Here is a 57671-nt window from a genome sequence, read left to right as displayed (position 1 = left end):
ATAAAACCGTCATGGTAGTGGACGATGATAACCGCAATATATTTGCTCTAAGGAAAGCTTTGAACCATGAGGGGATGAATATCATCACAGCCAATAATGGGCTGGAGTGCCTTGACCTTTTGGAAAAGACAGATGGAATCGATATTATTCTCATGGATATCATGATGCCGGATATGGATGGATATGAAACAATCCGCCGTATTCGAACGGATTTATCAAAACGTGACCTGCCGATAATTGCCCTTACGGCTAAAGCAATGAAAGGTGATAGGGATAAGTGCCTTGAAGCAGGAGCGTCGGATTATATTAGTAAACCATTTAAACTGGAACAGCTGTATTCCGTTATGAGGGTCTGGCTGGCAAAATAACGCATTGGCAATTGAAAGGGGACGTTTTTGTGTTGGAAATGAAAGTGGCAAACAGTGAAACCATAGAGATTGACTTGCTTCTTGAAGCTGTTTACCGTATTTCCGGTTTTGATTTTCGTAAGTATATGCGTTCTTCAATCGAACGAAGAATCCATAATCGTATGCAGCTGGACAGAATACATACAGTCAGCGGATTAATTGAGAAGGTTTTCCATGAAAAAGGATATGTGAATAAGCTTTTAAATGATTTTTCCATTAATGTGACAGAAATGTTCCGAGATCCGAGCTTCTTTTATTCTTTAAGAAAAAATGTTATCCCTTTGTTAAGGGAGCTGCCGGAAATCCGCATTTGGCATGCAGGCTGCGCTACCGGAGAAGAGGCCTTTTCCATGGCTATTTTAATGGAAGAAGAAGGATTGGCAGAAAAAACAAAGATTTATGCAACGGACATGAATGAAAGGGTATTGCAAAAAGCCGAAGCAGGCGTATTTTCTTTAAACCGCATGCAGACGTATACCACCAACTATATAAAAGCCGGAGGGACGCGTGCCTTTTCCGAGTACTATACGACAGATGACCAGCACGCTTATTTTCATCGGCATATTGCAAAAAGTATTATATTTGCCCAGCATAATTTAGTAACGGATGGGTCATTTAACGAGTTTCATCTGGTGATATGCCGCAATGTGCTTATTTATTTTAATAATGATTTGCAGAACAGTGTTTATCAGTTATTTTATGAAAGCCTGTCTCATGGAGGTTTTCTTGGATTGGGAAGCAAAGAAACTTTAAGAACCTCGGTGAACTTTGATAACTATGAAGAGTTTGACCGTGACGAACGATTGTATCGAAAAACAAGATGAAAGATAAAAGCCGCTATACAAGGAGAATTCTCTTGCATAGCGGCTTTTTTATAGGAAAGTATAAAATGTTTTATTGCATCAATTATGTAAGCAATGCAGTCTCTTTTTAGCTCCAGCGCCTATCGCCCAGCGAATTTCTGCGTCTCCTCCCTACGATAAGTCAACATCTAGTTTCCTTTATCCCAGTCGAAGACTATGAAATCCATACGCCTTCCGCGTTTCTTCATTAGTGTGCTTGTATAAGGACAACACACATGTCGTCATGCTGGGTGATTTGGCACTCAGGAGTGATAATAAGATCAATGGGATTAATTTCAGAATCATGATGATGTGGAATGGAGGACGCATCCATAATCTTTTCCATCCCGTCCAATCCGCATTCATCAATTGCTTCCATCACACCATCTGTATAGAGCATGATCTGAAGCTGATCCTTATACTGGATGGCGGATTTTTCAAAATCCATATTTTCAAAGAAACCGACAGCGCAGTTTTTTTGAGACATCGGCACCACTTTCTCTCCATCTATTAGAGCAAAGCCTGGAGGATGGCCGGCATTCACGTATTCAACCGTTTTATTTTTGGTGTCCACCGTCATATATATTGCTGTAAAATAATAATTTAGTTGATTGGTCTGTTTACTCAAAAAGGACATCCAGCGATTCAACTCTTTTATAACACGTGCAGGATCAACGATGGATCGAATGGAGTCCCGCAGTACGGAAGAGATAAACATGCACACAAGCGAAGAAGAGATCCCGTGTCCCATCATATCAAGAAGAATGATTCCATAGCGGTCTTTGTCAATTTTATGCCAGTAATACATATCACCGGCCAATTTAAAGGACGGCGAATAAGAGGCGCTTATATTGATCTTTTCTTCATTGACCGGCGGGCTTAATAGACTGGTCTGTACCTGTGTGGCAAGGTCAAGCTCCATTCTGATTTTTTCATCCTGTTCTCTGTGCCAATCCTTTTCATATTTCAATCGTAAGGCTACACGTATACGTGCGATTAATTCAATTTTATTAATCGGTTTTGTTATGTAGTCAATGCCGCCAACATCCAGAGCGGCAGCTAACTTACTGGAGTCCTCTAAAGCAGTAACAAAAATAATCGGAATATCTTTAAGCTCTGGTACGGCCTGTACACGCCTGCAAGCCTCAATTCCATCAATATCCGGCATCATAATATCCATAAGAATCAGGTCGACTGATTCCTTCGGAGTATCCCCTGTATCCAATTTTAAGTATGTATATAATTCGCGGGCTGAGGAAAGCAGCACACAATCTGTATAGCCTTCACTTTTAAGAATTCTCTCTATTACAAAAAGATTGACCTTGTTGTCGTCTACAATCACTATGGACATCGTATTCCCTCTAATCTGAAAATATGCAAAAATTGTATTCTGCTTATTGCTGCACATCTATTTTCTATATATCTAGTATACCGTAAGATAGGGAAGGTACAAAGAAAGAAAGGGAGGAGATAGGGAATAAGGTTGGGAAGGTTGAAAAAAAGAAGGCTAAAAAAGCAAAATAAAGCTGGCGCAAGGAAGTGAGGTAATTTCCCTGCTTATGCCAGCTGAATAAGAACGTATGGGTTCTGTGAATTTTTCTATTCTAAAGTGATGCTATAAGAGCTGAGTACGCGTGGTTCTTTTTCTCCAGCTGCAACATTTACTACTTTATGATTATTGGTGTGTATTGAAGCAATTGCACCACCAATTAATAATGCACTTACCCCAAGAGAAATGAGAAGTTTTTTCATTATTTTCCTCCTATATTTGATTAATTTGCTTATATGAAAAGTTGACAAGTTTATAGTACTTAGTTGCTGTTTTATATTTATGCAGATCTTCATAGTAATTAGCGAGCAATGTAGCATAATTTGTCAATCTAGCGTAATCTTTTTGCTCTTCTAAGTACGGAATAAACTCATGAACCATCATTTCCTCGAATTTTTCCAAATTTCTTTCAGTAAGATGACGGTAGGTATAAATTTCATAATAAAACAATAAGTATCTTTCTTTATTTTCCTCAGTTATTAGACCTAAACCTTCTTCAATTCGTCTCTTTGCTTCCTCATAATTGTTAGCTTTATAGTATTCTTCAACAATTGCGGTTAAAGCTAGTAGACGGTTTTCTAAAGAGGATTCTTTCTCCTCTACAATCATATCTAAATATTTAATGGCTTGGTCTGTTTTGCCTTGAGCATAGTACAAATACCCTAAATTTAAATGAGTTAATTGGATAATTTCCGTTGTATCATCATGCTCCGCCAGCTGCTTTGCCAGCTGATAATTTTTGATGGCTTTGTCATAGTTCTGAATCCGCCTGTACGATATCCCCAATATCAAATGGCATTCCGCACATCTTGAGAAATTATAAATCTGCCGGTAGAAATCAAGCGCTTTATTGGCATAGCTTTGGGCTTCCGAAGTGAGGCGCAGCTTGCTGTAAGTGACCCCTAAGACATATTGAAGGTCAGCAATCTCTTCATCAGGCAAATCGTTTTTCGCAATTAGGTCTTCTGCCATTGTATAGAATTGGAGGGCTTTACTGTCTTCTTCCGTGATAGAGTGATAGTTGCCATTGAACTTAAACCAATAGTATTTTTGTTTTCCGCTGAAGGTGGTACTGATCTCTTTTAATTGATTGATTTGTTCGAGGGAGGAGTTCGTTTCTCCTATTTTCAAAAAATATCTGATAACGTGAATCTTCAGTAAAATTTGAAGCTCAAGATCCGGAATGGTGTTGGTGAGCTCTGACATGCGCTGATATTCCTGTTTCAAAATGCTCGGCTTAAAGGATGTTAACAGAATGTGGAACCAATTGTAGCAAAGCTCTCTCGTTTCCTCATCAATTTGTCTATTAATTTCAATATCCAGGCGCATGCAGAGCAGCTTGATCACTTCATCATTCGGCTCAATTTTACCGTTTTCAATTTTTGACAGATAGGAAGTGGAAATAATTCCTTCCGCCAAATCTTCTTGCTTCAAGTTTTGTTTCAATCTATTCATTTTTATAATGGAACCGATGTTCATAGCATCACCTAAGACATTCTTATATGGTAATAGTATACCTCAACTTGGCATTATAGGAAAATAGGATAGCCATTCAAGGATGTTTTACGAACAATTCGGTTATATCTATAACTATATGAGTGGAAGAGGCGATTGTTTCTTGATGTGGGCGGGAGCAAAAAAAATAGGCTATTCGCCTATTTCTATAGACTCATGCTGTTCTGGTGCTGTTAAATTTAGTATCTCTTTTTTCATTCAATAATTTATCCATTTTGTAAATAAGGGCATCTACATCTCGTTTTGTGATTTTTTCTGGCACACTTTTTTTATTCATACTATTAATTCCTCCTTAACAAAAGTTTGTACGGTGGAAAGTCTTGTTATTATTTTATCACACAATATGGCCTATTTTACTTGGGAAAGTGGCATGGATTTCAATGGATTAAATGGAGAATGATTTTCATGTTTTCCTAAAATCCTGAAAAAATCGTTTTTATTAAAACTAACCTTTACTTTTTGTGAGTCTTTTTTACTATATAAGATCATTTTATTTCCAAAGTCTGAATGTCTGTATCTTTTGGCATGGCGCTTTATGAAAAACAGGAATATTAACCAAATATTTGTCTATTCACATATTCAAGGAAATCCTTTTTTGCCGATTCGAACAAATGATATAATGATGACTATGGAATAAAGAATGGAGGATTTATCTTAGTATGTACGATGTTCGTGAATGGCGGCATGCCTTTAAGCTTGACCCAAATAAGGAGATTAATGATACGGACCTGGAGAGAATTTGTGAATCAGGGACAGATGCCATCATCGTTGGAGGAACAGACACGGTTACACTGGAGGATGTGCTGAACCTTATGTCACGTATTAGAAGATATACTGTTCCGTGTGTACTTGAAGTTTCTAACCTTGAATCTATTACCCCTGGGTTTGATTTATATCTTATTCCATCTGTATTGAACAGCGGAGATGTCTCTTGGATTACAGGTGTGCATCATGAAGCGTTAAAAGAGTATGGAGAACTATTAAATTGGGACGAGCTGTTTGTTGAGGGATATTGTATTTTGAATGAAGATTGCAAAGCGGCCGAACTGACAAAAGCCCGTACCGATTTAACACAGGAAGATGTGGAAGCGTACGCCATGATGGCAGAAAACTTGTTTAAAATGCCTATTTTTTATATGGAATACAGCGGTCGTTATGGAAATGTCGATATGGTCAAGGCAGCTAAAAAACATTTAAGACACTCCAGGCTTTTTTATGGGGGAGGTATCCGCTCAAGCGAACAGGCGAAGGAAATGGGCGAGCATGCGGACGTCATTGTGGTGGGCAATGCAGTTTATGACGATCTTGAACAGGCATTAGGTACAGTCAGAGCGGTAAAATAATGTAACAATAAACCTTGAAAATAGATTATAATAAGAACAAATGTTCTAAATGGTGGTGAAGTCATGCAATTTTTAACAGATCGATTACTATCTGGATTGAATCCAGAACAGCAGGAAGCAGTAAAAACAACGGAAGGCCCCCTATTGCTTATGGCTGGAGCGGGAAGTGGAAAGACAAGGGTGCTGACTCATCGTGTGGCGTATTTGATGGTGGAGAAGGAAGTCAATCCTTATAATATCCTGGCCATTACGTTTACAAACAAAGCAGCTCGAGAGATGAGAGAACGTATAGCTGGAATTATGGGCGGTGCAGCTGAAGAGGTTTGGATTTCCACATTCCACTCCATGTGTGTGCGGATCTTAAGAAGAGACATTGACCGTATAGGCTTTAACCGGAATTTTACAATTCTTGACCCGACAGACCAGCAATCAGTTGTCAAATCCATTTTAAAGGATAAGAATATTGATCCTAAGAAATTTGATCCTCGATCAATCCTTGGAACTATTAGCAGTGCGAAAAATGAATTGGTGGATCCGGAAGAGTATTCCAAGCTGGCAGGGGGATACTACGATCAGGTTGTCAGTGATGTGTATACAGAGTATCAAAAAAGGCTCAGAAAGAATCAGGCACTGGATTTTGATGATTTAATCATGCTGACCATTCAGTTATTCACTAGAGTCCCAGAGGTTCTGACCTATTACCAGCGCAAGTTTCAATACATTCATGTGGATGAGTATCAGGATACGAACCGTGCGCAGTACATGCTTGTCAAGATGCTCGCTGCAAGATTTCAAAATCTTTGCGTGGTAGGCGATTCCGATCAGTCCATTTATCGCTGGCGCGGTGCGGATATTGCCAATATCTTATCCTTCGAGAAGGATTATCCTCGTGCAAAAGTTATATTGCTTGAACAAAATTACCGTTCTACAAAAAGAATTCTGCAAGCTGCAAATGAGGTTATCAAAAATAACCAAAATCGAAAAGCTAAAAACCTATGGACTGAAAATCAAGACGGGCCTAAAATTTCCTATTATCGCGCCGACAGTGAACAAACAGAGGCGCAATTCGTAGCCGGCAAGATAAAAGAAGCGGTTGCCTCCGGAAAACGAAAGCTTTCTGATATTGCTATTTTATATCGTACGAATGCCCAGTCACGTGTTATGGAGGAAGTACTCCTAAAATCAAACATTGAGTATAGCATCGTCGGCGGCATTAAATTCTATGACCGCAAGGAAATCAAGGATATCCTCGCTTATTTGCGTTTAATTGCTAATCCTAATGATGATATCAGTTTGCAGCGGGTCATTAATGTTCCAAAACGGGGAATCGGTTCTACTTCTATGGACAAGATTGCCCGTTATGCAGCAGATCAGGATATTTCTGTTTTTGCAGCCATCCAGGAAATTGATTTTATTGGAGTAAGCCCAAAGATCGCCAATGCTGCAAGGGAATTTTATGATCTTATTCATAATTACACTCAAATGCAGGAGTATCTATCTGTAACGGAGCTGGTTGAGGAAGTTCTGGAGAAGTCAGGATACAGGGACATGCTGAAGGCAGAGAAGACAATTGAATCCCAAAGCCGTCTTGAAAATATTGATGAATTCCTTTCTGTAACCAAAAACTTTGAGGAAAGCAGCGAAGATAAGAGCCTTGTTGCGTTTTTAACGGATCTTGCCCTTGTCGCAGATATTGACAGGATGGATGAGCAGGATGAAAAGGCTGATTCGATTGTCTTGATGACCTTGCATTCTGCAAAAGGGCTTGAATTTCCAATCGTCTTTTTAATCGGCATGGAGGAAGGCGTATTTCCTCACAGCCGATCTTTAATGGAAGAAGCAGAAATGGAAGAAGAACGCCGCCTCGCTTATGTGGGAATTACACGTGCTGAAGAAGAGCTGTATTTAACGAATGCAGGAATGAGAACTTTATTTGGACGCACTAATATGAATCCTGTTTCCCGATTTATTAATGAGATACCAGAGGAGCTGCTGGAGTCTGTCCATAAAGAAACCAAAGCTTCATCTTCTTTTGGTGCTCAGCGTTCCGTGCAGCCGGCGCGCCGACCGGCGGTTGTCCGTCCTGCACAAAATGCTTCTGCTGGAAGCACTGCGGATTGGAAGGTGGGCGACAAAGCTGCGCACAAAAAATGGGGCACTGGCACAGTGGTCAGCGTAAAGGGTGACGGCAAAAGTGTTGAGCTTGACATTGCTTTTCCTAGTCCTGTGGGCATTAAAAGGCTGCTGGCAGAGTTTGCACCTATTACAAAGGCATAATGCATCAGTTGTTTTTAGGGAAAGTGCCCATTTTATCCAAGAGAATTTCAGTCTTCATTCTGTTCATAAGGATGGAGGCTATAAATAGAAAGGGCTGTTGTTATGGAAATAAAAACCGCTGAAAAAAGGGTGAAAGAGCTTCATACTCTATTAAACCAGTACAGCTATGAATACCATGTAAAGGATCATCCAACTGTACCTGATTCGGAATATGACAGGCTCCTGAAAGAGCTGAATGATATTGAAGCTGAATACCCAGAGCTGATTACATCGGATTCTCCTACTCAGCGGGTAGGAGGTGAACCACAGTCAGCCTTTACAAAAGTGGAACACAGGACTCCGATGCTATCTTTGGCAAATGCCTTTAATGAAGAGGATTTACGTGATTTTGACCGCAAAGTAAGACAGGCAGCAGGAGAAGATTACGAGTATGTCTGCGAATTGAAAATTGATGGATTGGCGGTCTCACTTCGCTATGAAGACGGACTGTTTGTCCAAGGCGCCACTCGCGGAGACGGAACCATTGGAGAGGACATAACTGTCAATCTCAGGACAATCCGATCTATTCCTCTCAGAATAAAAGAACCTTTTTCTATCGAGGTGCGCGGCGAGGCCTATATGCCGAAAAAATCATTTGAGCAGCTGAACAGGGCGAAAGAAGAGAACGGAGAAGAGCCTTTTGCGAATCCTCGAAATGCTGCTGCAGGTTCATTGCGCCAGCTTGATCCGCGAATTGCAGCTTCAAGGAATTTAAGCATCTTTCTTTATGCCATCGGCGATCCCGGTGAAACAGGCGTCACCGCCCACAGCGCCGGCCTGGATTTGCTTGAAGACCTGGGATTTAAAGTAAATAAAGAACGCAAGCTTTGTAAAAATATTGATGAAGTGCTTGATTATATTAAAAACTGGACAGAAAAGCGGCCAGACCTTCCGTATGAAATTGATGGGATTGTCATCAAGGTGAACTCTCTTGCCCAGCAGCAGGAGCTTGGTTCAACAGTAAAAACCCCGCGCTGGTCCATTGCTTATAAGTTTCCTGCAGAGGAAGTCGTTACGAAATTGATCAGTATCGAACTAAATGTAGGAAGGACGGGCGTTGTAACACCCACTGCGGTTCTTGAACCTGTTCGGGTTGCAGGTACAACGGTTAAAAGAGCCTCCCTTCATAATGAAGACTTAATTCGTGAAAAAGATATTATGCTTGGCGATTATGTGGTAGTAAAAAAAGCAGGGGACATTATCCCGGAAGTAGTGAATGTTCTGACGGACAGAAGAACAGGTGAGGAGCAGGAGTTTAAAATGCCGACTCATTGCCCTGATTGCGAGAGTGAACTGATCCGTTTGGAGGGTGAAGTGGCTCTCCGCTGCATCAATCCGAAGTGCCCTGCCCAAATTCGCGAGGGCCTGATTCATTTTGTGTCACGAAATGCAATGAACATAGAAGGGCTGGGGGAAAAGGTCATCAGCCTCCTATTTAGCCATCAGTTAATCCATGATGTAGCGGATATCTATAGACTGACAAGAGAGCAGCTTCTTAACCTGGAAAGAATGGGTGAAAAATCCGCAGGGAATTTACTGGATGCCATAGAAGCGTCCAAACAAAATTCTTTGGAAAAGCTTTTGTTTGGTCTTGGCATTCGGCATGTAGGTTTCAAGGCTGCCAAAACACTTGCTCAAACGTTTGAAACTATGGAGAAGCTGCAGGCAGCAACAAGAGAAGAACTGACAGCCATTCAGGATATTGGTGAAAAGATGGCGGACTCCATTGTGGCGTATTTCGAAAACGAAGAAGCCAGGGAGTTAGTAAAAGAGCTGCAGTCCCTTAGTGTCAATATGATTTACAAGGGACCAAAGCCTGTTGAAGCAGTGAACGCCTCCTCGCCATTAGCAGGAAAAACCGTAGTACTGACAGGAAAACTTGAGCAAATGACCCGTGAAGAGGCCAAGGAGCGTTTGGAAGCACTAGGGGCTAATGTAACGGGCAGTGTCAGCAAGAAGACGGATTTAGTTATTGCCGGGGCAGATGCCGGTTCAAAGCTTACAAAAGCGGAACAGCTGGGAATAGAGGTCTGGGATGAAAATCGTTTTGTACAAGAAGTAAAAGAGTGAGCTTCTTAAAAGGAAACCATTGGGGAAGGCTTTCCTTTAGTATGTAATAAAGGTGGAAGAATCAGCATGAAAAAATGGTTGCCATTACTAGTAACAGTAGTCTTGCTAACAGCAGGATGTACTTCGAATTTCGGGTCAGAGGATAAGGTTGTGCAAGAAAAAAACAATCAAAAAGAGACAGCGATTATACCAAATTACCAAATATCCGATAATTATTATCGAACGATATTGCCATATAAGCCGAGTAAAAGCAGAGGTTTGACCGTCAATAATTTAAACACCCGCTATGATATTCAGGAATTTGAAACGGGGCTCCTTCGTGTAGCGAAAACCACGTATTCGCCTGAGAAATATCTGTTCCAGGAAGGGCAGATACTGGACGCGGATACCTTGAAGATGTGGCTTAACCGTAAGTTTACACCAAGCCAGTGGAAGGCTGTACAAAAGGAAGTAAATCCACCCAGTCAAAATATTGGATTAAATCCTCCTTTAAGCGGGAAAGGTTCAATCGATTCACAAAATCAAAATAGCCCGATCTATCTTGCTAATATCCTGGAACATGACTATTTAGTTAAGACGGATAAAAATACAGTGAGGCTAGGTGGCGTCGTCATAGGTTTGGCACTTAATTCAACGAATTCTTATCAAAGCCAAAATGGGACGACCACCCAATCTTCTCTCTCTCAGGCTGCAATAGACAGTGAGGGAAAAAGCATTGCTGCTGAAGTGGTAAAACGACTCCGTGCTATGAGCGAATTGAAGAATGTCCCGATCACCATTGCCTTATTTGAGCAGAAGGATAAGGATTCAGTTGTTCCAGGAAATTATTTTGCCTATACTAATGTTCCGGCGGGAAGCTCCTCCATTGGGAGCTGGAATGCCATTCAAAATCAATATTATCTTTTCCCGTCATCGCAGGCTGATTCAGATCACCCGCACGATGCAGGTGTTTTTGATAAGTTTAAAAAGCGGGTAGAGAACTATTTTCCTAATTATAATGGAGTAATTGGGCGTGCATTCTATAACGGAAATAAGCTTACTCAATTAAAAGCAGAAATTCCTCTCCAATTTTTTGGAGAAGCTGAAGTTATTGGTTTTACACAATATATAGCGGGGATTGTACCATCTATTTTCCCGGATACCATAGACTTGCAAATAAAGATTACGGCTGGCGGCGATATAAAAGCCCTTATAACAAGGAGCCCTGGCCAAACAGATACATCTGTCCATATATATCAATAAGCTGAAAAAGCTGATAAAAAAGAGAAAGCCTCTTCTTTTATCAGCTTTTTTATTTGAGGATTTTCCATGTCTATTAGCTTGATGGAGCGGTTTAAGGGAAGCCGTCATAAAACAATACGAGAAATGTCGAAAATATTTATAGAAAATTTCAAAAAAATAGTTCCAGTCTTTGATCTTCTGTTATATAATACAAACATAAATTAGTAAATTGTTTTATAACAATATTAAAGGAGTGATGTGAAAAGATGGATACTCAAACGGCTGGAATATCCGTAGCTAAGGAGCTGAAAGCAAAGTATGAAGATCTTTTAACACCAGGTGCTTTACATTTTATTGAACAACTTGAGAGGCACTTTGGAAATGAACGAAAGAAACAGTTACAGAACAGAGAGTGCAAACAACAGGAAATGGACGGAGGAAAACTCCCTCACTTTCTTTCTGAAACGGAACCCATTCGAAATGGAGATTGGTCTATCTCGCCGCTTCCAGCCGATCTTCAAGATCGCCGGGTGGAAATTACAGGGCCGCCAGATCGAAAGATGATTATTAACGCAATGAATTCGGGGGCAAAGGTGTTTATGGCATGTTTGGAGGATGCGACATCGCCTACATGGGAAAATGTGATGGATGGACAGCGGAATCTGAGAGATGCGGTAGATAGAACCATTGCTGTATACGGGGAGAATGGAAAAACCTATGTGCTGAATAAGGAAACCGCCGTTTTGTTTGTCAGGCCAAGGGGATGGCATTTGGAAGAGAAGCATGTATTGGTGGATGGGAAACCTATTTCCGCAAGCTTGTATGATTTTGGTTTGTATTTTTTTCATAATGCGATCCATCTTGTGGAGAAAGGCACGGGCCCTTACTTTTATTTACCCAAGCTTGAGAGTCATTTGGAAGCAAGACTTTGGAATGATGTTTTCACCTTTGCCCAGAAATTCATTGGAATTCCTAAAGGAACCATTAAAGCGACAGTACTGATTGAGACCCTTCCAGCAGCCTTTGAAATGGATGAAATTCTTTATGAGTTAAAGGAGCATTCAGCAGGACTGAACTGCGGCAGATGGGATTACATCTTCAGCTATTTAAAGAAGCTGAGAAACCAGCCTAATGTCATATTGCCGGATCGTTCACTGGTTACAATGACAGCTCCATTTATGAGGTCGTATTCACTACTCACCATTAAAACCTGCCATCGCAGAATGGCGCCGGCAATTGGGGGAATGACTGCACAGATTCCTGTAAAAGGAGACGAGCAGAAAAATGAGGAGGCCTTTAACAAGGTACGCCAGGATAAAGAAAGAGAGGTGCAGGATGGACACGATGGCACGTGGGTGGCACACCCTGCACTCGTGAAGGTAGCCATGGAGGTTTTTAATAAAGAAATGAAGAGTTCAAATCAAATAGATTCACAGAAACAGATTGATTTCGAGGTGTCAGAACAAGATCTGCTGGCTGTACCTGCAGGAAATATAACAGAAGAAGGAGTAAGGCAGAACATTCGTGTGGGTTTAAGGTATATAACCGCCTGGCTGAGGGGAAGGGGAGCAGTACCCATCCACCACTTAATGGAGGATGCTGCTACAGCTGAAATTTCCCGAGCACAGATCTGGCAATGGATCCGCCATCCAAAAGGAGTGATGGAGGATGGAAGGAAGGTTACGTTTGACATGTACCAAGAAATCAAGAATGAAGAGATTCAATTGATTCAGCAAGAGATGGGCAGAGAAAAAGTTCAAGAAGCGGGAGAATTGTTTGCCAGTCTAATCACGGAAGATGAATTTCAGGATTTTTTAACCATACCAGGATACGCATTGCTTTAAACGAAAAGGCTCTTTTCGTAAACTTTGTTGCTATTGGACACAAAAATATCATTTTAAATATATGTTCGGTATTAAAACTTGTGAAGAGCTTACGAAAAGATGCCATGAAGACAGACAACTCACGGAATCATTCTTTGTACGTAAAGCAACGCGAAAACAGCCAATGAAAAAATATTGAAATCAAAGAAGGGATGAAGGAAATGAATAGAAAAGCCGATAAATTGCAAGAAAGCTGGGAGCAGGATACACGTTGGAGCGGAGTGACACGTACTTATACGGCTGAAGATGTTTTGAGGCTGAGGGGATCGCTTGATATTGCTTATACTCTTGCACAGCACGGGGCGGAGAAGTTCTGGGAGCTTTTGCATCGAGAGGAGTATGTTCCAGCACTGGGAGCGTTAACGGGAAACCAGGCAGTCCAGCAGGTCAAGGCAGGATTAAAGGCGATTTATTTAAGCGGATGGCAAGTCGCTGCTGACGCCAATCTTTCTGGACATATGTATCCTGACCAAAGCCTGTATCCTGCAAATAGCGTTCCCCAGGTGGTAAAGCGCATTAATCAGGCACTTCAAAGAGCGGACCAAATTCATCACGTAGAAGGAGACAAAAGCATTGACTGGTTTGCACCGATTATTGCAGATGCAGAAGCAGGTTTTGGTGGTCAGTTAAATGTTTTTGAATTGATGAAATCCATGATTGAAGCAGGAGCTGCTGCCGTTCATTTTGAAGACCAGCTTTCCTCTGAAAAGAAATGCGGGCACTTAGGAGGCAAAGTCCTGCTGCCGACACAAACAGCGGTCCGTAATTTAATTTCTGCGCGCCTGGCTGCAGATGTGATGGGAGTGCCAACAGTTTTAATTGCAAGAACGGATGCCAATGCAGCCGATTTAATTACCAGTGATGCGGATCCATATGATGCACCGTTTATTACAGGTGAGCGCACCCTCGAAGGCTTTTACCGGACAAAGCCTGGACTTGAGCAAGCAATTTCAAGAGGATTGGCCTACGCCCCATATGCAGACCTGATCTGGTGCGAAACGTCTGAACCAAATATGGAAGAAGCGCGCCTGTTTGCAAAAGCCATCCATGAAAAGTTCCCAGGAAAACTGCTTGCATATAATTGTTCTCCGTCCTTCAACTGGCGTAAGAAGCTGGATGGAAAGGCAATCGCAAGCTTTCAGCAGGAGCTTGGAAAGATGGGTTACAAATTCCAATTTGTAACACTTGCAGGCTTCCATGCGCTAAATAACAGTATGTTCGAGCTGGCAAAAGGCTATCAGGAAAGAGGAATGGCGGCTTATTCAGAGCTTCAGGAGGCTGAGTTTGCAAACGAACCGCTTGGCTATACAGCCACAAGGCATCAAAGAGAAGTAGGAACAGGCTATTTTGATGAGGTATCGATGGTTATTACCGGAGGAACTTCTTCTACAACAGCCCTTAAAGGTTCAACGGAGGAAGAACAATTTACCAGCATATAATGGATATATGAGCGGGGTATTCCATAAGGATATACCTCGCTTTTTTGAAAAGGACTTCGATAACCAGATTACACCATAATTTCTGTCTATTTAGACTAAGATAGGCTTTGGAGCTAGACAGAGATTGCATTGAGCATTCCATGTTAAACATTTTACCAATCTTGCCTTCAGAAGCAGAGGGGAATACAGTAAAATAAAGGCTGTTTTGGTTTAGGCTCTTTTCATAAACTTTGTTGCTATTGGACACAGTAATATCATTTATTATATATATTCAGTATTAAGACTTGGGAATAGCGCACAAAAAGATGCCACGAAGACAGACAACATACGGAATAATCCCTTATACGTAAAGCAACAATCTATGCGAAAACAGCCTTTGGTTTAGAGTGTTGCTTTGTGTATAACAGATAAATTTTTCTTACTTAATCGGTAAAATGGGAAATTGAAAAATATCAAGAGGAGACTGCAGAAAACCAGTCAGCACGCCTATAAGGAAAGATGTAGGGACAGGCCCGCAAGGATGGCCTGTCCTCTTGCTTATTAGTGGTCAATTCTGCTATTATCAATAGTATTGCGAGTGTTCGAATAACCTTGGAGGTGAATGGAATGTCAAGAATTTCTAAAGACCAGGTTGAGCATGTTGCTCATTTGGCAAGACTTGAATTTAAAGCTGAAGAAATTGAACGATTTACAAAGCAATTAGATGACATTATCAGCATGGCTGAATCCTTAAATGAATTAAATACCGAAAATGTAGAACCAACAACACACGTATTGGCTATTCAAAATGTTATGCGTGAAGACAAAGCTGAGAAAGGCCTGCCTCAGGAGGAAGTCCTGAAAAATGCGCCTGATCATAAGGATGGGCAAATTCGCGTTCCATCTGTTTTGGAATAAGGAGGGGAAATCATGACTTTATTTGATCATAAAATTGCTGAGCTGCACGAGTTTTTACATAAGAAAGAAATTAAGGTATCGGATCTTGTTGAAGAATCCTATAAGAAAATCCAAGAAGTAGATGGAAAGGTTCAGGCCTTCCTGACATTGGATGATGAAAATGCGAGACAAAAGGCAAAAGAACTTGACGAAAAGCTGGGCACTGAAGAGTCCAAGAATATCCTATTCGGTATGCCTATCGGAATCAAGGATAACATCGTAACGAAAAGCCTAAGAACCACTTCAGGAAGCAAGATTCTTGAAAATTTTAATCCTATCTATGATGCAAGTGTTATGGGAAAACTTCATCAAGCCAATACGATTACAATTGGGAAATTAAACATGGATGAGTTTGCAATGGGTTCATCTACAGAGAACTCCGGCTTCCAAAAAACGTTTAATCCATGGAATCTCGAAACCGTTCCTGGCGGTTCATCAGGCGGCTCTGCAGCTTCAGTTGCAGCAGGAGAGGTGCCATTTTCACTTGGATCGGATACGGGCGGATCGATTCGCCAGCCAGCTGCATTCTGCGGTGTTGTCGGTCTAAAACCAACATATGGACGTGTATCACGTTTTGGTCTTATTGCTTTCGCTTCCTCTCTTGACCAGATCGGTCCGATTACACGCAATGTTGAAGATAATGCTTATCTGCTACAGGCCATTTCTGGTCTTGATCCGCATGATTCCACTTCTGCCGATGTAGATGTGCCGAATTATGTGCAATCCCTCACAGGGGATGTAAAAGGCTTGAAAATTGGTGTGCCGAAGGAGTATTTAGGAGAAGGTGTAGGAGAAGACGCAAGACAGTCCGTCTTAAAGGCTTTAAAAGTACTTGAAGGACTTGGCGCTACATGGGAAGAAGTATCCCTTCCGCACTCAAAATATGGTGTAGCGGTTTACTACCTGCTTGCATCGTCTGAAGCATCCTCCAACCTTGCACGCTTTGACGGTGTCCGTTACGGATATCGCACGCCGAATGCCGAAAACCTTATGGAGCTTTATAAGAAAACCCGTTCCGAAGGCTTTGGAGATGAGGTTAAGCGCCGTATTATGCTTGGAACCTTTGCATTAAGCTCAGGTTATTACGATGCTTATTATAAAAAAGCCCAGCAAGTCCGTACGCTGATTAAAAAGGATTTTGAAGATGTATTTGCAAAATACGATGTTATTATTGGACCAACGACTCCAACTCCTGCTTTTAAAATTGGAGAGAAAATCAATGATCCATTAACAATGTATGCAAACGACATTTTAACAATTCCTGTGAATCTGGCGGGCGTACCTGGTATTTCTGTTCCTTGCGGATTTTCGGAAGCCGGTCTGCCTCTTGGACTTCAAATTATCGGCAAGCACTTTGACGAATCAACCATTTACCGTGTTGCCCATGCCTATGAGCAAGCAACAGACTTTCATAAAAAAAGACCACAATTGTAAAGGGGTGAGTAACCTATGAATTTTGAAACGATTATTGGACTTGAGGTCCATGTTGAATTAAAAACAGACTCGAAAATCTTTTCTCCAGCGCCAGCCCATTTTGGTGCAGAGCCTAATACGAATACAAACGTAATCGACCTTGGTTATCCTGGCGTATTGCCTGTTTTAAACAAGCGGGCCGTTGAATTCGGGATGAAGGCGGCTATGGCATTGAACTGCCAAATTGCGACAGAGACAAAGTTTGACCGGAAAAACTATTTTTATCCAGATAACCCGAAGGCTTACCAAATCTCACAGTTTGACAAGCCAATTGGAGAACACGGCTGGATTGAGATTGAAGTCAATGGGAAGAAGAAAAAAATCGGCATTACCCGTATTCATTTAGAAGAGGATGCAGGAAAATCAACCCATACTGGTGACGGCTACTCACTTGTGGATTATAACCGCCAGGGAACACCGCTGATTGAGATTGTTTCAGAGCCTGATATCCGTACACCGGAAGAAGCCTATGCCTATCTTGAAAAGCTGAAATCTATTATTCAGTATACAGGCGTATCAGATTGTAAAATGGAAGAGGGTTCATTACGTTGCGATGCCAACATCTCACTTCGTCCATATGGACAAGAGAAATTTGGCACGAAAGCGGAACTGAAGAACTTGAACTCCTTTAACTATGTCCGTAAAGGCCTTGAGTTTGAGCAGATCCGCCAAGAAAAGGAATTGCTGTCAGGCGGCGTCATTCTTCAGGAGACACGCAGATTTGATGAAGCAACTGGAAAAACGATTCTTATGCGTGTGAAGGAAGGCTCTGATGACTACAGATATTTCCCTGAACCGGATTTAGTTTCTCTTCATATCGATGAGGACTGGAAGAACAGAGTCCGTGCTGAAATTCCGGAGCTTCCGGACCAAAGGAAAGCACGCTATGTAGAGGAGCTTGGACTTCCTGCATACGATGCAATGGTTTTAACCCTTACGAAGGAAATGTCCGATTTCTTTGAAGCAACACTGCGTGAGGGTGCAGATGCTAAACAAGCATCAAACTGGTTAATGGGTGAGGTATCGGCATACCTGAACTCAGCCCAAAAAGAGCTGGATGAAACAGCCCTTACTCCAGCGGGTCTTGCTGGCATGATTAAACTGATTGAGAATGGAACCTTGTCTTCAAAACTGGCTAAAAAAGTATTTAAAGAGCTAGTGGAAAACGGCGGGGATGCAGAGGAAATTGTAAAAGCGAAAGGGCTTGTACAAATTTCAGACGAAGGAGCCTTGCTCAAAATCGTTACTGAAATCCTTGATGCGAACCAGCAATCAATTGAAGATTATAAAAATGGAAAAGACCGGGCTTTAGGCTTCCTTGTCGGACAAATCATGAAAGCGACAAAGGGACAGGCAAATCCACCTATGGTTAATAAATTGTTAATTGAAGAAATGAATAAGCGTTAATGAATGAGGGGCAGCTTCCTGTAGAGCTGCCCCTTTCTATGTCATTTAAAGGCCGAATTTTACATCACCCTTTTAAAAATATTTCTTTAAACACCTTGTACCCGGGTTTCTGGAATGTAAAACCGGGTAATTAATTCATTGGGTAAAATAACAGCAGAGGTGTGAAGCAAACAAATGTGTAAGAATAATTCATTTGATGTAACTTCGACATGCGCATATTGTTTGAAGAAAATAGGGGAGGAAATTGAAGTCGTTCTTCCTGTATATGACTGGTATAGCGGCAAGTTATTGGGTTATTTTTGCAAGCAGGATTATTTGAAAGTAAAATCTCAAAATCTAAGCCGAAGCTACATAAAAGAAAAGGAAAAAGCAAATTAATCATCTTTTATTTTGACTCTGGCCAAGATCAATAGATTTACAGCCGAGGTGATTGGAGCTGAAATTAAAAGGCAAGATGAACAGAGTCTTTGTTTGATGCCGGAATCTTTGAGCAAAAGGTTTCGGTATTTTTATGGGATGGGAGCGCTGTTTTTATTGAAGGTAAGTATAAAATTATTAAATCAATGAAGTCTCTGTAAATATGTAAAGATGGCATTGATGCTTAAGATAACGTTATGATTATGAGTAGAAGGGCTTTCATTAAGCAAATGGTTATCACATTTCAGCATTTATGGTATAATGGTATCAATAAATCGGAGAAAAAGAAAAAAGAAGTAAAGAGCAGACCCAGCCTGTCCGCTAAGTCTGCTCTGTAATTAGGGCTATCTGATCATTAGTCTTGATTATCTCTTCTTGCTTTGCCGCCTTTTTCTCCGATTTCCTCATAAAATTCACGGTCATGGTTTTTGGAAGTTGCTTCTCCGCCTTTTTGACCAATTTCCTGATAGAAATCCTTGTCATGGTTTTTGGAAGTTGCTTCTCCGCCTTTTTGGCCAATTTCCTGATAGAAATCCTTTCCATGGCTGTCAGCCGTTGCTTCTCCGCCTTTTTTTCCAATCTCTTGATAGAATTCTTTGTCATGGCTTTCAGAAGTCGCTTCTCCGCCTTTGCGTCCGATTTCCTGATAGAATTCTTTCCCGTGGCTCTTAGAAGTTGCTTCTCCGCCTTTACGTCCTGCTTCCTCTACAGACATTTTCTTAGAATTGTTATCATTAGCCATTTATAATCTCTCCTTTAAATGTGGTTTGTCGCTTACATAAATTTAAATACCCGCCTATATTTAAACTAAACAGGCTTTTTGTGTTTTCAAGTGAAATAATGATTGAGCTATGCTATTTTTATAATAAATATGTTTTGCAACATGCAAGAAGAATAGAAGAAAACTAAAGGAGTGTATATAATGCCTGCATTACAGCAATGGTTTGAAAAAGGAATGACCGCACAAGCATATATTGAGAGCATGAAAGTACATAAGGAGAATCTTAAAAAGGTATACGATGGCTTTTCATTGCCTTCAGATAAAGAATTTTTTCAAGGCTTAAAAGAAAAGGGTCTCCGTGTCATTGTTTTAACAGAGGACTGGTGCGGTGATGCAATGGCCAATATTCCAATTCTATTAAAGCTGGCGAAAGAAACAGGCATTGAAGCTCGTATGGTGCTTAGAGATTCCAACCTTGAACTGATGGATCAGTACCTGACGAATGGTACAGCACGTTCAATCCCTATCTTTATTTTTATTGATCGCGAGGGGAATGAAGCAGCAGTTTGGGGTCCAAGAGCACAGAAGGTCCAGCAGCTTGTAGATGAATTAAGAGCTGATCTTCCATCAAAAGAAGATGCAAGCTTTGAAGAAAAGCAAAAGGAAGTGTTCGGCCGCATGATGAAAATCTATACAGAGGACGAGCAAATTTGGAATGAAGTGTATTCAAGCTTAAAAGAGACGTTAAAAAATGCATAGGATAGAAAAAGGAAGCAGGCATTCAAATTTTTGAGTGCCTGTTTATTTTTAAAGGATAAGTATGAGATTTTTTATTTTAAAAAACTTCGCTGTGTTTTCTTTATCTCAGTCAAAGACGACGAAATTCATACGCCGATGAGCAAGGCGCTTGCGCTTTTCTGCCTTATCTGACATTCGTAATGTAAATGTAATGCTTTGACAACCTGCCATCTCCTTATAGAATAGATATATACCTTTACAATTTATATTTTTCAGATTTTCAGCCATAAAAAGGAATTTCGAATATAATTGGCGAAGAGTATGACAAAACCTGAAGGAATGGAAATGAAATGAGAGAGTGATTTGTGTATGAAAGATGCGGTAGAAGAATATATTGAGTACTTGAAGCTAACAAGAGAACCGCCGTCCCTTAATTATCTTCAACGGTTAATCCAAAGGCACTTGTCTTTTATCCCTTATGAGACCTTCAGCAAGTTTCATTATTTTAACCAGGATTCTTCTTTTGTCCCTTCATTGCAGGAATTTGTTCAGAATCTAGTGGAAAAGGGATGGGGAGGCACCTGCTTTACCCTTAATATCAACTTCTCCCGTTTGCTGGGAGAACTGGGATTTTCCTGCTCTCTCCTGCGTGTGAGTCCAGGACACCTGGCGATTATGGTCGTATTTAATGAAAAAAAATATTATGTCGATGTTGGCTACGGATCGCCTATTACGAAGCCGATTGACCTGGAATCCAAAAGACGGCATGTCCTTCATGGATTCGGAGAGGAAATTATTTTTACGCAAAAAACCATGGATCGATATGAAATTGACCGCCGCTCCAATGGGAAAACTTTTGTAAAAAAAGAAATTGATTGGCATCCTTTAACAGAGGAGGATATTACCGGCGATATTTTGGCTTCCTACGCCGATGAAGACCAGAATAAAACCATGAGAAGAATGACAGCGGTGCGTTTTAATGGGCATGAGTGTTATTTTCTTCGGGACCAATCCATTAAAGTAATGAATTACCGAAATATCCGTGAAATCCAGCTGAGGGATCTCGAAAAGTGGAAATCCTTTGTCCGGGAAATCTATCAGATTGATGCAGACTCCCTTATGGAATCAGTAGAATTTTTGGAGAAGCGAGGAGTCCATCTGTTTAGGGGGTAAGCTGTTTTAACATGAATGGAATCTTTGAAAAAGGGGAAAAGTGGAATGCGGGAGGTTAGGGTTGTCTGCTACGATGCCAGCTGGAAGGACATTTTTTGGAGTGAATCATTCGCGTTAAAAGAAGTCTTAAAAGACAATGTGTCACATATTCACCACATAGGCAGTACAGCTATACCAGGCATGAGTGCCAAGCCCATTATTGATATTTTAATAGAGGCATATACTCTTGAAGCTGTTGACAGCCGAGAAGGGGAGTTGGGTGAATTGGGCTATAGTGCCTATGGGGAGAATGGTATTTTGAACCGGCGGTTTTTTTCAAAAGGCGGAGACCGGCGAACACATCATGTCCATATCTATCAGGCAGGAGACCGTAATATTGAAAGGCATCTGGCCTTTAGAGATTATTTAATAAGTTATCCGGAAAAAGCCAAAGAGTACAGTGGGCAGAAGAGAATGCTGGCAGCAAAGTATCCCTGCGACATTGAAGGCTATATTGCAGGGAAGGATGAGCTCGTCAAGAGGCTTGAAGCAGAAGCGCTGTTTTGGTATAGAAGCCGTTAAATGTGAATATTTGTTGAAGGACTTTTGAAATGACTAAACCCCTTGGAGTGAACCATTTTATAAAAGCAGCCTATCAAGAAATCTCTTACTCTTTTCATTCCTCTATCGAATAGGTTGGCATGCAGGATAAGCTAAAGATGGGGCTGAATTCCTGCTAACTGGCTTTTTCCATTAAAAAGAGTTATGATATTTTCCATAAAGGCTCTTTCCGCAGTTTTCCTGCTGATATCATGCTAAAGGAGCATAATTCAGTATGAAATCTTTTGTTCAGCTTACGAAAACGATGCCAGGATTACGGACAAATTCTGGAATGGCCTATTGTACGAAAAGAGATAATCTATGCGAAAACAGCCATCATAATGATACTTCCATTCTGGCTGAGACCAGTTTTTTATTGACATAGCAGGCTGCTCATATACACCTCTATGGATGTAAAAGATGATGAGTTAGGAGTATGGAAAATGAAAAGAGCAAGAATTATATATAATCCGACTTCAGGACGGGAGGTTTTCAAGCGGCACCTGGCTGCGGTTCTTCAAAAGCTTGAAACAGCCGGCTATGAGACCTCCTGCCATGCAACGACAGCAGCAGGAGACGCAAGCGTAGCAGCTAGTATTGCCGTAGAGCGTAAATATGATTTGGTGATTGCTGCAGGCGGAGACGGGACCATTAACGAAGTGGTCAATGGAATTGCGGAAAAGAATTATAGGCCAAAGCTGGGAGTAATCCCTGTTGGAACAACCAATGACTTTGCCCGCGCTTTGCAAATCCCCCGTGATATAGAAGCGGCAACAGATATTATTGTACAGGGCGATACCCTTCCTGTAGATATTGGGAAAATGAACGACAGCTATTTCATCAATATTGCCGGAGGCGGAAGGATTACGGAGTTAACCTATGAGGTACCAAGCAAATTGAAGACGATGCTTGGCCAGCTGGCTTATTATCTGAAAGGAATAGAAATGCTTCCCTCTATAAGAGCCACAGATGTTTCCATTGAATACGATGGAAAGCTTTTTGAAGGAGAAGCCATGCTTTTCCTTATTGGACTAACCAATTCTGTTGGAGGCTTTGAAAAGCTGGCTCCTCATTCATCTATTAATGACGGCTTGTTTTCTCTTATCATTTTAAAGAAGACGAACCTCGCTGAATTTATTCGTGTGGTTACAGCCGCGGTCAGGGGAGAGCATGTAAATGACCCAAATATTATTTACACTCAGGCCAATCACATTAAAGTTCGATCTTCGGAAAAGATGCAGTTAAATATTGATGGAGAATTCGGCGGTTTGCTCCCTGCAGACTTTGAGAATCTTTATCGGCATTTAGAGGTTTTTGTGCCCATTGATAAAATCAGGCTGGAGGATCAGGTGAATTGAAAGGTCCTTTTCGTCAATAAAAAGGAAGCAGCATATGAAATGCGCTTCCTTTTTATTTTGATTCTCTCCTATTTAGAGACTGATCTTTGAACTTCCTGCTTAGTTGATTTCTGCTGCAGACACTCACTTCCCTTGGGAGAGTAAAGCCTCTTCGTAAAAGAATTTTTCGTCCGCCAGTCTTGAAAAATGCATGGAGGGGAATACTAGGAGAAAAAAATAGTAGGTGCTGCTGTGCATGTTTTGACTCTTTTCTTATACTCCCATTTAATAATAGGAGCAGTGTCATTAATTCCCCTTATCCTGTTCAAGTCAGCCTTTGAGCAGGCTGTTAAGCTGACCAATGAAGAAGGACATTATCCATTTACCATAACGTCAGAAATGGCCTATGCAGCCTGTGTTCTTTTCGGGTGGTTTACGTTATTTATTATGATTAAATGCCTGCTTACAAATCGATACCGGGATGAAACGGATGATGATATTTGGTAGCAGTAAAAAAAGAGGCTGTCCCAAAAGCTCCAATACTTATCAAGTGACCATGGAGACAGCAACTTTTTCTTGCTTGTTGATCTCCACTGTAGACACTGCATTCAGATGGCGGCAGAGTCTCATGCTTTTTGCTTCAAATAACAATGGATGTAGATCAACGTTGGGTTGAGCTGAAACATCGGTTGTACACCGATGATCCTGCTGGGTTACTTTCCGCTGCAGACGCTCGCTTTTCGCGGGCGGCTGGGAGCTTACCCCGCAGGAGTCTCGTGTATCCTCTCTAATCATCGTTGAATCTAAACGAACATTAGTAAAAGAGGGTGACTCAAAAGTCCAATAGTATCTGGCTTTTGAGTCACCCTCTTTTTGCGTGGTCTTTGTTAAAGAACAGTTACCAACATTGAAATTTAACACAGTCTTTTTAAAATAAAGAAAAGCTTATTGTTTATGGCTGAGCTCATCATGGTCAATGATGGCTTTTGGCAGTCCGGTATATTTTGCCCAGTAATAGATAGCTAAAGCGCCGATTGCAATTAAAATTAAGTCAAAAGGATCTTTCAGTACACCCAGGCCACCGCCAAAGGAGCCAAAATAGCAGAATAAAAGCATCATGACATAATAAGCGATGAGCCACCAAGCTGATTTTAGCTGCTGCGCAAAGCTTACTTCACTTTGTGAACGGAATTTTGTAAACACGATATACAAAACAGCCATGAGAAGCTGAAATCCTAAAAGCCAAGAAATGGTCTTCCAGCCGGCCCAATAGACGATAAAAGTGACAAAAATAAATGAAAGCGGGGAAATAATCGCTGATCCTTTTAATGTAAAGGGCTTGTGTAAATCCTTCGCGTTTATGCTGAAGGCTGCAGTAGAAATCGGCGCAACCGCGTAGGAAAGAATAAGAGCAACCGAACAGACATTCACGAGTGCATTCCACGATGGAAAAGGCAGTGTCCAAAAAACAGCCAGTCCAAATGTCAGCCATAACGAACTTCTTGGAATGCCGGTTTTTCCGTCGACCTTCGCGAATTGTTGAAAGAAGGTTCCTGTACGTGACCAGGCATAGATTAAACGGGCTGTAGTATTCATAAAGATATTTCCGTTTCCTCCTGGTGATATGATGGCATCCAGCACCACAATGATGGCAAGCCAGCCAAGGCCCAATGCAACCGCAATATCTTTAAACGGCAATGAAAATTTGTCCTGTATCTGTCCCCAGCCACCATGAATGCTGCTGGAAGGAATGGCTCCGACAAACAAGACCTGCAGAGCAGTATAAATAAGGGTTGCCAGGATAATACAGATAATTAAAGCAATCGGAATATTTCGTTTCGGGTTTTTTACTTCACTTGCAACCGATACAATGGGATGCAGTCCAAGATAAGCAAACATGACCCCTCCGGATGCAATTGCCGTCTGTATTCCCTGAAAACCAAAGGGAGAAAAGCCCCCTATAGAAAAATTGGCAGATTTAAAATAAAACGATAGCGTCACAATGATGGTTAATGGCACAAAGTATTTAAAGACCGAAATGACCCGGTTTGCTTTGGCAAATATATTGACACTCCTATAATTTAATAGGAAAAAGGCAAGGAGCATTAGAAATTGGAGTAACCACCCCAATATAGTGGGAGATTGAGAGTGCGGTTTTGTCAATTCCGGCAGCCAATAGGCAACATATTGCCGAACGGCTGTCACTTCGATTGAGATAAGACTGGAATAGGCTACAATGGTGATAAATGAAATCAAATAGCCTACAAAAGGACCGTGGGAATAAACGGGATAACGAAGAATTCCTCCTGTTCGCGGAAGTGCAGCCCCCAATTCAGCATACACAAGTCCAATTAAAAGAATAATGGCTCCTCCGATAATCCAGGAAATGAATCCGCTTGGACCAGCTTTTGAAGCAACATTGCTAACAGCAAACAGCCATGCTGATCCAAAAATAGCTCCTAGACCTATTAGAATCAAATCCAATAATGTCATTGATTTTTTAAAATTACCTTGATGCATTTTCTTCCTCCTAATCAGCTTCTTTCTTATTTGTCTAAGAAGGCAGGATCATTTTAAAAAGAAATAAAAAAAAGCTTTCCTGTCTTCCGAATAGGTTACAGTATATACTACATTGCTCAAAAATGAAAAATGAACGAGTTATACTTTGTATTCAGAAGCAGCCCATATTTTGATATAAAAAGTAAAAAATTGAATATTATCAGTACTTTTATCCTAACCAAAATGAGCGAAAAACATGTAAAGGGGCACATGTAGAACTTTTTCGGTGAGTTTAGTTGCAATTTGCAGATATCCTCACATTTTACGCTTGAATGAATGTTGAATCACTCACGATTTATACTGAAAAGGAGAAAGGGGTAGCGTCTATCTGTAAGTGGATTTCTATGTCTTTTCCCTGCGATAAGTCAACAACAGCTCGTCCCTCGCAGTGTTTCCTTTATCTCAGTCAAAGACGACGAAATCCATACGCAGATGAACAAGGCGCTTCCGCTTTTCTTAATATAATTAAACGTTTGATTAAATGGATGAAAAGTGAGGGGTATCAAGTGCCTGCCCTTATTTAATTAAACGATTGATTAAGGATATTTTTTATTATCTTCTCGAATATGGTACAATCATCTACAGTATAGAAACGGAGAAAAGGAAGAATAACATGAATAAACAAGTACCTGTACAGAGGAACGATTATATAGATGTTGTGTTTGAGGATCTTACACATGAAGGCCACGGTGTAGCGAAGGTAGAAGGCTATCCGCTTTTTGTCCCTAAAGCGCTGCCAGGCGAGAAGGCGAAGATCAAGGTCATAAAAGTAAACAAAGGGTACGGATTTGGCAGGCTGATCGAGCTTTATGAAGAAAGTCCGGATCGTGTGGTTCCCGATTGTCCGATTTATGAGGCATGCGGAGGGTGCCAGCTTCAGCACCTCAGCTATGGCGGACAAATGAGGGCAAAACTTAAACAGGTCCAGGATGTCCTTGCCCGTATTGGAAAGATAGAGGATGTATTGGTCCATCCGGTTCTCGGAATGGAGAATCCATGGCGCTACCGTAATAAAGCGCAGGTGCCGGTCGGTGAACTGGAAGGCGGACTAGTGGCTGGCTTTTATAAACATAGAAGCCACGATATCATAGATATGGAGACATGCCTCATCCAACAGGAGCAAAATGATACTGTCATACAAGCGGTTAAAAAAATCTGCGGAAACTATGGCGTAAGGGCTTATGATGAAACTTCCCATAAAGGAGCTTTGCGCCATATCATGGCACGCTATGGCCAGCGTTCCGGAGAAATAATGGTTGTTCTCATTACGCGGACACCTGAGCTGCCGCATCAAAACGAAATCATTCAGGAAATTATTCAGCAAATACCCGGCGTAAAATCGATCGTTCAGAATGTGAATAGTAAACGAACCAATGTCATTTTTGGAGATCAAACAAAGGTGCTTTGGGGTGAAGAAGTTATCTATGACTCCATCGGCAGCATCCGCTTTGCGATCTCAGCAAGATCGTTTTATCAGGTAAATCCTGACCAGACAAAGGTGCTTTATGACAAAGCCCTTGAATATGCTGGCCTCACCGGAAATGAAACTGTAATCGATGCGTATTGCGGCATTGGAACCATCTCTCTCTTCCTTGCTCAAAAAGCCAAAAAGGTATATGGGGTAGAAATTGTTCCGGAAGCTATTGAGGATGCGAAAAGAAATGCAGCATTAAATGGAATCACCAACGTGGAGTTCGAAGTTGGTGAAGCAGAGCAAGTCATTCCAAAGTGGTATAAAAGTGGCGTTCATGCCGATGTACTCGTGGTCGATCCGCCAAGAAAGGGCTGTGACAGCTCCTTGCTTGAAACCATCCTCAGCATGAAGCCGAAAAAAGTTGTCTACGTATCCTGCAACCCGGCGACCTTAGCACGAGATCTCCGTATTCTGGAGGACGGCGGCTATAAAACAGTGGAAGTACAGCCGGTGGATATGTTTCCACAGACGACGCACGTGGAGTGCTGTTCACTACTTGTTAGGGAAGATAATTAATAGATGTAACAGTGAGGTAGGAGCTTTCCTTTATGGAAAGCTCCATTTTTATAAAAGGACTTGTTAAACTAGCGGGCAGAATAGTTAAGTACCTTTGTATTTACTTACAGTCACCAGCATAGGTACGGTTTTTGTTTATCAAGGGGGCACCGATTTCAAAGCACACCTTTTCTTCAATGAAACGCAAGAACCGCCCCCTTGTCTCAGTGTTTTATTATAATTGGCTCCTCTCAACTCCTTGATAACCGGTTGCAGTGTCAATTGATTATCTGCAGCATGAACTATAACAGTATAAAGAGGGAAAAATGTAAAAAAATCCCGGGCTATTCTAATAGCACAGCTGCATACAAAATCCTGCTGCAGGTCATAATACATTGTTTTAGTCATGGGTTTACCTGAAAGTTTTCCCGTCTTAGTAAGAGAGTTGATTTCTTCTTTGATAAGCGTTGGAGTGGTAGGAACGTGTTTTCGTGTAATACATTCCAGTTCCCAAAATGCCGATAGTGATTTAGGACAATTTGTACTGTACCTATTTTAAAGTTCTCGAAATGGTTGATCTGTCGTTTCTGAATGGCACCGTTGTTGAAGGTGAAATTGCAGTAAAGATGCAAAAAGCGTAACGGTTCTTATTACGGTAACCGTTACGCTTTTAATCTATAGGTTTGTTAGTAAGTTAAATTTAATGTAAGAACACAAAAATTAATTGTGGTGGCGCTGTTGTGAAATGGGCAAACCCTTACCCATAAATACAATTATCCAAGCAAGTATTAACAAAACAAGGCTACCTACAAAAGAGATTAGAAATATATGATGTGTCGCGGACAATGCGGCATCCCTATGGACTTGGTTAACCACTAAATTCATCGTTAATTTATTTGCAATGGTTGCTGGGCTACCTTGTGAAATGAAATGTTGAACGATTTGATTATAGCTTGCAACTGCGATTGGATTGGATAAACTTATTTTTGCAGAATCTACGCTTTGATTAACAGAAGTGTCCCAGTTAAGGAACCACTGAGCGATAGGAGCTATTGCAGAGTAAAAAAGGACACGAAGAAACTGGACAACCGTTATAGTTCTGGGTATTTGCCCAAGTGGACCTCCAAGCGCACAAGTCACCAATCCGACTACGAAATTAAGTCCCACACCGCAAGCAAAAATAATTAACCAAATTTGTAATTGATATAAGGTTGTGTTTTCTCCTAAAATTGTTAAACGATAAGAAGCTAAAATCATACACATACATCCCAGTACAAAAAGGGGACCGCCACCTATCCGGTCAAAAAAAGATGCAGCTAAGATTGCTGCTAATGCAACACTAATTACAAGACCGAAATAAACTGAAGGCATCGCATTGGCGTCAAATTGGCTTACGACGCGCATCCAATATCCAAGTCCAGACATTGCCACAAGCATTAGGAGGTTAGATCCAATTGCTATAATTGCCCCTAGAATAGATCGGAATGAACGAATAAGTCGGAAGTTTACAAGGGGCTTTGAAACATTTAGTTCGACAATCAAAAAATTAATAAATAAAACTATGGTAAGACAGGCGGGCATTATTACTGACGGAGAACGAAATCCATAAGGTAGAATATTTGAAAGTGTAATCGCAGTGAAAATCCCCAGTAAAAACAATACAATTAATCCAAGAGCGTCAAATCTTTCTCTGTGACCAATCTTAGGCGTATTGTTATTAGATTGGGTGGGGACTGGAAAGGCGTGTTTAGGCAAGCCTTTCCCAACTATGACCGCAATGATGGCAGATAAAGCACATGCGATAAATAGCCAACGCCACGAATCGTACTCCTGTGAAAGAGACCCGAGGATGGCACCAATCGAAACTGAACCAAATAAGATCGATAGAAGGATACCCAATACACGATTTCTTCGTTCCGCAGGGTATTCAATAAATAACAGCGGTACTAGGACCATTAGTTGGGTTCCTGTCAATGCCCCTTCAATTGAGCGGCTGAATGCCAAAACAAACGTGTTAGAAGAGATGGCAGATATGATAAACGTAAGAGCAGAAATAACTTGCGAGCTATAAAAAGAAAGTCTTATTCCGAATTTTCGACTAAGGACAGGACCTAACGGGATGAATACCGCAAATGCAATATTCGAGATAATAGAGATATCCATTGTCGAGTAACTGCTCGAACCAAATGAATTTTGAATGATAGCTTGTATTTGCATAAACCCCGACATAATCAACAAATTTGGGCCAATAGAAAATATCATGGCTAAAATGACAATCCAATACTTAGGTAACTTCAAATTCAGTCTCCTTTCTGTTAATAAAAAATCCCCATCTTTAAGACATAGTGCAAGTCCTATATAGTATGCAACATTATACTTAAGTTAAAATCCTAATTTAAACTTATCTAAGTATTGGAGATCGTTAATTCTGTTTTTTTGCATTACATATAACAATTAACAAACAAGAACGTATCTTTGGTGCGTTCTTGTTTATATTTGTATTTTGTGCATTCTTAATTTACAATTTTAACAATGTGTTTAATGTTTACACCAGTTTTTGAATCCTCGAAGGCTTTATTAATATCCTCAAATAGAACTTGACAAGTTTATCGAATGGAAATTCACCTTCTTTATAATACTTAACTATTGTGGAATAAGTAATTGAGGGACTCAGTCACCTTGTACTGTTCCTAAGATTTTGTTACCTTCCATTAAAATATCATTTATGATGTTTAGAGTAACGTCACCGGACATTCCTCCCTGTTTTTATTTGTCTGGAAATGTAATCTCTAGGCAGCATCAGGAGTTTTTAAAGTACGACTCCTCCAAAATATTGCTCGTCATCTTTGCGAAAATCCTTCGAAGTTCGATAAGTTCGTTTTCCGTTATCCCTGCGGTTACATTTTTATGTGTTCTTTGAAGAGCTGGCACAACCAAACTTTCAAGCTGTTTGCCTTCATCAGTTAGATGAACCTTAAAGGTGCGTTTATCTGTCGGGTCATCGACTTTTTTGATATAACCTTTTCCTTCGAGGCTAGCAATCATTCTGGCAATACTGGCTTTGTCCTTATTGAGTTGGGATACAAACTTATTAGGTGATATACCATCCTGTCCCCAAAGCATTAGCAATATTAGACTCTGCTCTGTTGCAAGATTAAAGGGTTCTAACCGTTTCTTTGCATAATTTGAAATGATTAAGTGCAATTTTCTTATTTCGATCCCAATATTGTCATTTAAGTTCAAAGTCGGTCCCTCCGGAGAATAGTTGATTAAACAACGTTGATTCATCAACAATAGGATATTTAAATCTCAATGTCAATTGATCTTGATTAAATACCTTTTAATAATTGGGACCATAGAACATCCTATAATTTTTAGAGCTTATTGAAAAATAGGTACCTAAAGGTAAGAAGTATGTCTTAAAGAGCATGTCATGCAGCACAATCCTCAAAACGTTAATTTATGGGTAATTAGATGGCTCTCAATCATTTTTTGTTGGAGGTCTTTTTTATGTCTGAAAACTGCTCTTGAGGAAATTTTAACCATCTAGCAGCTGCTTGCTTAGCAGTTGTCGAGCCGACTGCCAATGGTATTGGAGGAGATGCCTTTGCTCTTGTGTGGATAAAAGGAGAGCTTCACGGTATAAATGCCAGCGGTCCTTCTCCAAAGGCTATATCCATTGAAGCAGTTAAAGAAAGAGGCTTCAAGGAAATGCCAAAGCATGGACTTATACCAGTAACAGTTCCCGGTGCTCCCTCCGCATGGGCTGCGTTGTCAAAACTTTTGGCAGGCTACCGCTTTTGGAAGTGCAAAAGCCAGCAATTGTATATTCTGAAAATGGTTATCTCCTACCCCAAATATTGGGGGCATGCCTATGAGGTTTTTAAAAAGAAATTTATAGGTGACGAATATAAAGGTTGGTTTGATACAATTGCCCCTCTAGGGAAGGCACCTGTCAGTGGTGAAATGTGGAGCTCAAAAGATCATGCAAGCACGCTCCGCTCGATGGGGGAAACATTGCAGAGAGTTTTTACCTTGGTGAATTAGCTAGAAAAATCGTCAGCTTTTCCAAACAGTATAAAGGATTTTTATCTGCCGACGACTTAGCTCAATATCATCCTGAGTGGGTCCAGCCTATTTCCGTTAACTACCGTGGCTATGATGTAAAACAAAGCAATTCACCAAAGGGGACTATTTTCTCAATTTCATTTATTTAAGTTTCAAAGGCTTTGAAATAGTCCAAACATGATAGTATAGAAAAAAGCTTAAAGGAGGATTACCATGAAAAAAAGTATCTTCTCTGCAGCTGGATGTGCACTAGCACTTGGACTGATTGCAGCGCCTGCTGCACATGCTTCAACTGCCCAGCCAAAAGAAAAAATGTCTGTTCATCACCCTGCCAGCAGTGCAGTCATCACGGCCATGGACGTAAAAAATATCAGCAAAAAAGCCCTGTCACCTAAGGGAAGTAGTCGTACAGCATTCCTTAACCATATTAATCAATATATCGATAATACGGATACCAATTTTCAGGAAATCGTACCAAAAATAGATGAATTTTACTCAAACACTGCTTCTGCTAAAAAGGAATTGGGTTTTTATAAGTCCACATTGAAAAAACTTAAAGCTAATTCTCATCAGCTGACAGGCTATAAAAATCAGCTGGACCAAGTTTCAAAGCAATCCGGCCAAAAAGTATATTTAGCGCCGTTTTATAATGAAATCAGCAATTTACAGTCCAGTATTGTATATGAAACGAAAAAATTAAATCATACTCATGCTAATTTTGTCCCTACTTACTCATCAGGTAATAATGCTTAAGCAGAAGGATAGATCATCATACGTAAAAAGAGCTTCCGGTCGGGAGCTTTTTTTGTAGGAAAGAAATGATGATATACACTGTTAAAAAAGCATCTTTTAATGTAATAATAGATCCATTTTCTTCTATTAACCCCAATCTCCTTTCCTTGACCTATAAATCTGCCATTGATATAATGAGGAAACTATCAGTGAAGAGTATAAATGCAAGATTGCATTTATACAGAACAATCAAATATTGAATAGCTATGATTGCTGGGGATAAAACTCCAGCAGGAGCAGTTTCTGGAGAGACCGCAATAGTGGCGGCGCCGAAGGGTTCACAATCTCAGGCAGAAGGACAGAAGTATAATGAGTGTTATTTATTATTCTTTGAAGAGTAATAGAATTGTATTTGTTATATGGACATCTAAAAGAGATTGGAGAACTGCTCCGATCTCTTTTTATTTTGGCTTTGCTATGAATAAAGCCTGTAGTACAAAGAGAAATATACAAACGGGGGTAATTTGGGATGGCACAGGATGAACTTAAAAGAGAGCTGAAAACAAGACACATACAATTGATCGCCATTGGAGGCACCATTGGTACGGGGTTATTTTTGGGCTCGGGCAAAGCGATACAATTGGCCGGCCCTTCTATTTTGTTCGCTTATTTAATTGTCGGAATTGCGCTGTTTTTTGTGATGAGAGCTTTAGGAGAATTGCTTTTATCCAATGCGGGGTATCAGTCCTTTACCGATTTTGCCGCAGAGTATATTGGCCCCTGGGCAGGTTTTGTAACAGGGTGGACCTATTGGTTTTGCTGGATTATGACGGCAATGGCTGACATCATTGCGGTGGGTGTATATGTGCGTTATTGGTTCAATATCCCGCAATGGATTCCGGCATTAATCTGTTTACTGGTTTTATTGTTAGTAAATTTGTTGACTGTTAAGCTTTTTGGAGAACTGGAATTTTGGTTTGCAATTATTAAAGTGGTCACCATTCTGGCGTTAATCATCATTGGGGTTATTTTGCTTGTGATGGGGTTTCATACAGATACAGGAACGGTTTCGGTAAAAAACCTTTGGGGTCATGGCGGATTCTTCCCGCATGGGGTATCCGGCTTTATGTTCTCTTTTCAAATGGTCGTTTTTGCGTTTGTTGGAGTGGAATTAATAGGGGTATCAGCTGCAGAAACAGCCAATCCAGAGAGGAACATTCCATCTGCAATCAATAAAATTCCGTTGAGAATTCTATTTTTCTATGTAGGAGCTCTATTTATCATTCTCTGTATTAATCCATGGAATCAATTAATTGAGTCAAGCAGTCCTTTTGTCAAAACTTTTACCCTTGTAGGGATTCCAGTTGCAGCTGGAATCATTAACTTTGTAGTCTTAACATCTGCGGCATCTGCCTTTAACAGCGGTTTATTTTCGACAAGCAGAATTTTATATAATCTAAGCAGACAAAATGATGGACCGCGAAGCCTTTCGAAATTGAATAAAAGCCATGTGCCCGGCAGAGCATTGCTGACATCGGCCATTGTTCTCTCAGGCGGAGCTCTATTGAGCAAGTTAATTCCAGGACAGGCTTTCAGCATTGTCACTACGATTAGTGCAATATGTTTTATCTGGGTGTGGGGGATTATCTTAATTTCGCATATCCGATATTCAAAGCTGCGGCCGGATTTAAGAAAAAAATCAATTTTTAAAGCACCGTTAACTCCTTTTATTAATTATGTTATTCTTGCGTTATTTGTTTTTATATTAATCATCATGTTATTTGCTGAAGCTACACGCTTAGCGGTGATGCTGACACCGATATGGTTTGTGCTGTTAATTGTCTTGTATTTATATAGAAATAAAGCAATTAAACAATTAAAAGATAATCATAAGCCCATTGTTTAAACATACTGGACCTGTTGTTTTATCTCTATTTCTCTAGTTTGCCCGAACCTTAATGGGATCGGGCTTTTTTTTATTCTATTACTGGTATCGGAAGGATTTGAGGCAGAAGCTTCGAATAATAGGGTAGATAGGTTTCAATTGCCTGATGAAAAAAAGAAACACAGCAGAAAGGGCGTAACCAAAATGATGAGCTACAGCTATTTTTGTAATACGAGAATTGAAATGGGAATGGGGAAATCATTAGAGTTGCCCATTTTTCTTCGCTCTATCTCTACAGGATCATCCCTCTTATTAGTGAGTGACCCGGGAGTGGTGAAGGCAGGATTAGTAAAGCCGGTCCAAGAATCGCTGGAGAAATCCGGATACCGTGTTGTTCTGTTTGATCGTCTCTCCCAAAATCCGAGGGATACTGAATGTCTGGAAGGGGCTAAGCTGTATAGGGGACAAAAAATGGAGGCAGTAGTGGCAATAGGAGGAGGAAGCGCCATGGACACGGGTAAAGCGATCGCATTACTGGGACCGAATGGCGGTACACCAATCGAATATATTGAAGGGAAACGGCCTTATGCCAATATTGCTCCGATTATCTGTGTCCCTACCACCGCAGGAACCGGATCTGAAGTGACACGATCATCCGTTATTACAGAAGCTGCCACGCACCGTAAACTGACACTCAAAGATGCCGCATTACGTCCGGCACTTGCTGTGCTGGATCCACAACTGACATTCTCCGTCCCCCAGAGTGTGACTGCTGCGACGGGTGTGGATGCCTTGGTCCATGCAATCGAAGGTTCTACCTGCAAAATAACCAACCCGATATCCCAGGCCCTGGGAGCAAGGGCGATGAAAATCATTGTTTCAACCTTGCCTAAAGCTGTTGGAAATGGAAGAAAAGAAAAGGCACGCTGTGATATGCTGGAAGCGAGCCTTCTGGCCGGAATGTGTTTTGGCTCCAGTGATGTAGCTGCTGTCCATTGCCTGGCAGAAGCCCTTGGCGGCCTGTATGATACACCGCATGGAGTAGCAAATGCCGTATTTTTACCACACGTTCTAAAATTTAATGCGGAAACAGAGAAAACAGTACATGTGGATTTAGCAAGGCAAATGGGGTTTGCAAGGGAGAACGATTCGGATCAAGAGGCCGTTGAAAAGCTAGTCTCGGGGATTCTCGAATTTACAAAAGGACTTGGAATACCAAGGCTGAAGGATTTACCTGGAGTCCGTAAAGAGGATTTTCCAAGAATTGCAGAGCTGGCCGCTGAAAATAATTCAACACCCAGTAATGTGAGGGATATAACGAAGGAGGATTATCTTCACATTCTTAATTATTCCTATGAAGGGAATAATGCTTTACTTGAAAGCATAGAAAAGGTATAGGATAAAAGAGCAGCGTGTGGCATTAAAGGTCCTCATGCTGTTTTTAATTGCTGTCTTGGTCAATAAGGTTAAATCGGAAGTACGGTGGAGCACATATTGTTACTAGACCAAATAAGTAAGGATCTTAAAGCTTTTAGAATAAGGATCTTTTTGTGAACTTTGTTGCTATTGGATACAAAAATACCATTTAAATATATATTCAGTAATAATTGTCAATAGCACACGAAAAAAGATGCCGCGAAAACAGACAACATACGGAAAAGTCCTTTGTACGTAAAGCAACAATTTATGCGAAAACAGCCCAGAATAAAAACAAGCAGGAATGCAAAAACATCTGCTGAAGTAAAAGCAGATGTTTTCTAATAAAAAGTCCCGTTGTCTCTGTCTAACTCCGGCACCTATCGGCTAGCGGATTTCTACGTCTTCTCCCTGCGATAAGTCAACATCTAGTTTCCTTTATCTCAGTCAAAGACTCTTAAATTCGTACGCCGATGAGCAAGGCGCTTGCACTTTTCTTATATTTTTACCCATTTTCCATTTTCTTTTTTATACTTTTTTTCGACCGCACTCCATGCTACCTTAAAGGCAGTTTCTTCCTCTTTATATTCTTTGCTGGCAGAGTTAAAAGCTTCTTTAAAAATCTCTTGGGCATGATGGGGCAAGTGGTCTTTGACCGCTTCCGGAAGATCGTCCAATGAGCGGTATGGCATGTCATCCCTCCTTTAATAAGAATCGTTATCTCTTTCATTTCCTATTCCGGGGCGTTTAAACATACCCTCGTAAAATTAAATTTTTAATTTAGTCAGATGCTTCACCATCCTTTATTTTAATTTGGATATCATCTGTTATCTTATCATCATGTTGTTTTTTAAATGCTAGCACCGCTGCTTTGCCATCGCTCGGAGAACCATTTTGAAAAGACATGGGGAATAAGGAGAAAAATAAGACATAAAAGGAAAAGTAAATAAATTGTGAGGTAAACACGGATTCTTTAAATATGCCTATTTGAGTGAGTCTGTTGACAACGATCATACTAATTAGATTAAACAATGCACCGCCAATATAAATCAGCATATTGGTGAAACGATTATCGTACTTTAACATTTTAAATTCACATGCACCATTCCAAAAGTAAAACTTCCTTATTTCGATTTTCCAGAAAGCAAAAAGCTTATTTCCACATCCAATAATCATTTTCTTTTCCGATCCTCCGAATAGCGTTACGAAAAAAATATGACCGCTTAAATGAATGATGGTGGCTATGGGGAAAATGAGAAAAAACGAAATAAGAAATTTGAAAACATCGATCGTGCCAAACATGAAACATCCTCCTTCAAACCTCGCTGTCTTCTGAATTTCTCTAGTATATCGAGGGTCGCTATTCTGATACCCGATAGGAAGTCATGATAACTAGTAATATTTTCTTCAAACGTAAATCTTCTCGTACGTTCCAGGCAATCACTCTCAGTTCAATATTTTTTTAAAAAGACTGTTTTAAATTTTAATATTGATAACTGCTCATTTTTTAGAGCGTTCGTGTGAAACGCCGTTTCACACGAATGCTCTAAAAAACAAGTGTCGTTTAACAAAGCCTAAAAATTTAATAGTCGGCTCAGCAGGTCAAGTGAAAGGAATTGAAAAATATTTTTAGAATTAATCCTTTCAAAACGAATTTTTAAATATTTTAGTATAAACTGAAAATATAAATAAAAAGAGAAATTTACGTTAATGATACAGGCCGCAATTTATAGAGGCCATTCTCAAGCCCCGCGGCGCGCCTTAATCCGCTTTTATAAGGAAGAGGTCCCATCCTAAATGAACATGGAGCTTTAACAGAGACTATCTAAAAAATATAGGGAGTGAAGGATAATGGAGGTTTCCCAAGAAAACCATGAACTAAAAAGCGTTCCAGAAAAAACAAATGAATTTAATGAAGACGGATCTTTTAAACGGCAAAAAAATCAGTTCTCTACTCCTTTTGGATACGAACCAGGCCAGCTTCCGGTTGAAGGCGGGCGCTATCGCCTTTTATGGTCGGCTGCCTGTCCTTGGGCGCACCGTTCGGTTATCGTCAGAAAAATTCTGGGGTTGGAAGCAGCCATTAGTTTAGGCACTGCGAGTCCCATTCGCCCAAGGCTGCCCCGCATCGACTGGGAGTTTTCCTTGGATGAAAATGAAAAGGATGCAGTGCTGGGGATTCAATATATGAGTGAAATTTATAAAAAAACGGATCCAGAATACGCTGGAAGGCCAACCGTTCCAGTGATCGTAGATGTCAAGACACAGCAGGTTGTAAATAATGATTATTCCAATCTGACAAACTACTTTGAAACGGTGTGGGCCCCATTCCACAAAGAACATGCCCCGGATTTATATCCTGTGCATCTGCGGGAAGAAATTGATGAGTTAAATGCCGTCATTTTTCAGGATATTAACAATGGAGTCTATAAGTGTGGATTTGCAAAATCACAGGCAGCCTATGATGAGGCGTATGAAGCCCTGTTCAAAAGGCTGGATGAGCTGGAGAACCGATTAGCCAGCAGGCGTTTCTTATTTGGAGATTACATAACAGATTCAGATGTCAGGTTATTTACCACACTTGTCCGCTTTGATGCAGCCTATTACCCTGTTTTTAAGACCAATCGCAATCTTATTCGTGAATTTCAGCACCTATGGGGATATGCCAGAGACTTATTTCAAACAGAAGGATTTGGGGAAACAACGGACTTTAATGCCATTAAACGGCATTATCATTTGTCGATTACCATTTCTCCTGACAGGAAAGAGGAGCAGATATTGCCTAAAGGGCCGGATGAATCCTTGTGGGATACAGAGCATGACCGCAATGCTTTAAACCAGCACGATGAAAAATTTTTATACACGATGAATAAATAAGAAAGAGCGGGAAGAGGAGGATAGCGAATGATTATACGCGATGCAATGCAGGAAGAATTAAATGAAATTCGTGAGCAGAGAATCCACGCATACTCAGAGTACTCAAAGGCAGTATCGACAGCACATTGGCTGGCTTTAAAACAAGCGATATCAGTTGAAGCCAGTTTGCCAGGAGTAGAATGGATTGTGGCAGAGTTAGATGGGAAAATTCATGGCAGTGTGGCTTTGTTCCCTCCAAATACAGATGCTTATGACGGCTATATAGACGAACTGGATTATTACGAAATTCGGATGCTTGCCGTACACCCGGAAGCCCGAGGAAAAGGAACAGCAGCCTCTTTGGTTAGCGAGTGTATCCGCAGAACGAAAGAAAAGGGGTCCCGTTTCATTGGTCTGCATACTGCCGACTTTATGGTGAATGCCATTAAACTGTATGAAAAAATGGGCTTTGAGCGCTATCCGCAGTTTGACTTCGAGCCGAGCGATGATGGAGTAATTGTGAAAGCTTTTCGATTGACGATATAGGCGCTTTTTGCAAATGTATTAGGTTATGTTTCATCGATGAAAGGTAATTCATTCACAATAAATTTTAAAAAACGCGAAAAATGGATTGGTAGAAGATGAAATAGGGAAGAAGAGGGTAATATAACTGTGAGAAATGTAAGGCTGCCATTATTCCATTAAGGCACGACATAACACAGTAAGGGATAGAAATGAGAGAAGGATGTGAGCGTGTGACAGAGCAAGACATGTCAAAGTACGAGAAAAAGATTACTGTACGGAATACCCGAATGGAAGACATTGACGATATTATGAAGCTTTGGAAACGCTGTTTTTCCGGCATGGAGCCTTGGAAAAAGGAGCAGCTGCAAAGCCATATCCGTATTTTTCCCGAGGGACAATTCTGTGTGGAATATGATGATAAAATTGTAGGGTCCTGTTCCAGTCTCATCGTGAATTTTGATGAGTATTCAGACCAGCATACATGGAACACCATTACCGATAATGGTTATATTACAAATCATGATCCCAACGGATTTAATTTATATGGAATAGAAGTCATGGTTGATCCGGAGTACAGGCGAATGAAAATAGGGCATCGTCTGTATGAAGCGCGCAAGGAGCTGACGCGGCATTTAAATCTTCAGAGTATTATTATTGGCGGGAGGATTCCAAACTATTATAAATACAAAGCGGAGATGACGCCGAGGGAGTATGTTGCCGAAGTGGAGAAGCACAGTATTTATGATCCGGTGTTGTCGTTCCAGCTTCTCGAAGGATTCAGCATTAAACGAATCAACACCCGATATCTTCCTGACGATAAGGCATCAGACTCCTTTGCGACTTTAATGGAATGGAACAATATTGACTACCTGCCTAAATCGCGGCGTGTGTATCGTGCATCATTTCCGGTAAGGATTTGTGCCATCCAATACATGATGAAAAAGATTGATACTTTCGAGGATTTTAAAAAGCAAATCGAATATTATGTAGATATTGCAGCTGATTTTGAATCTGACTTTGCTGTCTTTCCAGAAATTTTCACTACACAATTAATGTCCTTTCTGGAGGAGAAACGTCCGGATCAGGCAGTCCGCAGGCTGGCAACCTATACCGATCAATATATTAAGGTCTTTACTGAACTGGCTGTAAGATACAATGTCAATATTATCGGAGGCTCTCACTTTGTGGAGGAGGATGGTGAAATCTTTAACGTGGCGTACTTATTCCGCCGCGATGGAACGATTGAAACCCAGTCCAAAATCCACGCAACACCAAACGAAAGAAAGTGGTGGGGGATTGCAGAAGGAAACGAAATAAAAGTGTTCGATACGGATTGTGGCAGGATTGCGATTCAAATTTGCTATGATGTTGAATTTCCTGAACTGTCCAGAATTGCGGTTGATAGAGGGGCAAACATTATTTTCGTGCCGTTTTGTACCGATGACAGGCAGGGTTATTTGCGAGTACGCTACTGTGCTCAGGCAAGAGCGATCGAGAATCAAGTGTATACCTGCATTGCAGGAACCGTTGGCAATTTAACGCATGTTGAAAATATGGATATCCAGTATGCACAGTCCGGAATTTTTTCACCTTCTGATTTCGAATTTGCCCGCGACGGAATTGTAGGAGAATGCGATGCGAACGTGGAAACGGTGGTAGTAGGGGATGTAGACCTTGAGAAGCTGAGACGTTCCCGCAATAGCGGCTCGGTACGCCAGCTGCGCGACCGTAGGAGAGATTTGTATAGAATTGATTTTAACAGCTGATTGGTCAGCATTCTGGGAGTTTTTTAAATAGCATTGAGGCATTTTTATTAGCAAAGCAGCAGGCTCCAAAAGGAAACCTGCTGCTTTTTATATTGGTATTTATGAGTGGACTCAGTTGTTTTTAGCTCATTCGTGTGAAACAGCAGTTTCCTATAAAATGAGCTAAATAATGAGTGAATTATCAGCATAGAAACGTAACTGGGCCTAGATTTTGATTAATAAACCTTATCACCATTGAAAATGGAATTTTTCACAACGACGTAATCCACATTGCGAATGGCATCAAGCTTTGTGCCGCCCGCGTATGAAATGGAGGACTGAAGATCCTGTTCCATTTCAATAAGTGTATCTTGTAAGGCCCCTTTGTGTTCTACATGCATCTTTTTGCCTTCAACGTTTTTCTTTTCACCTTTTTGGAACTCAGATGCTGATCCAAAGTATTCTTTATACAGCTTTCCGTTTACTTCGATTGTTTGTCCAGGCGATTCCTCATGTCCTGCGAATAATGAGCCAATCATGACCATAGAGGCTCCGAAGCGGATGGATTTAGCAATATCGCCATGTGTGCGGATTCCGCCATCAGCAATGATCGGCTTGCTGGCCGCTTTTGCACACCAGCGAAGTGCAGCTAATTGCCAGCCTCCTGTGCCGAATCCGGTTTTGATTTTCGTAATACATACTTTTCCTGGCCCGATGCCTACTTTTGTAGCATCAGCTCCTGCATTTTCCAATTCCCTTACTGCTTCTGGAGTACCAACATTTCCTGCAATGACAAAGCTTTCAGGCAGATACTTTTTAATATGCTGGATCATCTCAATGACCGCATTGGAATGGCCGTGGGCAATATCAATAGTGATATATTCAGGAGTTAGCTGCTCCTCAGATAATTGCTGGATGAAACGATACTCTTCTTCTTTAACTCCAACGCTGATAGAAGAAAATAAACCGCGTGACTTCATATCCTGAATAAAAGACAAACGCTTCTCAGGTTCAAAACGATGCATGACATAAAAATAACCGTTCTCAGCTAAGTATACGGCAATTTTTTCATCTATAATGGTCTGCATATTTGCAGGTACAACCGGCAATTTAAATGTACGTCCGCCAAAAGTGATGGATGTATCACATTCAGATCTGCTATTTACAACACATTTTGCTGGAATCAGCTGAATATCTTCATAATCAAATACATTTTCCATGATTAGCACCCCTAAAAACGAATATTAATCGTAAATCAATAAAAATTGTTCGTATATTTATACTGTACCTTACTTTTTCTTTGCCGTCAATCCTTATTGTTTTCAAAAAGTTGAAATAATATTATCTTTTATTGGAAGCTTAAAGTTTGTGCTCTGATGAAAGCAGCATGAAGAAAGGCTCCAGTGAGGCAGGAACCATTTTTGCTCTATAATAAAAACCCGTTAATTACTCCTTGAAATGCTTGTTTTGCGTTTTCAACTGCTTTGTTTTGCCATTTTTCATCAGATGGGGCATAGAGCTTTTGGAATAAACGGCGGATGGATGTGCGGCTTCCTCTTTTCGTAACATAATGATCAGTTTCTTCAATAGTGGCTTGCAGGCTTTTGAATTGGCCATAAAGAGAATCCCCCAATGTACCAAACTCAAAGGTTGTAGCAAATAAATGCCTGTCAGGAAACGTTGTTTGCTGAAGACGATAAATGTAATCAATCATATCTCCGTTAATTTCGTAAAATTTTTCAGGAGTAGTAGAGATAATGAAGGGATAGCCAAGCTGCTTTGTGAAATCAGCTTGTGTTCTGTATTCATAACGCGAATTAACAAGGTACATGTCATCCTTTGGTCCGTAGCCTGTATGAATATCTAGCAAAATGATGGAAGTATAAACAGAGAAGAGGGCTTCATACATCTCCATTAAGTGTTTGGTGATTTTCTCATAGTCCTTCCCTCCGTAATATGCTCCCTTGGGGTCTTTGTACTGGCCAAGCGTAACAGCCCTTGTAATAAACTTTTGATTTTTTTTATAAAGAGTCTGACCAAGCTTCCAGGCAAATGAAAGAGATTGACGTGCACGGTTGGAAAAGTGAGCTTTTGGATGAAACAAACTGTTTAATTCTTCGTACTCATTATTTTGTAAGGTAGTGGCGTCCGACCAATCCCAAACAAAATTTCGATTTAAGTCCACGTTGTTTTCATTTGCTTTCCGGAAGTGTTTCATTCCCCAGCTGTTGATTCCGTGTATAAGCCCGAGAGCCGTCTTTTCGTGGTTGAGTTTATGAACAAATTCCTTCATAAAAAATTCCAGCATCGCAGCACCTACATAGCCTTCTATTCCATGTAAACCGGTTGAAATGATCAGCAGCTGGTCAGCCTGATGCGGTGCGGCATGGATAAAGTCCATCGCTGTACCGTCTTTTAAAGAAAACGTTCTGAGGTCTACATCTGGCCAAAATTTTTCTATTGCAGTTTGGTATTGTAAAAATCGATTTTTACATTGGTCATAATCAAATAGAAATAATGGATTCATTTTTTTTAGCACCTTACATTCCTGTTAAATAGGTCCGTATTTAAATATAATGGCAAGGATTAAAAAGAACAGTGTCATCATAAACAAAATAATCTGTATGCCAATTGTCCACTTCAGCCATCTAGTAAAGCTTACAGTCGTTAGGCTTAGGGCAATCAAAAGAGCAGGGTTGGTAGGATATAACAAATGGCTGAACCCATCTCCAAAGTTAAAGGCAAGAACAACGCTTTGTCTTGTTACACCCAGGATGTCTCCAATAGGTGTTAAAATAGGCATAACGAGCATGGCTTTTGCTGTTGCGGATGGAATGAAAAATTGAAGGGCAAAGACTATTAGGTACATGGTAATTCCGCCTGCAATAGGAGATAATCCTTTAACATGTACAGACAAATAATATAAAAGTGTGTCCATCATATTGGCGCTTTCAACAATATGCTTTACGCTTAAAGCGAGGATAATCAGCAATGAACTGGGAGCCAGATTAAGAAGTCCTTTGGTAAAATAGTGCATCATCTTTGAGAAAGGGACTTTGCTGCTGATTCCAGTGGCCAGCGCAGTGAAAAAAACACCTAATGCGATAATGGGCATAGAGTAATCATCCAATTGAAGTACGGGAAGGAGCATAATGACAATAAGTAAAAGGACGAAACCGATAATGGTTGGCCGGATAGTAAGTTTGCTGGTCTCATACTCTAAGGCTGCAGCCAGCTCAGAGCTTGCTTCCACTTTGTAAATGGCGCTCTGTTTTAGTTTTTTGTGATGGCGAAATAAAAAGAGCAATAAAACGCCGTACGTTACAGTGAAAATGACCATTCTATAAAGAAGACCCGAGAACACAGGCACACCAGCCATTGATTGAGCAATGCCAATTGTAAAAGGATTAAAAAGCGCGGAGGAAAACCCAAACCCTACAGACAATAAACTCAAACCCAGCCCCATCAGTTCATCCCAGCCCAATCTTTTTGCCACTAAAACCATTATCGGGATTAGTGGAATGACCTCTTCCAAAATTCCGAAAATCGCTCCTAACAGCATGAAAAACAACGAGAAGATGATAATAATCCATTTTTCTTTCTGAGAAAATCGGTGAACCAATAAATCAATGACTCTTTCAAATACTTTTGTACCATCAAAAATGGCAAATGAGCCGCCGATTATTAAAATGAAAGCTATAATGGTTATAACTGTTACTGCATCCTGTGACAAAAATAATTCAAAAGGAGCTGTAAACCAACGGTAAATCGGAAAGGGCGGTGTATCCGTCAAAAAATGAAAGGTTCCAGGTTTAATAAAAGTATGCCCGTTTTTAACCGTTCGCTCATAGCTTCCAGCAGGGATGATTCTGGTTAACAATCCAGAAAGCAATATCAAAAGCATTAAAATAGCGGTGGATTGAAAGAACGTTTTTCGGCTTAATTTCATACCCAATTGATCGTCCATTTTCTTCCCAGCCTTTTATTTTTATACTTGCTATCTCTATTTTAGCTGTTTCTATTTGCCCAGTAAAATATTTTTGTGAATGTTTAAAAATTTCAGTTCTTTTATGGGTTGCTTCCTCGAGGAGTGAAGGAAACAAGCTCTTTTTAGCTTGTTTATTTCAATGGGCAATTTCTTTGAATGGTTCCGTTAGAGTGTTAATCGTTCACAGGCTTTATGAAGCATATTTCTCTATTGTTTTTTCTGAATTTTATCCTTTCGTGACTGCGGTGAAGCCCTTTTTGGAGTTGATTCTAACGCGACAAGTCCTTCATGGAGCTGATGAAGGCCTTATCGAGGTTAGTTCCATGGCGAAAAGTCCTTCATGGCGTCGATGAAGCCCTTATCGGGGTTGGTTCCATGGCGACAAGTCCTTCATGGAGCTGATGAAGCCCTTATCGAGGTTAGTTCCATGGCGAAAAATCCTTCATGGCGTCGATGAAGCCCTTATCGAGGTTGGTTCCATGGCAAAAAGTCCTTCATGGAGCTGATGAAGCCCTTATCGAGTTTAGTTCAAACGCGAAAAGTCCTTCATGGCGTCGATGAAGCCCTTATCGAGGTTGGTTCCATGGCGAAAAGTCCTTCATGGAGCTGATGAAGCCCTTATCGAGGTTGGTTCCATGGCGAAAAGTCCTTTATGACGTCGATGAAGCCCTTATCGAGTTTAGTTCAAACGCGAAAAGTCCTTCATGACGTCGATGAAGCCCTTATCGAGATTGGTTCCATGGCGAAAAGTCCTTCATGGCGTCGATGAAGCCCTTATCGGGGTTGGTTCCATGGCAAAAAGTCCTTCATGGAGCTGATGAAGCCCTTATCGAGGTTAGTTCCATGGCGAAAAGTCCTTCATGGCGTCGATGAAGCCCTTATCGGGGTTGGTTCCATGGCAAAAAGTCCTTCATGGCGTCGATGAAGCCCTTATCGAGGTTGGTTCTAACGTGAAAAGTCATTCACGACCACGATGAAGAACGGCTCTTGTTGCACCTAGCTAGTTTTTGTCCTTCATGACCTTTATTAAGTCCTTTTCCCGTGAATCCAATCCCAACTCACAATGGAACTTGTCCGTCCCACTGGTATCTTTGTAATCTAAAAGTATTCACCATTTTTCCTCTGTTAGCGCAATGATGGACAAAGTTTCCAAAAACACTTTTGCAATTTATTGACCTTACAAGTTTTAAAAAGTAATATAACAGAGAGAGTGGAAAAGAATGTTAAAATTGAGTGTTGAAGCCTAGAAATTACATCTTATTGGAGAGAAAAATGAAAGAAATCAGTAGTCTTCCGGATTCAAAGATATACAGAACTGTTGTTGTTATTGTAATCATTTTCATGGCAATAGGGATTTTATCTTCTCCCGAAAGAAATCTGCATGCTGCAATCATGTTACATCTGTTTTTTGTTATAGTTGTTTCTGCATGCCTGATTATTTACCCTAAGAGAGAATCTAATTCGATTAAAGGTCTCATTGTTTTTTTGATTGCGGCTTATTTTTATACCCTCTTTTTTATCTATCCTGAAACAATATTAAATTTTATTTTCATTGCCATCCTTCCTGGCATTGCTATTGTCTTTTTTCATAAACGGATCTTTTATACGATTCTCACATTCAATCTTCTGCTTTCTGCAGGGTTATTTATCTATGCCTATTCTTTTGATAAAAAACAGGAATATCATTATTTACTCAATGACTTTTCAGGAAATCTACTTGATTTCTACAGCAGCCAGGTCATTATTTTTTTTATTTTTGTAATGACAAATGCACGAATGGAAAGACTGGCAATCTACTATGAGCAAATTCAAAAGACGGAAAGATTTAAAACGACAGGACAGCTGGCTGCAGCAGTAGCCCATGAAATTCGAAATCCGATTACGGTTGTAAAAGGTTTTTTGCAGCTGTATAAGGAGGACAGGACTTTGAATGAGGGCTCGCACCGGCATTTCCATCTCATGCTGGAGGAATTGCAGACGGCTGAAAAAGTTATAAATGATTTTCTCTCACTTGCGAAGCCTGCTGTTGAAAGCTCTGTTTTATGCAATGTAGGGGAAGGAATTAATAGTGTGGTAGATTTGCTTCAATCCTATGCCTCTATGAATAATACAGCCTTCTCTATATCTATCCATGAACATGTGAATATTTATTGCAGTAAGGTGGAGTTTAACCAGATTCTTGTGAATCTAATAAAAAATGCAATAGAAGCAATGGACCATGGAGGTATGATTTTCATCACCACAGAAAGGGAGGATCGAGAGCTTGTGGTAAGTATCAGGGACACTGGGATGGGAATGGAGAGCAGCGAGCTTAAAATGCTTGGAAGCCCATTTTATTCTTTAAAATCAAAAGGCACCGGGCTGGGGCTCATGATTTGTTATAACATCATTGAAAAATATGGAGGATCCATTCAATTTTCCAGCTTAAAAGGTGAAGGGACTACCGTAAGGCTTACCTTTCAAATTAAAACCCAGTTATCATAGTCCCTTTTAAGCGGTTTTCTTTTCTTGCTATTCAGTTTCACATATAATTAACGATTGATTGGCATTGTCATTTTATTATATTTAGGCGAAAGGCTCTTATAAATAAAAACTGCTGGTTTTTAGCTTATTCCAGTGAAACGGCCATTTTACTTGAATGAGCTAAAAAGCAACAGGATCCTTTACAAAGCCAATCGAAATAAATTCATCTATATGAGGAAGGGGAAAACAATCATCATGAAGAACGTAGCGTTTAGAGATGTACTGACCACCTTCCAGTGGGTCATCTTTTTAATCGCCAACTGCATTACGATTCCCATCGTCATTGGCCATGTTTATCATTTTTCTTCTGGACAGGTAATTGAAATGATGCAGAGGACTTTCCTGGTCGTAGGAATCAGTTCCTTACTTCAAAGCATAATGGGCCACCGTTTATCCATTGCGGATGGTCCTGCAGGCATTTGGCTGGGCGTGTTTATTATTACAGGGAGCTCACTGGCTAGTGCTGCACAGTACCAAAGCGGGCTTGGTACTCTCGAAGGAACCATGCTGATTGGTGGGATTACACTAGGTATAGCAGGAGCAACAGGCCTTATTATCAAGCTTCAAAAACTGTTTACTCCTATCGTGACAGGAACCTTCCTCATCTTGATTTCCATTCAGCTTAGCGGCACCTTTTTGAAAGGGATGCTGGGGATTGCGTCCAGCGGCGATGTAGTTAAGCCATCGCTTTTACTTGTAACGGTTCCATTGTTTTTAGCTGTTTTATTTTTGTCCCTTTTTGGCAAGGGCTTTTTTCGAACATATGCCGTTTTAATTGGAATTCTTGTTGGGACCATTCTATTTCATTTGATGGGCTGGGGATCAGGTATGGAGGGGAAGAACCGGGTATTTTCAATTCCGGGCTTCTTTTCCTGGGGTAATCCGCATTTGAACATTAGTATGGCGGTGACAGGAATAATTATTGGGCTTGTCCTGATTTCCAACCTAATTGCCACAATCACCGCAGTAAATATGGCCGTACATGATTCATCGGAACTGGAAAGCCCTGTCTTGAAACGGAGCGGAATCATTGCAGGTATTAATACCCTTCTTTCTGCTGTTTTTTCCGTTGTAGGGAACGTTCCTTTATCGACCACTGCAGGATTTTTAAAAATGACAGGCAGGGCAGAAAGGCTTCCATTTATTTGTGGAAGCATCCTTCTCGTTATTATATCCTTGTTCCCTGCCGTATCAATGGTTTTCACATTGATTCCAAGCCCAGTAGCATATGCAGCAATCCTGTCTTCTTTTTGCCACATGGCGATTATCGGCTTTAATACAGTCTTGCTGCAAAGGGTAGACCAACGGCGTGCCACAATCTTTGGCCTCACGATTGCAATTGGTGCTGGAAGCATGTTTATTCCTTCCTCCGCTCTTGTCAAACTGCCTACTCTTGCCCAGTCCATTCTTGGAAATGGTTTGCTGCTTGGATTTATCGTAGCGGTTCTTATGGATGTGTTTTGGAAGGAAAAAAAGGAAAGCTTAGATTCTCAAGAATAATGGGCGATTAATTTAGTTTATCAATGAAAAAGGAGTGGACGGTTTTGGATCCACTCCTTTTTTCAGCTGCCATGACTGCTGAATATTTAAATTAGCGGACGCTCTCCGCTTTTTTCTTTAATTTTTTTACTTTAAAAAAGTCTCCGCCCTTCTTTTTGGCATCATCCGTATTCCAAAAAATCTCTTTGTTGACCTTTTTAAAGGCAGGGATATGCTTGGAACAATGAATATAGGCTTCATCAATATCGATGACGACCCATCTTTCGGGCTTCTCTCCTTCTTCTTCCTTTATTATGTTCATCACAGAATCAGGGAGGTGCAGGTCTGTTAAGGCATCATTCTCTATTATTCTCGCACGTCCATTTATATGTAATCCAATCTGGTTATGGAGAAAATCAATAAATAATAAACCAATATGAGGATTTTCCACTATATTTCCCAAGCTCGCCATTACACCGTTTCCCCGGTATTCAGGATAAAAGATTGTTTTTTCATCCTTTACTCTGACAAAGCCAGGCAATCCTGCTTTAAAGGAAGAATCACAATTGCCGTTTTGATCGGCAGTAGAGATAAATACCATCTCTTGCTGGGAGATGAATTCCTGCATGGCAGGATTCAGATAATTGATTAGTTGATTATCATAAAAAGCGGCCGCTCTTTTTTCCGTTTGATATTTTTTTTGCAGCATGTGCTCTCCTCTTAGCTCCATGGCAGAACACTTCCTTTCTAACTACACGATGCAAGTCTTTCTACCCACTATAACCAAACCCATATAGTTCTGCAAACATTTTTAGTTGTTTTAAAAAAAAGACTCGTGCTAAAATGAAGATACATTAAAAACAGGGGAGCCATGAGGCTGAGAGGATGCTTTTCCTGCATCGACCCTTAACCTGATCTGGGTAATGCCAGCGTAGGGAGTTTCTTAGGATCCATAATCTAAGATATTCTATGACTTTTTACATAGAAGGCTTCTCTGCGTCATTCAGAGGGGCCTTTTTCATTTGTCATGTTTACCTTTATTCATGAAAGGAATCATAATGAAGACATTCTTTTATAAATGGCAATTAAAAAAAAGAAGAGCAAATGGTGTTGGCAAAATCGAGTCAGGTTTAATCAGAAGGTCATTTTAATAGAGGAGGATGTTTATGTCTAATCAAGTAACAGTTTCTTTTTCAGTAGTACCGCATGTCCAAACAAAGGATCTATACGCTGTTGTAGATAAAGCCATAGAGGTTGTCCAAAACTCGGGTGTCCGCTATGAAGTTGGAGCAATGGAAACCACGATGGAAGGGGAATTGGATCATCTCCTGGATATTATTAAAGAAGCACAGCATGCATGTGTTCTGGCGGGGGCAAGTGATGTGATCACTTCCATAAAAATTCATTATCGGCCGAATCAGGGTGTTACCATCGATGAAAAAGTCGGCAAGTACCGTATGGAATAATGAGAAAACGGAAATATTCTAATACATTTATTACAATAATATGGTTTATTCTCCTGTTGATTGCCTGGCAGGCTGCGGTAACTTTTTTTCATGTGGAAGGCTGGATTCTACCGAAGCCCTCAGACATTGTCAGCAGTTTGATGGACAATCAGGTACTGCTGATATCAAATACAATTCAAACCCTTGAAGAAGTATTGATCGGCCTGGTGGTGGCAGTGGCAGTTGGAATGGCCCTGGCAACCATTCTTGATGCTGTACCTTTTTTGAAAATACTGGTAAACCCGCTTCTTGTGGTATCCCAAACGATACCAATAGTGGCGATTGCCCCGTTATTTATTATTTGGTTTGGCTTTGGCATGCTGCCGAAGGTTTTAGTGGTTGTGCTTGTTTGTTTTTTTCCTATTTCATTAAGCATTTTGGAAGGATTTCAAACGGTGGACCAAGCGATGTTGAACCTTTTAAAAACGATGAATGCTACGAAATGGCAGGTTTACAGAAAAGTAAAGTTTCCAGCCATTTTGCCTTATTTTTTTTCAGGATTAAAAATTGCAGTTACGTATAGTGTGATGGGGGCCATCATTGGAGAGTGGCTGGGAGCAAGCGATGGTCTGGGTGTCCTGCTAACACGGGCTACCAAATCATTTATGACTGCACAATTATTTGGTGTTGCAGCAGTCATCGTAATTGTGACACTGATTATGTATGCGCTTGTTGAAGCATTAGCCAGAATGTTGGCGCCTTGGATTTATAGAAAGGATGATGATCGTTCATGAAAAAGAGTATACTGTTGCTGCTTACAGCATTATTGATAGTCGGGATTGCCGGCTGTTCCTCAAACCAAGGACAGCAGGCGAAAAACAGAAAGGTTACAGTAGTGCTGGATTGGTTTCCTAATACTAACCATACTGGCTTATATGTAGCCCAAACGAAGAATTATTTTAAGAAACAGGGACTTGACGTCAAGATTATTCAGCCAGGTGAAAATGTTACTGCTGAACAGCTTGTTGCCTCTGGAAAAGCTGATTTTGGGGTGAGCTACCAGGAGAACGTCACTATGGCAAGAGAAAATGATATTCCCATTGTATCGATAGGAGCCATTATTCAGCACAATACCTCTGCGTTTGCTTCTCTTGCAAAGGATCATATCACTTCACCGAAGGATTTTGAAGGAAAGCGTTATGGAGGCTGGGGGGGCCCTGCAGAAGAAGCAACGATTAAAACAATTATGGAAAAATACCATGCGAATTATAATAAAGTGAAGAATATCACGCTTGGCGAAACAGATTTCTTCAAATCAATTGGCCGCGACGCTGACTTTGAATGGATTTACTACGGCTGGGATGGAATTCAGGCTAAGCGCAATGGCGTTAAAATCAACACGATTTATCTTAAAGATATAAATCCTGCCCTTGATTATTATAGTCCTGTCATCATTACGAGTGAGAGGCATGTGCAGCAGGACAAAGACCTTGTGAAGAGATTTATGAAGGCTACCTCTCAAGGCTATCAATATGCGATTGCTCATCCAAAACAGGCGGCTGATATTCTGGTTAAGGATGTTCCAGGCTCCAACAAAGGGCTTATAGAGGACAGCCAAAAATGGCTTAGCACAAAATATCAGGATGACGCAAAGGAATGGGGAATTCAAAAGCAGTCCGTTTGGGAAAATTACATGAATTTCTTATATGATAACAAGGTTATTAAGAAGAAAATTGATGTTAAATCAGCCTATACAAATGAATTTCTTCCGGATGGACAGAAATGACAGGAATAGAAATAAAGGATGTTACCAAGCGGTTTAATGGCAGGGAAGTCTTAAATAATATTATGGTTTCGATTAAAGAAGGGGATTTTGTCTCCTTTGTAGGTCCAAGCGGTTGTGGAAAAAGCACGTTGTTGAATATCATTGCCAATATTGAACAGGCAGACAGCGGCAACGTGTTATATGAAAATGAACCTATTGTTAATCAGAATGCTATTAGCTATATGCCTCAGCAGGATTTGCTGCTTCCGTGGAGAACTGCCCTTCAGAATATCATTCTTCCGCTTGAATTGGAGGGTGTTCAAAAAAACGAACGGCTGAAAGCGGGGATGGAGGTATTAAAGCAATTTAGTCTTGCAGATTATGCCCAACACTATCCTGATAAGCTTTCAGGCGGCATGCGCCAGAGAATCAGTTTTTTAAGAGCCTATCTTTGCAGAAAACCGATTATGCTTTTAGATGAGCCATTCGGAAAGCTGGATGCTTTTACGAAAATGGAGGTTCACCGCTGGCTTTTGGATTCATGGGAAAAAGGCAGGCAAACCATTGTCATGGTAACGCATGATTTAGAAGAGGCCATTTTACTTTCTGACCGGGTTTTTGTCATGTCACAGCAGCCTTCTTCAATCATAAAGGAAGTGGCTGTTTCCTTACCAAGACCTCGCACAATGGATCAGATGATGTCAGATGAATTGAAGAAAGATAAAGCTATCATTCTTGAAAATCTGGCTCCTTATATTAACAAATAAAAAAATGCGCATTCATTAGGGATGCGCATTTTTACTTTTGAATCTGTTGACCTGCCAATTGTTTGCTGCTTCAGGCACATGAGGCTGTTTACCGGGTTCCTTTAATGCGATTTTCGAGAGTATCTGTTCCAATTACTAAAGTAAATATTAACATTGAGCATTTGCTGAGTTCTTACGATTTGGCCTTGAGGGATATTAAAACATCCTCGAGTTCCAGAGCGAGCTGATTTAGATTCACTGCCTCATTGGAAACTTCATCGACATAGGCATTTTGTTCTTCGGATGCAGCGGCAACATGGTCCATGCTGGTTGAAAAGTCTCTTGAGATCATTTTAATACTTTCTATTCCATCTACCATTCTGCTTGTTTGGCTATTTACGCCCTTTACAATCTGTGATACTTCATCTGCCTCTGTAGTTATTTTTTGAATGGAATGGGCAATCTCCTCAAATGCCTGTTCTGTTTTTTGCACAAGCTCAATTCCATCCTGTAAAACCGACGAACCATGCGTGATAGAAGAAACAACTCTTTTTGTTTCGATACCAATTTCTTCGATCAAGCCTTTGATTTGGGCAGCTGCTTGTCCAGATTGATCCGCCAGCTTGCGCACTTCATCAGCCACCACTGCAAAGCCCTTGCCATGTTCACCAGCACGTGCAGCTTCAATTGCAGCATTTAAGGAGAGCAGATTCGTTTGAATGGCGATGTCGCTGATCAGACTGATAATGTGCTGGATATGCTTTGATTTTTCATTCAGAGAGTGAACCATTTCTGACGTTTCACCTACGGTTTGCTGGACAAGGTTCATTTGAGCAACGGTTTGGTTTACCAGTGTATTGCCCGCTGCAGATTTAACGGTTGCCCGCTGTGTAGCTGCTTCCGCATTAAGCATGGATGTAGCGGCCTTTGCCATGCCATTTGATATGGATGAAACCATATTTGATGAATCCATAGCTGTATGAAGCTGGCGTTCAGTGCCGCTTGCTACTTCGCTGATAACAATGGCTATTTGGTCTGATGCCTGCTTGGACTCCTCAGAGGTATGACGCAATTTTTCAGAGGAGAGTGTAACCATTTTTGTACTTTTTTCTAAATGGCTGATCAGGCTGTCCAATTTTTCTGCCATTTGATTAAAACAAATAGATAAGGTTTCAATTTCACGGCAGGAGGTGGTCATAGGCATTCTTGCTTTGAGATTGCCTGCAGCTACTTTTTCCATTGCAGCTTTTAAACTGGAGATGGGTCTTGAAACTCTTCTGACTGTTAGAAAACCAATGAAGCTTGCAAAAATAATGGTGGCCAGAGTGATGCCAAGCATGATATTACGGTTATGGATTGCCGGCTTTAAATATTCGTTAGCATTAAGGGATAAGACATACAAGGAGTCATCGAGTTCCATTTGTTGAGAAATGCATAAAGTGATTCCGTTATAATGAATCAAGCCCTCTTTTTGCTTCAATGCTTGCTGAATAATTTCCGCTGGAAGCTTGGGTAATATAGTATGGAAGCCGGAAAATTCTTTTACTGCTCCATCCTTGGTAATCATAAACTGTGCTGGATGAAGGCTGGCTTGATTAAAATTATTGCGGTTTAACGTTAGTGCATAACCGAGATTTCGGTCGAATTCTTCTTTTGGGACTGTGGCCTTCAGCATGGTAACTTTTTGGTTGATGACATCAGCTGAAGAAACCATCTGTTGTTCAACCGATTGGATTATAGACTGTTTATTCGTTTCATAGCTGTAAAAGGCAATGAGAGATGAAGAAATGATAATCATTAAAATAAATGGGTACACCAAAATGCTTTGAAGACTAAGTTTGTTAAACATGTGTGACGGCAGCCTGGTTAATTTGATCAAGTTGTTTTTCCTCGCTTTAACGTTTTGGTAGGGAGCAAAAAGCCAGTCTGTTTTTATGTGGTAAATCATGGAGTTAGTGGTTCTTTTTGCCTAATCTTATATCTCCATTTAAGCCTTTTAATATTAAGATTATGTAAAGAAACCGTTAAGATTAGATAGACTTTAACCCACTAAAGCGAACATCACCGGCCTGACAGCTACAGGACGGTGATGCTTCCGGTTTTATATTTGCTGAGCCTTTGGCATGAAGGATCCAGCTCTGTGATTAAGTGGGTAAGCGAGTCGGTTTTAGTAACCATATATTCTGATAATCGGTCCAGCTTATTTGTGGTAACAAGCCCAGCAACCTGTGAGGATATTTCAATCATCTTCTGCTTCATATAGGCTTCCTCCAGGTCGAGATCGGTAATTCCTTCGTCAGGGTGGATACAGTAAATCCCCAGGAAACAGATATCAGGTCTAAAACGGGATAATGCCTCGATAGCTAATGAGCCGGTGCATACCTCTGAGTTTTTAAAGATGGCTCCCCCAATCATAATAGTATCAACCTTTTCAAAGGAGCTGAGCGATAAAGCAATACGCGGGCTGTTGGTAATAACGGTGCACTGCAAATCAGCGGGGAAATATTGAACCATATGGCTGGCGGTTGTGCTTCCATCCAGAAGGATAAGCTGCCCGTTCTTTATTAAGGAAGCGGCTTTTTTTGCCACCAACTTTTTTTCCTCGACTAATACATGTTCACGTTCTTCGTATTTAGTATGTGACGGAGCAATAGGAAGTGCACCGCCATGCACTCTTCTGATGAGACCGCGGGCGCTTAATTCCCTCAGGTCTCTGCGTATCGTATCCTCTGAGACATTTAATTCCTCGCAAAGCTCAGAGGCGATGACTTTTCCCTTTGTATTTAAAAGATGGAGGATTTGGTCCTGCCTGTCCTCTCGCAGCATGTTACTTCACACCTTTTCTGTATTCTTAATCTTATTATAAACCTTGTGTTCTTATTTTTAATTGTTTTTGCACGATTTAATTTATGCAAAGGTATTTTTTAAGCGAAACATTGACTTTGACCCGATGTTGATTGAGTAATAGGATATATAAGACTTGCAAAGTGAATAAACAAAGACGTTTATTTGTTTATTTGATGCATAATTAATTATTTGTTTGTAATTGTTTTTTCTTGTTTTTAATTGACTTCGCGTGATATAGGGAGTAAGATGAGAAAAAACTTATGATAAAGGAGAAGTGTAAGATGAAACATGTCTTTATTGATTTGGATGGAACATTATTGAACAATGAAGGCGAAATATCAGCCTGCACAATAAACGTCCTTAAGGAATCAAAAAGAAATGGCTTTAATATCTTTATCTCAACAGGAAGATCCTATCAGGATGCCAAGCATTTAATAAATGAGTATGGACTTAAACTTCCCATTATCAGTTCGAACGGTGCACAAATTAATACAGCAGATGGAGACAAAATATATAGCAGGCCTTTAAAGCTTGAACAGTCAAGAGCGATTATAGAATTTGCCGAAGAAAGGCACTTATACTTTGAGGTATACATTGAAGGCTGCATTCTCACTCCTAAAGACGCATCCTCAAGACTGGTGAAAGAATTGAGGCAGTATCATACTAAAGGAAATGATCCGAAAAGGCAGGAATATGCGGAACGCCAGCTTAATCAGCGCCATATTCTTGAAATGGAAAATATCTCGCAATTTTTAATGAATCAGGACCTGCCTCCTTTAAAGGTGCTCGTATTTTCTTTTAATGGAGGGATGCTTTCAGAACTTCACAGCCAGTTTTCAAACAAAAATATGACCATTACATCATCCTGTCCATACAATGTGGAATTTACGAACATGGGCGTAAGTAAAGGCAAGGCCATTTATTATCTATATGACCTTCTTGGAATTGCCCTTCCTGATACCGTTGCTATTGGAGACAGCATGAATGATTATTCTATGTTTCAATCAACAGGACTTAGGATTGCGATGGAAAACGCGCATCCGTCCATTAAAGAGCAATCAGACATGATAACAAAGTGTAATAATGAAGATGGCGTAGCCTACGCCCTTGAGCAGCTGGTCGTTGCTTGATCCTTCGAAATGAGCTTCCAAATCGCAAAAGGATAGATCCTTTTTTAAACAAAATTTAATTCTTATAAAACAGCGGATCACTTCCGCTGTTTTTTTTATAGGATAACTAAAAAATTTTGATTAAATAAGGCTGTTCTCGCAGGGATTGTTGTTTTATATCCAAAAAATAGATCCGTATTTTGTTCTTCTTTGCGGCATCTAATCGTAAGCAATTTACAGATTTACTAGAAAGCCTGTGAATTTCATTATTTTTTTGTGTAAAATAGCAACAAAGTTTACGAAAAGAGCCTTAAATAATGAAGTTATCCAATGTATTTCCAGCACTTATCGGCTAGCGGATTTCTCCGTTTTATCCCATGAACATTCTCGTAGAATTTCCATTATCTCAGTCGGAGACTCTGGAATTCCTACGCTTTTGAGCACCTTTCTATTAGAATCATGCCTATTCCGCCTTTAATATGGGAATGAAAAGAAGGTAGGATAAACAAGAATATTAATGAGATCTATTAAAAAGAGAGGGGCTAATCATGCATATTTACACCAGTAAACAAATAAAGGAAGTAGATGCCATTGCAGAGCAACAGGGAATGCTGCCTTTTGCATTAATGGAGAATGCTGGGAGTGGAC

At 40.5% G+C, this 57671-nt stretch carries 50 protein-coding genes and 2 riboswitches (2 of these 52 cut by a window edge); of the genes, 34 read left to right on the top strand and 16 right to left on the bottom strand.

Features of this window, described 5'->3' with window-relative positions; genetic code table 11:
- Together A5N88_RS14020 and A5N88_RS14015 are read left to right on the top strand one after the other, a co-directional pair.
- A protein-coding gene (locus A5N88_RS14020) for a response regulator (RefSeq protein WP_066267135.1) crosses the window boundary here: on the top strand, nt 1–368 show its 3' portion. It extends 2401 nt beyond the left edge of the window; the window shows 368 of its 2769 coding nt (coding positions 2402–2769); the start codon falls outside the window, past its left edge; its stop codon occupies nt 366–368.
- Nucleotides 369–406: 38 nt separating this feature from the next.
- Nucleotides 407–1231, top strand: coding sequence for a CheR family methyltransferase (locus tag A5N88_RS14015; RefSeq protein WP_066270548.1), 825 nt, complete (start codon nt 407–409; stop codon nt 1229–1231).
- 226 nt (nt 1232–1457) lie between these two features.
- Here A5N88_RS14015 and A5N88_RS14010 read toward each other — a convergent pair whose 3' ends face one another.
- From A5N88_RS14010 to A5N88_RS26165, 4 genes are all read right to left on the bottom strand, one after another.
- Nucleotides 1458–2600, bottom strand: coding sequence for a SpoIIE family protein phosphatase (locus A5N88_RS14010; RefSeq protein WP_066267133.1), 1143 nt, complete (start codon nt 2598–2600; stop codon nt 1458–1460).
- Nucleotides 2601–2848: 248 nt separating this feature from the next.
- Nucleotides 2849–3001, bottom strand: a complete 153-nt coding sequence (locus tag A5N88_RS24980) for a hypothetical protein (protein WP_157090683.1) — start codon at nt 2999–3001, stop codon at nt 2849–2851.
- 10 nt (nt 3002–3011) lie between these two features.
- Nucleotides 3012–4277 carry a tetratricopeptide repeat protein gene (locus A5N88_RS14005; RefSeq protein ID WP_066267132.1) on the bottom strand — a complete coding sequence of 422 codons (1266 nt, stop codon included), beginning with the start codon at nt 4275–4277 and terminating at the stop codon, nt 3012–3014.
- A 190-nt stretch (nt 4278–4467) separates the two neighbouring features.
- Nucleotides 4468–4590, bottom strand: a complete 123-nt coding sequence (locus A5N88_RS26165) for a hypothetical protein (protein WP_260525560.1) — start codon at nt 4588–4590, stop codon at nt 4468–4470.
- A gap of 382 nt (nt 4591–4972) precedes the next feature.
- Here A5N88_RS26165 and pcrB point away from each other — a divergent pair, with 382 nt between their 5' ends.
- From pcrB to gatB, 9 genes are all read left to right on the top strand, one after another.
- Nucleotides 4973–5656: a heptaprenylglyceryl phosphate synthase gene (pcrB, locus tag A5N88_RS14000; protein WP_066267127.1), complete on the top strand. Its 684-nt coding sequence runs from the start codon at nt 4973–4975 to the stop codon at nt 5654–5656.
- 63 nt (nt 5657–5719) lie between these two features.
- Entirely contained in the window at nt 5720–7933 is a 2214-nt protein-coding gene (gene pcrA / locus A5N88_RS13995) for a DNA helicase PcrA (RefSeq protein WP_066267126.1), read from the top strand.
- 102 nt (nt 7934–8035) lie between these two features.
- Nucleotides 8036–10042, top strand: coding sequence for an NAD-dependent DNA ligase LigA (gene ligA, locus A5N88_RS13990; RefSeq protein WP_066267125.1), 2007 nt, complete (start codon nt 8036–8038; stop codon nt 10040–10042).
- Nucleotides 10043–10108: 66 nt separating this feature from the next.
- Nucleotides 10109–11284, top strand: coding sequence for a CamS family sex pheromone protein (locus A5N88_RS13985; protein ID WP_066267122.1), 1176 nt, complete (start codon nt 10109–10111; stop codon nt 11282–11284).
- A gap of 245 nt (nt 11285–11529) precedes the next feature.
- Entirely contained in the window at nt 11530–13107 is a 1578-nt protein-coding gene (gene aceB / locus A5N88_RS13980) for a malate synthase A (RefSeq protein ID WP_066267121.1), read from the top strand.
- 200 nt (nt 13108–13307) lie between these two features.
- Nucleotides 13308–14585 (top strand): isocitrate lyase, encoded by a 1278-nt coding sequence (gene aceA / locus A5N88_RS13975; RefSeq protein ID WP_066267118.1) that lies wholly within the window; start codon nt 13308–13310, stop codon nt 14583–14585.
- A 606-nt stretch (nt 14586–15191) separates the two neighbouring features.
- Nucleotides 15192–15482: an Asp-tRNA(Asn)/Glu-tRNA(Gln) amidotransferase subunit GatC gene (gene gatC / locus A5N88_RS13970; RefSeq protein WP_066267116.1), complete on the top strand. Its 291-nt coding sequence runs from the start codon at nt 15192–15194 to the stop codon at nt 15480–15482.
- Between the two features lie 12 nt (nt 15483–15494).
- The gene (gatA, locus tag A5N88_RS13965) at nt 15495–16955 is read left to right on the top strand and encodes an Asp-tRNA(Asn)/Glu-tRNA(Gln) amidotransferase subunit GatA (protein WP_066267112.1); all 1461 of its coding nucleotides are present in this window, start codon (nt 15495–15497) and stop codon (nt 16953–16955) included.
- A 15-nt stretch (nt 16956–16970) separates the two neighbouring features.
- Nucleotides 16971–18401, top strand: coding sequence for an Asp-tRNA(Asn)/Glu-tRNA(Gln) amidotransferase subunit GatB (gene gatB, locus A5N88_RS13960; protein ID WP_066267109.1), 1431 nt, complete (start codon nt 16971–16973; stop codon nt 18399–18401).
- Nucleotides 18402–19173: 772 nt separating this feature from the next.
- Here the strand turns inward: gatB and A5N88_RS13950 are convergent.
- Nucleotides 19174–19560, bottom strand: a complete 387-nt coding sequence (locus tag A5N88_RS13950; protein ID WP_066267103.1) for a KGG domain-containing protein — start codon at nt 19558–19560, stop codon at nt 19174–19176.
- 180 nt (nt 19561–19740) lie between these two features.
- Between A5N88_RS13950 and A5N88_RS13945 the strand changes: the two genes are divergently transcribed.
- The 6 genes from A5N88_RS13945 (at nt 19741) to A5N88_RS13925 (ending at nt 23873) form a co-directional block, all read left to right on the top strand.
- Nucleotides 19741–20298, top strand: coding sequence for a thioredoxin family protein (locus A5N88_RS13945; RefSeq protein ID WP_066267100.1), 558 nt, complete (start codon nt 19741–19743; stop codon nt 20296–20298).
- Nucleotides 20299–20646: 348 nt separating this feature from the next.
- Entirely contained in the window at nt 20647–21450 is an 804-nt protein-coding gene (locus A5N88_RS13940; RefSeq protein ID WP_066267098.1) for an arylamine N-acetyltransferase, read from the top strand.
- 45 nt (nt 21451–21495) lie between these two features.
- Complete coding sequence (locus A5N88_RS13935) at nt 21496–22011, top strand: GrpB family protein (RefSeq protein WP_066270546.1); 516 nt, start codon at nt 21496–21498, stop codon at nt 22009–22011.
- Between the two features lie 253 nt (nt 22012–22264).
- The gene (locus tag A5N88_RS24975) at nt 22265–22414 is read left to right on the top strand and encodes a hypothetical protein (protein ID WP_157090682.1); all 150 of its coding nucleotides are present in this window, start codon (nt 22265–22267) and stop codon (nt 22412–22414) included.
- A gap of 58 nt (nt 22415–22472) precedes the next feature.
- Nucleotides 22473–23387: a diacylglycerol kinase gene (locus A5N88_RS13930; RefSeq protein WP_066267096.1), complete on the top strand. Its 915-nt coding sequence runs from the start codon at nt 22473–22475 to the stop codon at nt 23385–23387.
- Between the two features lie 279 nt (nt 23388–23666).
- Nucleotides 23667–23873 (top strand): hypothetical protein, encoded by a 207-nt coding sequence (locus A5N88_RS13925; RefSeq protein ID WP_157090681.1) that lies wholly within the window; start codon nt 23667–23669, stop codon nt 23871–23873.
- Between the two features lie 438 nt (nt 23874–24311).
- On the opposite strand, the gene A5N88_RS13920 is transcribed toward A5N88_RS13925, so the two are convergent.
- Nucleotides 24312–25886 carry an APC family permease gene (locus A5N88_RS13920; RefSeq protein ID WP_066267093.1) on the bottom strand — a complete coding sequence of 525 codons (1575 nt, stop codon included), beginning with the start codon at nt 25884–25886 and terminating at the stop codon, nt 24312–24314.
- A 652-nt stretch (nt 25887–26538) separates the two neighbouring features.
- Between A5N88_RS13920 and rlmD the strand changes: the two genes are divergently transcribed.
- A complete protein-coding gene (gene rlmD / locus A5N88_RS13915; protein WP_066267091.1) occupies nt 26539–27915 on the top strand; it encodes a 23S rRNA (uracil(1939)-C(5))-methyltransferase RlmD in 1377 nt (458 codons plus the stop codon).
- 699 nt (nt 27916–28614) lie between these two features.
- On the opposite strand, the gene A5N88_RS13910 is transcribed toward rlmD, so the two are convergent.
- Entirely contained in the window at nt 28615–30192 is a 1578-nt protein-coding gene (locus A5N88_RS13910; RefSeq protein ID WP_066267086.1) for an MFS transporter, read from the bottom strand.
- Between the two features lie 501 nt (nt 30193–30693).
- Entirely contained in the window at nt 30694–31137 is a 444-nt protein-coding gene (locus tag A5N88_RS13905; RefSeq protein ID WP_198160279.1) for a MarR family winged helix-turn-helix transcriptional regulator, read from the bottom strand.
- A gap of 348 nt (nt 31138–31485) precedes the next feature.
- Here A5N88_RS13905 and A5N88_RS13900 point away from each other — a divergent pair, with 348 nt between their 5' ends.
- From A5N88_RS13900 to A5N88_RS13885, 5 genes are all read left to right on the top strand, one after another.
- Entirely contained in the window at nt 31486–31941 is a 456-nt protein-coding gene (locus A5N88_RS13900; protein WP_260525575.1) for a gamma-glutamyltransferase, read from the top strand.
- The gene (locus tag A5N88_RS26160) at nt 31863–32111 is read left to right on the top strand and encodes a gamma-glutamyltransferase (RefSeq protein ID WP_260525559.1); all 249 of its coding nucleotides are present in this window, start codon (nt 31863–31865) and stop codon (nt 32109–32111) included. Before A5N88_RS13900 ends, A5N88_RS26160 begins: the two co-directional genes overlap by 79 nt.
- A gap of 64 nt (nt 32112–32175) precedes the next feature.
- Nucleotides 32176–32715 carry a hypothetical protein gene (locus A5N88_RS13895; RefSeq protein ID WP_066267078.1) on the top strand — a complete coding sequence of 180 codons (540 nt, stop codon included), beginning with the start codon at nt 32176–32178 and terminating at the stop codon, nt 32713–32715.
- Between the two features lie 272 nt (nt 32716–32987).
- A riboswitch (glycine riboswitch) is annotated at nt 32988–33066 on the top strand.
- Nucleotides 33067–33223: 157 nt separating this feature from the next.
- Nucleotides 33224–34600, top strand: a complete 1377-nt coding sequence (locus A5N88_RS13890) for an amino acid permease (protein ID WP_066267077.1) — start codon at nt 33224–33226, stop codon at nt 34598–34600.
- Between the two features lie 183 nt (nt 34601–34783).
- On the top strand, nt 34784–35977 hold the full coding sequence (locus tag A5N88_RS13885; protein ID WP_066270545.1) for an iron-containing alcohol dehydrogenase: 1194 nt from the start codon (nt 34784–34786) through the stop codon (nt 35975–35977).
- 515 nt (nt 35978–36492) lie between these two features.
- On the opposite strand, the gene A5N88_RS13880 is transcribed toward A5N88_RS13885, so the two are convergent.
- Complete coding sequence (locus A5N88_RS13880; protein WP_066267075.1) at nt 36493–36687, bottom strand: ChaB family protein; 195 nt, start codon at nt 36685–36687, stop codon at nt 36493–36495.
- 88 nt (nt 36688–36775) lie between these two features.
- Nucleotides 36776–37297 (bottom strand): hypothetical protein, encoded by a 522-nt coding sequence (locus A5N88_RS13875; protein WP_066267074.1) that lies wholly within the window; start codon nt 37295–37297, stop codon nt 36776–36778.
- 549 nt (nt 37298–37846) lie between these two features.
- Here A5N88_RS13875 and A5N88_RS13870 point away from each other — a divergent pair.
- The 3 genes from A5N88_RS13870 (at nt 37847) to A5N88_RS13860 (ending at nt 41142) form a co-directional block, all read left to right on the top strand.
- Nucleotides 37847–38872 (top strand): glutathione S-transferase family protein, encoded by a 1026-nt coding sequence (locus A5N88_RS13870; protein WP_066267072.1) that lies wholly within the window; start codon nt 37847–37849, stop codon nt 38870–38872.
- Nucleotides 38873–38899: 27 nt separating this feature from the next.
- The gene (locus A5N88_RS13865) at nt 38900–39397 is read left to right on the top strand and encodes a GNAT family N-acetyltransferase (RefSeq protein ID WP_066267064.1); all 498 of its coding nucleotides are present in this window, start codon (nt 38900–38902) and stop codon (nt 39395–39397) included.
- A 188-nt stretch (nt 39398–39585) separates the two neighbouring features.
- Nucleotides 39586–41142 carry a GNAT family N-acetyltransferase gene (locus A5N88_RS13860; protein ID WP_412733817.1) on the top strand — a complete coding sequence of 519 codons (1557 nt, stop codon included), beginning with the start codon at nt 39586–39588 and terminating at the stop codon, nt 41140–41142.
- 215 nt (nt 41143–41357) lie between these two features.
- Here A5N88_RS13860 and guaC read toward each other — a convergent pair whose 3' ends face one another.
- The 3 genes from guaC to A5N88_RS13845 all read right to left on the bottom strand — a co-directional run bounded on the left by guaC (nt 41358) and on the right by A5N88_RS13845 (nt 45088).
- Entirely contained in the window at nt 41358–42341 is a 984-nt protein-coding gene (gene guaC / locus A5N88_RS13855; protein WP_066267060.1) for a GMP reductase, read from the bottom strand.
- A gap of 206 nt (nt 42342–42547) precedes the next feature.
- Nucleotides 42548–43648, bottom strand: a complete 1101-nt coding sequence (locus A5N88_RS13850) for a M14 family metallopeptidase (protein WP_066267058.1) — start codon at nt 43646–43648, stop codon at nt 42548–42550.
- Between the two features lie 24 nt (nt 43649–43672).
- Nucleotides 43673–45088 (bottom strand): YfcC family protein, encoded by a 1416-nt coding sequence (locus tag A5N88_RS13845; RefSeq protein ID WP_066267056.1) that lies wholly within the window; start codon nt 45086–45088, stop codon nt 43673–43675.
- Nucleotides 45089–46381: 1293 nt separating this feature from the next.
- Here A5N88_RS13845 and A5N88_RS13840 point away from each other — a divergent pair.
- Both A5N88_RS13840 and A5N88_RS13835 read left to right on the top strand, forming a co-directional pair.
- Nucleotides 46382–47593: an ATP-binding protein gene (locus tag A5N88_RS13840; RefSeq protein ID WP_066267054.1), complete on the top strand. Its 1212-nt coding sequence runs from the start codon at nt 46382–46384 to the stop codon at nt 47591–47593.
- 234 nt (nt 47594–47827) lie between these two features.
- Nucleotides 47828–49132, top strand: a complete 1305-nt coding sequence (locus A5N88_RS13835; RefSeq protein WP_066267052.1) for a purine/pyrimidine permease — start codon at nt 47828–47830, stop codon at nt 49130–49132.
- A 91-nt stretch (nt 49133–49223) separates the two neighbouring features.
- On the opposite strand, the gene A5N88_RS13830 is transcribed toward A5N88_RS13835, so the two are convergent.
- Nucleotides 49224–49820, bottom strand: coding sequence for a pyridoxamine 5'-phosphate oxidase family protein (locus A5N88_RS13830; RefSeq protein ID WP_232317581.1), 597 nt, complete (start codon nt 49818–49820; stop codon nt 49224–49226).
- Between the two features lie 143 nt (nt 49821–49963).
- A riboswitch (TPP riboswitch) is annotated at nt 49964–50066 on the top strand.
- Between the two features lie 211 nt (nt 50067–50277).
- Between A5N88_RS13830 and A5N88_RS13825 the strand changes: the two genes are divergently transcribed.
- From A5N88_RS13825 to A5N88_RS13810, 4 genes are read left to right on the top strand one after another with little or no spacing between them, the layout of a single operon-like run.
- A complete protein-coding gene (locus A5N88_RS13825; protein WP_066267047.1) occupies nt 50278–50577 on the top strand; it encodes an MTH1187 family thiamine-binding protein in 300 nt (99 codons plus the stop codon).
- Nucleotides 50577–51350, top strand: a complete 774-nt coding sequence (locus tag A5N88_RS13820; RefSeq protein WP_066267046.1) for an ABC transporter permease — start codon at nt 50577–50579, stop codon at nt 51348–51350. The genes A5N88_RS13825 and A5N88_RS13820 overlap by 1 nt, the downstream gene beginning before the upstream one ends.
- Entirely contained in the window at nt 51347–52342 is a 996-nt protein-coding gene (locus tag A5N88_RS13815) for an ABC transporter substrate-binding protein (RefSeq protein ID WP_066267044.1), read from the top strand. Before A5N88_RS13820 ends, A5N88_RS13815 begins: the two co-directional genes overlap by 4 nt.
- Complete coding sequence (locus A5N88_RS13810) at nt 52339–53088, top strand: ABC transporter ATP-binding protein (RefSeq protein WP_066267043.1); 750 nt, start codon at nt 52339–52341, stop codon at nt 53086–53088. The genes A5N88_RS13815 and A5N88_RS13810 overlap by 4 nt, the downstream gene beginning before the upstream one ends.
- A gap of 172 nt (nt 53089–53260) precedes the next feature.
- Here A5N88_RS13810 and A5N88_RS13805 read toward each other — a convergent pair whose 3' ends face one another.
- Nucleotides 53261–54916: a methyl-accepting chemotaxis protein gene (locus tag A5N88_RS13805; RefSeq protein WP_198160277.1), complete on the bottom strand. Its 1656-nt coding sequence runs from the start codon at nt 54914–54916 to the stop codon at nt 53261–53263.
- A gap of 227 nt (nt 54917–55143) precedes the next feature.
- On the bottom strand, nt 55144–55893 hold the full coding sequence (locus A5N88_RS13800; RefSeq protein WP_066267038.1) for a DeoR/GlpR family DNA-binding transcription regulator: 750 nt from the start codon (nt 55891–55893) through the stop codon (nt 55144–55146).
- Between the two features lie 302 nt (nt 55894–56195).
- Here A5N88_RS13800 and A5N88_RS13795 point away from each other — a divergent pair, with 302 nt between their 5' ends.
- Together A5N88_RS13795 and A5N88_RS13790 are read left to right on the top strand one after the other, a co-directional pair.
- A complete protein-coding gene (locus A5N88_RS13795) occupies nt 56196–57044 on the top strand; it encodes a Cof-type HAD-IIB family hydrolase (protein WP_066267037.1) in 849 nt (282 codons plus the stop codon).
- 527 nt (nt 57045–57571) lie between these two features.
- Nucleotides 57572–57671, top strand: the start of a protein-coding gene (locus A5N88_RS13790) for a bifunctional ADP-dependent NAD(P)H-hydrate dehydratase/NAD(P)H-hydrate epimerase (protein WP_066267032.1). 1379 nt of this gene lie beyond the right edge of the window; only the first 100 of its 1479 coding nucleotides appear in the window; it begins with the start codon at nt 57572–57574; the stop codon falls past the right edge of the window.

This window comes from Heyndrickxia acidicola (assembly GCF_001636425.1).
Taxonomy (GTDB): domain Bacteria; phylum Bacillota; class Bacilli; order Bacillales; family Bacillaceae_C; genus Bacillus_AE; species Bacillus_AE acidicola.
The sequence above is the reverse complement of the archived record's forward strand: the minus strand, read 5'-3'. Positions and strand labels throughout refer to the sequence as shown.

Excerpts from the sequence above, each read along its gene's own strand:
- A5N88_RS13940 (WP_066267098.1), top strand. The coding sequence starts at position 20,647 with ATGAAAGATGCGGTAGAAGAATATATTGAGTACTTGAAGCTAACAAGA.
- A5N88_RS13845 (WP_066267056.1), bottom strand. The coding sequence starts at position 45,088 with ATGGACGATCAATTGGGTATGAAATTAAGCCGAAAAACGTTCTTTCAA.
- A5N88_RS13820 (WP_066267046.1), top strand. The coding sequence starts at position 50,577 with ATGAGAAAACGGAAATATTCTAATACATTTATTACAATAATATGGTTT.
- A5N88_RS24980 (WP_157090683.1), bottom strand. The coding sequence starts at position 3,001 with ATGAAAAAACTTCTCATTTCTCTTGGGGTAAGTGCATTATTAATTGGT.
- A5N88_RS13865 (WP_066267064.1), top strand. The coding sequence starts at position 38,900 with ATGATTATACGCGATGCAATGCAGGAAGAATTAAATGAAATTCGTGAG.
- aceB (WP_066267121.1), top strand. The coding sequence starts at position 11,530 with ATGGATACTCAAACGGCTGGAATATCCGTAGCTAAGGAGCTGAAAGCA.
- A5N88_RS13795 (WP_066267037.1), top strand. The coding sequence starts at position 56,196 with ATGAAACATGTCTTTATTGATTTGGATGGAACATTATTGAACAATGAA.
- ligA (WP_066267125.1), top strand. The coding sequence starts at position 8,036 with ATGGAAATAAAAACCGCTGAAAAAAGGGTGAAAGAGCTTCATACTCTA.
- A5N88_RS13920 (WP_066267093.1), bottom strand. The coding sequence starts at position 25,886 with ATGCATCAAGGTAATTTTAAAAAATCAATGACATTATTGGATTTGATT.
- A5N88_RS13985 (WP_066267122.1), top strand. The coding sequence starts at position 10,109 with ATGAAAAAATGGTTGCCATTACTAGTAACAGTAGTCTTGCTAACAGCA.
- A5N88_RS13810 (WP_066267043.1), top strand. The coding sequence starts at position 52,339 with ATGACAGGAATAGAAATAAAGGATGTTACCAAGCGGTTTAATGGCAGG.
- A5N88_RS13885 (WP_066270545.1), top strand. The coding sequence starts at position 34,784 with ATGATGAGCTACAGCTATTTTTGTAATACGAGAATTGAAATGGGAATG.
- A5N88_RS14015 (WP_066270548.1), top strand. The coding sequence starts at position 407 with ATGAAAGTGGCAAACAGTGAAACCATAGAGATTGACTTGCTTCTTGAA.
- A5N88_RS13890 (WP_066267077.1), top strand. The coding sequence starts at position 33,224 with ATGGCACAGGATGAACTTAAAAGAGAGCTGAAAACAAGACACATACAA.
- A5N88_RS14010 (WP_066267133.1), bottom strand. The coding sequence starts at position 2,600 with ATGTCCATAGTGATTGTAGACGACAACAAGGTCAATCTTTTTGTAATA.
- A5N88_RS13835 (WP_066267052.1), top strand. The coding sequence starts at position 47,828 with ATGAAGAACGTAGCGTTTAGAGATGTACTGACCACCTTCCAGTGGGTC.
- A5N88_RS13880 (WP_066267075.1), bottom strand. The coding sequence starts at position 36,687 with ATGCCATACCGCTCATTGGACGATCTTCCGGAAGCGGTCAAAGACCAC.
- gatA (WP_066267112.1), top strand. The coding sequence starts at position 15,495 with ATGACTTTATTTGATCATAAAATTGCTGAGCTGCACGAGTTTTTACAT.
- A5N88_RS13860 (WP_412733817.1), top strand. The coding sequence starts at position 39,586 with ATGAGAGAAGGATGTGAGCGTGTGACAGAGCAAGACATGTCAAAGTAC.
- A5N88_RS24975 (WP_157090682.1), top strand. The coding sequence starts at position 22,265 with ATGAAATCTTTTGTTCAGCTTACGAAAACGATGCCAGGATTACGGACA.
- A5N88_RS13815 (WP_066267044.1), top strand. The coding sequence starts at position 51,347 with ATGAAAAAGAGTATACTGTTGCTGCTTACAGCATTATTGATAGTCGGG.
- rlmD (WP_066267091.1), top strand. The coding sequence starts at position 26,539 with ATGAATAAACAAGTACCTGTACAGAGGAACGATTATATAGATGTTGTG.
- A5N88_RS13930 (WP_066267096.1), top strand. The coding sequence starts at position 22,473 with ATGAAAAGAGCAAGAATTATATATAATCCGACTTCAGGACGGGAGGTT.
- A5N88_RS13800 (WP_066267038.1), bottom strand. The coding sequence starts at position 55,893 with ATGCTGCGAGAGGACAGGCAGGACCAAATCCTCCATCTTTTAAATACA.
- A5N88_RS13870 (WP_066267072.1), top strand. The coding sequence starts at position 37,847 with ATGGAGGTTTCCCAAGAAAACCATGAACTAAAAAGCGTTCCAGAAAAA.
- A5N88_RS13895 (WP_066267078.1), top strand. The coding sequence starts at position 32,176 with ATGAAAAAAAGTATCTTCTCTGCAGCTGGATGTGCACTAGCACTTGGA.
- A5N88_RS13850 (WP_066267058.1), bottom strand. The coding sequence starts at position 43,648 with ATGAATCCATTATTTCTATTTGATTATGACCAATGTAAAAATCGATTT.
- A5N88_RS13945 (WP_066267100.1), top strand. The coding sequence starts at position 19,741 with ATGCCTGCATTACAGCAATGGTTTGAAAAAGGAATGACCGCACAAGCA.
- pcrB (WP_066267127.1), top strand. The coding sequence starts at position 4,973 with ATGTACGATGTTCGTGAATGGCGGCATGCCTTTAAGCTTGACCCAAAT.
- A5N88_RS26165 (WP_260525560.1), bottom strand. The coding sequence starts at position 4,590 with ATGAATAAAAAAAGTGTGCCAGAAAAAATCACAAAACGAGATGTAGAT.
- guaC (WP_066267060.1), bottom strand. The coding sequence starts at position 42,341 with ATGGAAAATGTATTTGATTATGAAGATATTCAGCTGATTCCAGCAAAA.
- A5N88_RS13825 (WP_066267047.1), top strand. The coding sequence starts at position 50,278 with ATGTCTAATCAAGTAACAGTTTCTTTTTCAGTAGTACCGCATGTCCAA.
- aceA (WP_066267118.1), top strand. The coding sequence starts at position 13,308 with ATGAATAGAAAAGCCGATAAATTGCAAGAAAGCTGGGAGCAGGATACA.
- A5N88_RS13805 (WP_198160277.1), bottom strand. The coding sequence starts at position 54,916 with ATGTTTAACAAACTTAGTCTTCAAAGCATTTTGGTGTACCCATTTATT.
- A5N88_RS13950 (WP_066267103.1), bottom strand. The coding sequence starts at position 19,560 with ATGGCTAATGATAACAATTCTAAGAAAATGTCTGTAGAGGAAGCAGGA.
- A5N88_RS13875 (WP_066267074.1), bottom strand. The coding sequence starts at position 37,297 with ATGTTTGGCACGATCGATGTTTTCAAATTTCTTATTTCGTTTTTTCTC.
- gatC (WP_066267116.1), top strand. The coding sequence starts at position 15,192 with ATGTCAAGAATTTCTAAAGACCAGGTTGAGCATGTTGCTCATTTGGCA.
- A5N88_RS13830 (WP_232317581.1), bottom strand. The coding sequence starts at position 49,820 with ATGCTGCAAAAAAAATATCAAACGGAAAAAAGAGCGGCCGCTTTTTAT.
- pcrA (WP_066267126.1), top strand. The coding sequence starts at position 5,720 with ATGCAATTTTTAACAGATCGATTACTATCTGGATTGAATCCAGAACAG.
- gatB (WP_066267109.1), top strand. The coding sequence starts at position 16,971 with ATGAATTTTGAAACGATTATTGGACTTGAGGTCCATGTTGAATTAAAA.
- A5N88_RS14005 (WP_066267132.1), bottom strand. The coding sequence starts at position 4,277 with ATGAACATCGGTTCCATTATAAAAATGAATAGATTGAAACAAAACTTG.
- A5N88_RS13935 (WP_066270546.1), top strand. The coding sequence starts at position 21,496 with ATGCGGGAGGTTAGGGTTGTCTGCTACGATGCCAGCTGGAAGGACATT.
- A5N88_RS13840 (WP_066267054.1), top strand. The coding sequence starts at position 46,382 with ATGAAAGAAATCAGTAGTCTTCCGGATTCAAAGATATACAGAACTGTT.